At 72.5% G+C, this 56,226-nt stretch carries 51 protein-coding genes and 1 pseudogene (1 of these 52 only partly in view); 28 read left to right on the top strand and 24 right to left on the bottom strand.

Annotated elements, in window-relative coordinates; genetic code table 11:
- Positions 1-440 carry the beginning of a C40 family peptidase gene (locus A949_RS37880; protein WP_063826232.1) on the bottom strand. The gene continues 592 nt to the left of window position 1, outside the view, so the window shows 440 of its 1,032 coding nt (coding positions 1-440); the start codon lies at positions 438-440; its stop codon lies beyond the left edge, outside the window.
- A 273-nt stretch (positions 441-713) separates the two neighbouring features.
- On the opposite strand from A949_RS37880, the gene A949_RS37875 reads away from it, so the two are divergent.
- From A949_RS37875 to A949_RS35280, 7 genes are all read left to right on the top strand, one after another.
- The gene (locus A949_RS37875; RefSeq protein WP_139141110.1) at positions 714-1,187 is read left to right on the top strand and encodes a DUF6668 family protein; all 474 of its coding nucleotides are present in this window, start codon (positions 714-716) and stop codon (positions 1,185-1,187) included.
- Between the two features lie 13 nt (positions 1,188-1,200).
- Positions 1,201-1,518 (top strand): hypothetical protein, encoded by a 318-nt coding sequence (locus A949_RS0100245; protein ID WP_019354003.1) that lies wholly within the window; start codon positions 1,201-1,203, stop codon positions 1,516-1,518.
- 51 nt (positions 1,519-1,569) lie between these two features.
- Entirely contained in the window at positions 1,570-2,334 is a 765-nt protein-coding gene (locus A949_RS35290; RefSeq protein ID WP_019354002.1) for a hypothetical protein, read from the top strand.
- On the top strand, positions 2,319-3,680 hold the full coding sequence (locus tag A949_RS35285; protein WP_158687516.1) for a hypothetical protein: 1,362 nt from the start codon (positions 2,319-2,321) through the stop codon (positions 3,678-3,680). Before A949_RS35290 ends, A949_RS35285 begins: the two co-directional genes overlap by 16 nt.
- On the top strand, positions 3,667-5,166 hold the full coding sequence (locus A949_RS0100230; RefSeq protein WP_026004199.1) for an SCO6880 family protein: 1,500 nt from the start codon (positions 3,667-3,669) through the stop codon (positions 5,164-5,166). Before A949_RS35285 ends, A949_RS0100230 begins: the two co-directional genes overlap by 14 nt.
- A gap of 167 nt (positions 5,167-5,333) precedes the next feature.
- Positions 5,334-6,821: an ATP-binding protein gene (locus tag A949_RS0100225; RefSeq protein WP_019353999.1), complete on the top strand. Its 1,488-nt coding sequence runs from the start codon at positions 5,334-5,336 to the stop codon at positions 6,819-6,821.
- A gap of 285 nt (positions 6,822-7,106) precedes the next feature.
- Positions 7,107-8,549 carry an RICIN domain-containing protein gene (locus A949_RS35280; protein WP_051019341.1) on the top strand — a complete coding sequence of 481 codons (1,443 nt, stop codon included), beginning with the start codon at positions 7,107-7,109 and terminating at the stop codon, positions 8,547-8,549.
- A 128-nt stretch (positions 8,550-8,677) separates the two neighbouring features.
- Here the strand turns inward: A949_RS35280 and A949_RS0100215 are convergent, their stop codons facing one another.
- Entirely contained in the window at positions 8,678-11,563 is a 2,886-nt protein-coding gene (locus A949_RS0100215; protein ID WP_026004198.1) for an AfsR/SARP family transcriptional regulator, read from the bottom strand.
- Positions 11,564-11,985: 422 nt separating this feature from the next.
- Here A949_RS0100215 and A949_RS31880 point away from each other — a divergent pair, with 422 nt between their 5' ends.
- Entirely contained in the window at positions 11,986-13,152 is a 1,167-nt protein-coding gene (locus A949_RS31880; protein ID WP_019353997.1) for a DUF418 domain-containing protein, read from the top strand.
- On the opposite strand, the gene A949_RS31875 is transcribed toward A949_RS31880, so the two are convergent.
- From A949_RS31875 to A949_RS35275, 8 genes are all read right to left on the bottom strand, one after another.
- Positions 13,124-15,187, bottom strand: a complete 2,064-nt coding sequence (locus tag A949_RS31875) for a type IV secretory system conjugative DNA transfer family protein (protein ID WP_037705619.1) — start codon at positions 15,185-15,187, stop codon at positions 13,124-13,126. The genes A949_RS31880 and A949_RS31875 overlap by 29 nt on opposite strands.
- Positions 15,184-16,749 carry an ATP/GTP-binding protein gene (locus A949_RS31870; RefSeq protein WP_019353995.1) on the bottom strand — a complete coding sequence of 522 codons (1,566 nt, stop codon included), beginning with the start codon at positions 16,747-16,749 and terminating at the stop codon, positions 15,184-15,186. The genes A949_RS31875 and A949_RS31870 overlap by 4 nt, the downstream gene beginning before the upstream one ends.
- The gene (locus A949_RS0100195; RefSeq protein ID WP_026004197.1) at positions 16,746-18,242 is read right to left on the bottom strand and encodes an SCO6880 family protein; all 1,497 of its coding nucleotides are present in this window, start codon (positions 18,240-18,242) and stop codon (positions 16,746-16,748) included. Before A949_RS0100195 ends, A949_RS31870 begins: the two co-directional genes overlap by 4 nt.
- A 180-nt stretch (positions 18,243-18,422) precedes the next feature.
- On the bottom strand, positions 18,423-19,709 hold the full coding sequence (locus A949_RS0100190; RefSeq protein ID WP_037705632.1) for a hypothetical protein: 1,287 nt from the start codon (positions 19,707-19,709) through the stop codon (positions 18,423-18,425).
- Positions 19,709-20,584 (bottom strand): hypothetical protein, encoded by an 876-nt coding sequence (locus A949_RS0100185; protein ID WP_019353992.1) that lies wholly within the window; start codon positions 20,582-20,584, stop codon positions 19,709-19,711. The genes A949_RS0100190 and A949_RS0100185 overlap by 1 nt, the downstream gene beginning before the upstream one ends.
- Positions 20,585-20,636: 52 nt before the next feature.
- Positions 20,637-20,909 (bottom strand): hypothetical protein, encoded by a 273-nt coding sequence (locus A949_RS0100180; RefSeq protein WP_019353991.1) that lies wholly within the window; start codon positions 20,907-20,909, stop codon positions 20,637-20,639.
- Between the two features lie 74 nt (positions 20,910-20,983).
- Positions 20,984-21,259, bottom strand: coding sequence for a hypothetical protein (locus A949_RS0100175; RefSeq protein ID WP_026004196.1), 276 nt, complete (start codon positions 21,257-21,259; stop codon positions 20,984-20,986).
- A 5-nt stretch (positions 21,260-21,264) separates the two neighbouring features.
- Positions 21,265-22,158 (bottom strand): DUF6668 family protein, encoded by an 894-nt coding sequence (locus A949_RS35275; protein WP_337462775.1) that lies wholly within the window; start codon positions 22,156-22,158, stop codon positions 21,265-21,267.
- A gap of 293 nt (positions 22,159-22,451) precedes the next feature.
- Here A949_RS35275 and A949_RS31860 point away from each other — a divergent pair, with 293 nt between their 5' ends.
- From A949_RS31860 to A949_RS0100155, 3 genes are all read left to right on the top strand, one after another.
- Positions 22,452-23,276 (top strand): transglycosylase SLT domain-containing protein, encoded by an 825-nt coding sequence (locus A949_RS31860; protein WP_051019340.1) that lies wholly within the window; start codon positions 22,452-22,454, stop codon positions 23,274-23,276.
- Between the two features lie 5 nt (positions 23,277-23,281).
- Positions 23,282-24,382, top strand: coding sequence for a hypothetical protein (locus A949_RS0100160; RefSeq protein WP_019353988.1), 1,101 nt, complete (start codon positions 23,282-23,284; stop codon positions 24,380-24,382).
- A gap of 445 nt (positions 24,383-24,827) precedes the next feature.
- Positions 24,828-25,397, top strand: a complete 570-nt coding sequence (locus A949_RS0100155; RefSeq protein WP_237735692.1) for a sigma-70 family RNA polymerase sigma factor — start codon at positions 24,828-24,830, stop codon at positions 25,395-25,397.
- A gap of 193 nt (positions 25,398-25,590) precedes the next feature.
- On the opposite strand, the gene A949_RS0100150 is transcribed toward A949_RS0100155, so the two are convergent.
- The 3 genes from A949_RS0100150 to A949_RS0100145 form a co-directional block, all read right to left on the bottom strand.
- Positions 25,591-26,166, bottom strand: a complete 576-nt coding sequence (locus A949_RS0100150) for a DUF4232 domain-containing protein (protein ID WP_019353986.1) — start codon at positions 26,164-26,166, stop codon at positions 25,591-25,593.
- Positions 26,167-26,274: 108 nt separating this feature from the next.
- On the bottom strand, positions 26,275-26,523 hold the full coding sequence (locus tag A949_RS38770; RefSeq protein ID WP_078565291.1) for a hypothetical protein: 249 nt from the start codon (positions 26,521-26,523) through the stop codon (positions 26,275-26,277).
- Positions 26,524-26,686: 163 nt separating this feature from the next.
- Complete coding sequence (locus tag A949_RS0100145) at positions 26,687-28,138, bottom strand: amidase (protein ID WP_019353985.1); 1,452 nt, start codon at positions 28,136-28,138, stop codon at positions 26,687-26,689.
- 132 nt (positions 28,139-28,270) lie between these two features.
- Here A949_RS0100145 and A949_RS0100140 point away from each other — a divergent pair, with 132 nt between their 5' ends.
- Positions 28,271-28,897, top strand: a complete 627-nt coding sequence (locus tag A949_RS0100140; protein WP_019353984.1) for a TetR/AcrR family transcriptional regulator — start codon at positions 28,271-28,273, stop codon at positions 28,895-28,897.
- Between the two features lie 656 nt (positions 28,898-29,553).
- On the opposite strand, the gene A949_RS38385 is transcribed toward A949_RS0100140, so the two are convergent.
- Together A949_RS38385 and A949_RS0100130 are read right to left on the bottom strand one after the other, a co-directional pair.
- Positions 29,554-29,724 (bottom strand): hypothetical protein, encoded by a 171-nt coding sequence (locus A949_RS38385; RefSeq protein ID WP_019353983.1) that lies wholly within the window; start codon positions 29,722-29,724, stop codon positions 29,554-29,556.
- A 143-nt stretch (positions 29,725-29,867) separates the two neighbouring features.
- Entirely contained in the window at positions 29,868-32,483 is a 2,616-nt protein-coding gene (locus tag A949_RS0100130) for a polysaccharide lyase family 8 super-sandwich domain-containing protein (protein WP_019353982.1), read from the bottom strand.
- Between the two features lie 287 nt (positions 32,484-32,770).
- On the opposite strand from A949_RS0100130, the gene A949_RS0100125 reads away from it, so the two are divergent.
- The 8 genes from A949_RS0100125 to A949_RS0100090 are packed head-to-tail and all read left to right on the top strand — an operon-like array spanning position 32,771 to position 41,152.
- Positions 32,771-33,121: an NADH-quinone oxidoreductase subunit A gene (locus A949_RS0100125; protein WP_019353981.1), complete on the top strand. Its 351-nt coding sequence runs from the start codon at positions 32,771-32,773 to the stop codon at positions 33,119-33,121.
- A complete protein-coding gene (locus A949_RS0100120) occupies positions 33,112-34,485 on the top strand; it encodes a hypothetical protein (RefSeq protein ID WP_019353980.1) in 1,374 nt (457 codons plus the stop codon). The genes A949_RS0100125 and A949_RS0100120 overlap by 10 nt, the downstream gene beginning before the upstream one ends.
- Positions 34,478-35,407: a complex I subunit 1 family protein gene (locus A949_RS0100115; protein WP_019353979.1), complete on the top strand. Its 930-nt coding sequence runs from the start codon at positions 34,478-34,480 to the stop codon at positions 35,405-35,407. The genes A949_RS0100120 and A949_RS0100115 overlap by 8 nt, the downstream gene beginning before the upstream one ends.
- Positions 35,408-35,463: 56 nt before the next feature.
- Positions 35,464-36,024 (top strand): NADH-quinone oxidoreductase subunit J, encoded by a 561-nt coding sequence (locus A949_RS0100110; protein ID WP_019353978.1) that lies wholly within the window; start codon positions 35,464-35,466, stop codon positions 36,022-36,024.
- On the top strand, positions 36,021-36,326 hold the full coding sequence (locus A949_RS0100105; RefSeq protein WP_019353977.1) for an NADH-quinone oxidoreductase subunit NuoK: 306 nt from the start codon (positions 36,021-36,023) through the stop codon (positions 36,324-36,326). The genes A949_RS0100110 and A949_RS0100105 overlap by 4 nt, the downstream gene beginning before the upstream one ends.
- Entirely contained in the window at positions 36,323-38,224 is a 1,902-nt protein-coding gene (locus A949_RS0100100) for a proton-conducting transporter transmembrane domain-containing protein (protein WP_019353976.1), read from the top strand. The genes A949_RS0100105 and A949_RS0100100 overlap by 4 nt, the downstream gene beginning before the upstream one ends.
- Positions 38,225-38,231: 7 nt before the next feature.
- Positions 38,232-39,743, top strand: a complete 1,512-nt coding sequence (locus A949_RS0100095) for a complex I subunit 4 family protein (RefSeq protein ID WP_019353975.1) — start codon at positions 38,232-38,234, stop codon at positions 39,741-39,743.
- Positions 39,740-41,152: an NADH-quinone oxidoreductase subunit N gene (locus tag A949_RS0100090; protein ID WP_019353974.1), complete on the top strand. Its 1,413-nt coding sequence runs from the start codon at positions 39,740-39,742 to the stop codon at positions 41,150-41,152. Before A949_RS0100095 ends, A949_RS0100090 begins: the two co-directional genes overlap by 4 nt.
- Positions 41,153-41,156: 4 nt before the next feature.
- Here the strand turns inward: A949_RS0100090 and A949_RS0100085 are convergent, their stop codons facing one another.
- Complete coding sequence (locus tag A949_RS0100085) at positions 41,157-41,390, bottom strand: DUF397 domain-containing protein (protein ID WP_019353973.1); 234 nt, start codon at positions 41,388-41,390, stop codon at positions 41,157-41,159.
- Complete coding sequence (locus A949_RS0100080) at positions 41,387-42,226, bottom strand: helix-turn-helix domain-containing protein (protein WP_019353972.1); 840 nt, start codon at positions 42,224-42,226, stop codon at positions 41,387-41,389. The genes A949_RS0100085 and A949_RS0100080 overlap by 4 nt, the downstream gene beginning before the upstream one ends.
- A gap of 117 nt (positions 42,227-42,343) precedes the next feature.
- Here A949_RS0100080 and A949_RS0100075 point away from each other — a divergent pair, with 117 nt between their 5' ends.
- The 3 genes from A949_RS0100075 (at position 42,344) to A949_RS0100065 (ending at position 43,935) form a co-directional block, all read left to right on the top strand.
- Positions 42,344-42,574, top strand: a complete 231-nt coding sequence (locus A949_RS0100075; RefSeq protein ID WP_019353971.1) for a hypothetical protein — start codon at positions 42,344-42,346, stop codon at positions 42,572-42,574.
- Positions 42,571-43,494 (top strand): hypothetical protein, encoded by a 924-nt coding sequence (locus tag A949_RS37870; protein ID WP_158687515.1) that lies wholly within the window; start codon positions 42,571-42,573, stop codon positions 43,492-43,494. The genes A949_RS0100075 and A949_RS37870 overlap by 4 nt, the downstream gene beginning before the upstream one ends.
- Before the next feature lie 63 nt (positions 43,495-43,557).
- Complete coding sequence (locus tag A949_RS0100065) at positions 43,558-43,935, top strand: hypothetical protein (protein ID WP_019353969.1); 378 nt, start codon at positions 43,558-43,560, stop codon at positions 43,933-43,935.
- 316 nt (positions 43,936-44,251) lie between these two features.
- Here the strand turns inward: A949_RS0100065 and A949_RS0100060 are convergent, their stop codons facing one another.
- The gene (locus A949_RS0100060; protein WP_019353968.1) at positions 44,252-44,938 is read right to left on the bottom strand and encodes a siderophore-interacting protein; all 687 of its coding nucleotides are present in this window, start codon (positions 44,936-44,938) and stop codon (positions 44,252-44,254) included.
- Between the two features lie 366 nt (positions 44,939-45,304).
- Positions 45,305-45,664, bottom strand: coding sequence for a darcynin family protein (locus A949_RS0100055; RefSeq protein ID WP_019353967.1), 360 nt, complete (start codon positions 45,662-45,664; stop codon positions 45,305-45,307).
- A gap of 245 nt (positions 45,665-45,909) precedes the next feature.
- Between A949_RS0100055 and A949_RS0100045 the strand changes: the two genes are divergently transcribed.
- The gene (locus A949_RS0100045) at positions 45,910-46,482 is read left to right on the top strand and encodes a TetR/AcrR family transcriptional regulator (protein WP_019353965.1); all 573 of its coding nucleotides are present in this window, start codon (positions 45,910-45,912) and stop codon (positions 46,480-46,482) included.
- Between the two features lie 62 nt (positions 46,483-46,544).
- Here the strand turns inward: A949_RS0100045 and A949_RS35960 are convergent.
- The 4 genes and pseudogenes from A949_RS35960 to efeO all read right to left on the bottom strand — a co-directional run.
- A pseudogene (locus A949_RS35960) lies at positions 46,545-46,634 on the bottom strand (transposase); the annotation flags it as partial.
- Between the two features lie 12 nt (positions 46,635-46,646).
- A complete protein-coding gene (efeU, locus tag A949_RS0100040; RefSeq protein WP_019353964.1) occupies positions 46,647-47,483 on the bottom strand; it encodes an iron uptake transporter permease EfeU in 837 nt (278 codons plus the stop codon).
- Between the two features lie 63 nt (positions 47,484-47,546).
- Positions 47,547-48,935 carry an iron uptake transporter deferrochelatase/peroxidase subunit gene (efeB, locus tag A949_RS0100035; protein ID WP_019353963.1) on the bottom strand — a complete coding sequence of 463 codons (1,389 nt, stop codon included), beginning with the start codon at positions 48,933-48,935 and terminating at the stop codon, positions 47,547-47,549.
- Between the two features lie 64 nt (positions 48,936-48,999).
- A complete protein-coding gene (efeO, locus tag A949_RS0100030) occupies positions 49,000-50,163 on the bottom strand; it encodes an iron uptake system protein EfeO (RefSeq protein ID WP_019353962.1) in 1,164 nt (387 codons plus the stop codon).
- A gap of 346 nt (positions 50,164-50,509) precedes the next feature.
- Between efeO and A949_RS0100025 the strand changes: the two genes are divergently transcribed.
- Positions 50,510-51,343: an SAM-dependent methyltransferase gene (locus tag A949_RS0100025; protein ID WP_019353961.1), complete on the top strand. Its 834-nt coding sequence runs from the start codon at positions 50,510-50,512 to the stop codon at positions 51,341-51,343.
- Between the two features lie 87 nt (positions 51,344-51,430).
- On the opposite strand, the gene A949_RS0100020 is transcribed toward A949_RS0100025, so the two are convergent.
- Positions 51,431-51,787, bottom strand: a complete 357-nt coding sequence (locus tag A949_RS0100020) for a hypothetical protein (protein WP_019353960.1) — start codon at positions 51,785-51,787, stop codon at positions 51,431-51,433.
- A gap of 484 nt (positions 51,788-52,271) precedes the next feature.
- On the opposite strand from A949_RS0100020, the gene A949_RS0100015 reads away from it, so the two are divergent.
- The 3 genes from A949_RS0100015 to A949_RS0100005 all read left to right on the top strand — a co-directional run bounded on the left by A949_RS0100015 (position 52,272) and on the right by A949_RS0100005 (position 56,219).
- Positions 52,272-53,207, top strand: a complete 936-nt coding sequence (locus A949_RS0100015; RefSeq protein WP_037705623.1) for a Rieske (2Fe-2S) protein — start codon at positions 52,272-52,274, stop codon at positions 53,205-53,207.
- A 224-nt stretch (positions 53,208-53,431) separates the two neighbouring features.
- Positions 53,432-54,985: a hypothetical protein gene (locus A949_RS0100010; protein ID WP_019353958.1), complete on the top strand. Its 1,554-nt coding sequence runs from the start codon at positions 53,432-53,434 to the stop codon at positions 54,983-54,985.
- Positions 54,986-55,133: 148 nt separating this feature from the next.
- The gene (locus A949_RS0100005; RefSeq protein WP_019353957.1) at positions 55,134-56,219 is read left to right on the top strand and encodes a hydrogenase expression protein HypE; all 1,086 of its coding nucleotides are present in this window, start codon (positions 55,134-55,136) and stop codon (positions 56,217-56,219) included.
- Positions 56,220-56,226: the final 7 nt, after the last annotated feature.

Here is a 56,226-nt window from a genome sequence, read left to right as displayed (position 1 = left end):
GCCACCTTCTTCGCGAGCCAGCAGTCGTAGCGGGCCTGGGTCATGATGGCGTCGCCGGGGGTGAACGGGTCGGCGGTCCCGTCCGGTTCGGAACTCCCGTCCCTGCCCGCCGCGTCCACCCCCCAGGTCTTCCAGGTACCGGGCAGGAACTGGCTCAGCCCCTGCGCCCCGGCGTGGCTGCGCGCAGTGGCGTTCCAGCCCGACTCGGCGTCGATCTGCGCGGCGATCAGCGGGGCGCTGACCTCTGCGCACTCGTGTCCGGCCCGCTCGACCCACGCCACGTACTCCGGCGGGACGCTCCGGGAGTCGAGCGTGGTCACCAGCCCGACCGGAGCGCCGGCTTCCTCCTCCTCGGCGGCCGCCACGACGGACAGCCCGACCAGCATGGCGAGCAGACCGGCTGCGACACCCCCGGCCACCCTCAACGCGGTTGCGGGCATCCGCACCCCCTCTTGAACCAGTTCCGGCGAAAGTCCGTATGAGGGTCCGCAGTCCGAAATCCAGCACGTGGAACCACGTGACCACCCATGAGTTCGAGCGCGGCGTCGAGCACGCCGCCGAAGGGAGAGGCCATGACCGGGGAAGTGCCGGTTTCCAACCCCTGGCTTTCTCCGACTCCGGCCCACCCTTCGGGGGGCAACAACGGGGAGCCGCGGCGATCGGTTCAGGACGGTCCGACGCCGGTCACCGGTCCGACCGCCCCGCAGGGCGGGGTGCCGTGGCCGGACCGGATGCTGCCCGTCGCCCCGACACGACAGGACGCCGGGCACGGCTGGTGGTGGCTGGGCGTCCACGGCGGCGCCGGGGTCAGCACCCTGGAGCAGGCGGTGCCCGGCGGCCGGGACGCGGGCCGCGCCTGGCCCTCGGCCGGGACGCCGCAGCCGGTCGTCCTCGTGGCGCGCTCCGACGCGGGCGGCCTGAAGGCCGTGCAGAGCGCCGCGCAGCAGTGGGCCTCGCAACTCGTCACCGGCATCGACCTGCTGGGCCTGGTCGTCGTCGCCGACGCCCCCGGCCGCCGGCCCAGGGCCCTGCGCGACCTGCTGTACCTCGTCTCCGGCGCCGTGCCCCGGCTGTGGGAGATCCCGTGGGTGGAGCAGTGGCGGCTCGGGGAGTCGCCACTGACCCATCTCCCCAAGGAATGCGCGCCCTTGGCACGCGATCTGACCCGACTCATCCGACCCGCCTGAAGGGGAACCCCGCATGTCCACTCTGCTGGCGGCCGTCTCCGCCGCCTCACAGGAACTCGCCCCGCTCGCCGCCGGGTCGGTGCCCTCCGGGCCTCCGGACGTCGGCGGCGGCGCGGCGCCGCCCGGTGCCGACGGACTGCTGACGGTTCTCAAGTGGGTGGCATGGACGGTCACGGCGCTCTGCGTCGCGGGGATCTTCGGGGTCGCGGCGCGGATGGCGCTGGACCACTCCCGGGGCGGAGGACGCGAGCACGCCAAGGGGCTGGGCTATGTGCTGGGCGCCTGCCTGCTGGTGGGCTCCGCCTCCGGCATCGTCGGCGCCCTCGTCTGACGGGCCGCCACGGACTGCGCAGCGATGCGGATCACAGGGAGGGGAAGGGACATGGCAGAGCCCGGCAGCCGCGCGGGAAGCGACGAGTCGCGCAGCCCCTGGCTGCGGAACGGCTTCGTCCTCGCGGTCGCGTTCATCGGCTTCGTCGCCGTCGTCGGAGTGGCGGTCCTCGTCTCCTCCGACGCACCGGAGAGCCGCTCCGGCGCCGTCTCGCCGGCCCCGGGCACGGACGCCGGGGCCGGGCAGCCACCCCCGTCCGCCGCGGCGGACCGCGGTGACTGCCCCGAACCGGAGGACACGGGCAGGAAGGTCCCCACCGCTCCGCCGGAGGGCGTGGACTGGAAGCTGTTCCACTCCGTCGCCCTTCCCTCGTCGAAGGCGGCGGGCCCGGCCGTGGTCGAGAAGGACGTGGCGCGCTGCTACGCGCACACCCCGCTCGGCGCGCTGCTGGCGACCAGTCAGATCAGTGTCCGCTATCTGGCTGCCGAGGACTGGCAGGACGTCACCCGCGCGCAGACCGTCGGTGAGGGCCGGGAGCCCTACCTGAAGGCCCGGGCCGCCTCGGAGCGCACGGCGGACCCGCGGGCCCGGGAGGGCGCTGCCCAGGGCCAGATCGCCGGGTTCGACTTCGTGAGCTACACCGCAAGCACGGCCGTGATCCGCACCGTGTGGCGGTTCCAGGACGGCCGGATGCAGGCCGCCGCCACCACCGTGCTGTGGCGGGACGGCGACTGGAAGCTGGACTACCCGGCCGATCCGCCGGCGCCCGCCCCGGTCGACTCCCTGGCCGGATACGTCGAATGGGGTGGTGTGTGATGGCGGGCTGCGACTTCGGCTGGGTGCGCCCCACGGTCGGCGGGTACTGCGTGGGCGACGGGGAGGGCACGGGCCCGAAGGACCTCGGCGACAGCGCGTTCGACAACATCGTCGACAGCGCCGCCCAGGCGGCCGCCGACACCGTCAAGGCACTCGGCAGCGCGTGGACGGACATCGACAGCCCCCTGCTGAGCTACGACAGCGGACCCGCGGCGTTCCTGCGCGGCTCCACCCTGTGGTTCACCTCCTTCACCGCCGTGCTGTGCCTGGTGATCGCGGCCGGGCACATCGCCTGGCAGCGGCGCGGCGAACCCGGGAAGCAGGCCGTGCGAGGGCTGCTCAACCTGGTCGTCGTCTCCTCCGCGGGGGTCGCCACGGTCAACCTGCTGACCGTGGCCGGGGACCGGTTCAGCGTCTGGATCATCGACAGGTCGACCGGCTGCGAGCAGCTCAGCACCGCCGGAGAGCCGGTCGAGCAGTGTGTCGACGAGTTCGACGAGCGCGTCTCGGCCATGCTCGCGCTGGGCGGCACGGACTCCTCCTTCCTCGTGCTGATCATGTCCCTGCTGGTGATCGGGGCCGGGCTGGTGCAGATCGCCCTCATGATCGCCCGGGTGGCGCTGCTGGTGATCCTCACCGGCACGCTCCCGCTGTCCGCCGCGGCCAGCTCCACCCCGTCCGGACGGGCCTGGTTCCGCAAGTCCGTCGGCTGGCTGCTGGCCTTCGTGCTCTACAAACCCACCGCGGCGGTCGTGTACGCGGCCGCGTTCTCCATGGCCGGCGACGCGCCGAAGGGGGAGGGCAACGAGATCATCTCCATGGTCTCGGGCGTCGTCCTGCTGGTGCTGGCCTGCTGCACCCTCCCCGCGCTGCTCCGCCTCGCCGCCCCCGCGGTGCAGGCGACGACCGCGGGCCTCGGCGGCGGCTCGTCCTCCGGCTCCGGCGGCGGCCGGGTCGTGGCCGGCGGCGCGCTGGCCGTGCCGCAGTTGCGCGGCCCGGCAGCCGGACGGTCGGTCTCCGGCGCCACCCTGGTCCGGGAGCGCGGGGACGCCACCGGCGCACGCAGCAGTCCGGGGCACGCCGCGGGCAGCCGCCGGCCCGCACAGGGCGCCGGCGGACCGCAGGCGACGCCAGGATCCGAACACTCCGCCGCCGACCGGCGCGTGGGCCCGTCGCGTCCGGCGGCCCTGCCCGACCGCCCCGGAGAGGTGGAGCAGACCGCCCCGGGCGATCCCGCCGACCCGGCCGGCCCCACGGCCGTCAAGGAGACGCTCCCCTCCGTGCTTTCGACGGCCACCCACCGACACCGCGACGAGCAGCAGGGGGAACCCCATGGCAGTGACTGAAGGAACCGGCCCGCGCACCTACGGCAACTTCCGCAAGCCGCGCGCCTCCGGGCTGCGGGGCCTGTCGCTGGGGGCGACCATGCTGCTGTTCGGCGGCCTGATCGCCGTCGTCCTCAGCACGCTGGTCTCCGTGTGGATCGCGCTGGCCCTGGCCGTCGTGCTGGCGCTGGCCATGGCGCCGCTGGCGGTGCGCGACCGGCACGGCCGCACCCTGATGCAGCGCGGCGCGGTACGGCTCGCCTGGTGGCGCACCACCTCCTCCGGCGGCAACCTCTACCGGTCCGGTCCGCTGGGCCGGGCGGGCAGCGGCAGCTGCCGGCTGCCGGGGCTGGCCGCGCAGTCGTCCCTGAGCGAGGCGCAGGACGGCTACGGCCGCCCGTTCGCCGTCCTCACCGTGCCCGCGACCAACCACCACACGGTGGTCGTCTCCTGCGACGCGGACGGCGCGGCGCTGGTCGACGAGCGGCAGGTCGACATCTGGGTGGCCCACTGGGGCCAGTGGCTCTCGGCGCTCGGCACCGAACCGGGACTCGTGGCCGCCAGTGTCACCGTGGAGACCGCACCCGATCCCGGAGTCCGGCTCCAGCAGGAGATCGGGGCCAACGCCGTCGACGACGCGCCGGACCTGGCCCGGGAGATGCTCCGTGACGTCGTCGCCGCCTATCCCAGCGGTTCGGCGCAGATCAGCACCCGGATCGCGCTGACCTACTCGGGCGCGGCCCGCGCCGGGGCGCCGCGCCGCAACGTCGAGGAGATGGCGGTGCACATCGGGACCCGGCTGCCGGGACTGACCGCCGGACTGTCCATGACGGGCGCGGGCACAGCCGTCCCGATGACGGCGACCGGACTCGCCGAGGCGGTGCGGGTCGCCTACGACCCGACCGTCGCGCAGCTGGTCGAGGAGGCACGCGCCGCCGGAGGCACCGGGCTCACCTGGGACGAGGCGGGTCCGACCGCCGCGCAGGAGGAGTGGGACCACTACCGGCACGACGGGGTGCACAGCATCACCTGGGTCATGACCGAGGCACCGCAGGGCGAGGTGTTCTCCAACGTGCTGACCGGGCTGGTGCAGCCCAGCCGCGACATCGCCCGCAAGCGGGTCACGCTGCTCTACCGTCCGCACAGCCGCGCCGAGGGCGCCCGCGTCGTCCAGCAGGACTACAAGAACGCGCTGTTCACCGCACAGCAGCAGCCGATCGGCCGGGCGAGCGACGACGCGGAGGTGGTGGCGGCCCGGAAGGCGGCCGAGGAGCAGGCACAGGGGCACGGGGTGATCCAGTTCGGTCTGCTGATCACCGCGACCGTCGACTCGGCCGAGGACCTGCCCCGGGCCACCGCGGCGGTGGACAACCTGGCACCGGCCGCCCGCATCGCGGTCCGGCCCGCATACGGCTCGCAGGCCGCCGCCTTCGCCGCCGCGCTGCCCCTCGGCCTGGTGCTGCCGTTGCACACCGCGCTGCCGCAGACCGTACGGGACGCGATGTAGCGCGGAGGACGACCGGCTGCGCCGCCGGAATCCGCCCATGCGTCGCAGCAGGGGCCGCGTTTCCGTCAGCGGCGCGGGCGGCCGAGGAGCCGGCCACCACGTACCCGCGGATCGGGGGACCGGGCGGGGGCGCCCCCGGACGCGGCCACACAGCACAGGAGGACTTGATGGCACGTAAGGCCGAGAAGACGCGGGCACGCGGTACCGGCCCGAGCCTGCCGCGGGCCACCGCGCGGGGCTGGCCCGGGCGGGGCGGCGGCATGGTCGGCTATGTCGATCCCGCACCGGAATGGCGCGGCACCTCCGTCCAGGTCTGCGGCCTGTGGCCGTTCGGCGCCGGAGCGGGAACCCCGATGGTGGGGGTGCCGCTCGGCCGCGACCTGGACTCGGGCGCCACGGTCTGCTGCGACCCGGTGAGCTGGTTCATGCGCACGGGCCTGCTGGCCAACCCGTCGATGTTCGTCCTGGGCCGCCCCGGACTCGGCAAGTCGACCGTGGTGCGGCGGATGGCGCTCGGCCTGTCCGGCTACGGCGTCCACCCGCTCATCTTCGGCGACCTGAAGCCCGACTACGTCGACCTCATCCGCGCGATCGGCGGGCAGGTCATCAGTCTGGGCCGGGGGCGTGGGCACCTCAACGTCCTCGACCCGGGGGAGTCCACGGCGGCGGCCGCCCGGCTCACCGGGGACGCGCGCCGGCAGCTGCTGGCCGCCACCCACAGCCGCCGGCTGCACATGGTGTCCGCACTGGTGACCATTCTGCGCTCGGAGCCGCCGAGCGACCGCGAGGAGACCGTGCTGGCCGCGGCCCTGGACGTCCTCGACGACCGGCACGGTCCCGGCCGGACGCCGGTTCTCGCGGACCTGGTGCAGGTCATCAAGGAGGCCCCGGAGCCGGTGCGCGCCGTCGCCCTCGACCGCGGCGACATCACCCGCTACCGGGACATCACCGAGAACCTGGAGGCGTCGCTGACCGCGCTGCTGGGAGACGGGCTGCTGGGGGACTCGTTCGCCCGTCCGACCACCGAGCCGATGAAGCTCGACCGGCCGGTGTGCTTCGACGTCAGCAACATCGACGACAGCGAGACCCTGCTCCAGGCCGCCGCGCTGCTGTCCTGCTGGTCCTACGGGTTCGGCGCGGTCTCCGCGGCGCACGCGCTCGCGGACGCCGGACTGGAGCCGCAGCGCAACCACTTCCTGGTGATGGACGAGTTGTGGCGGGTGCTGCAGGCCGGCCGGGGACTGGTCGACCGGGTCAACGCCCTCACCCGGCTGGACCGGCAGCGCGGTGTGGGGCTCGCCATGGTCACCCACACCATCGGCGACCTGCTCGCGCTGCCCACCGAGGAGGACCGCATCAAGGCCAAGGGCTTCGTCGAGCGTGCGGGCATGGTCGTCTGCGCCGGTCTGCCCCCGGCCGAGATGCCGCAGCTGGCGCAGGTGGTGGAGCTCACCGAGGTGGAGAAGCGGCTGCTGGTCGACTGGTCCACGCCGCCGGCCTGGGACAGTTCCCGCAGTCGCCAGGCCGACCCGCCCGGCCTCGGCAACTTCCTCGTCAAGGTCGGCAGCCGCCCCGGCATCCCCGTCCATGTGGACCTGACCGCCGGGGAAATGGACGTCAACAACACCAACAAGCGCTGGAACAAGACGGCCTGAGCGGTGCGCCGGACCGCCGGGCCCGGCCTTCCGGCCCCCGCTGGTGAACCGTTCCGGCCGCCGATCCGTGAACAGAGGCGGAGGCCGGGCCCCCACCCGGGTCTCCGCCCGAGCCGGGTCCGGGGCGCGCTCCCCGTTCGGCGCCCCGGGCCCGGTCCGGAGAGCGGACGGAGACGGGTCGGTGCAAGGCCGCCACCGGCTGCCCTTGCACCGACCCCTCCAGGAGCCCTTGCCCAGCCGGGAGTTCGTTCGTCGCAAGCCGAGTCGTCAGGGAGTGGTGCAGTCATGAGCGAGGACGGAGCAGCACGGCCGCCGGACACGCCGCCGGAGCAGTCCGAACCCGCCTCCTTCGACGTCGTCATCACCGGCGAGGGCGCCGCGTCGATCGACGGCGACCCGGTTCCGGTGCTGGGGGAGCAGCCGCTGGACACCGCGATCCTGGACACCCTGCACGGGTACGCGCAACTGCGGGACGACCCGGTCACGGCGGCCATCTCCAACCCGGCGACCGGCTACGCGGTGCGCGTCGAGGTCGGTCCCGACGGGTCCAGCCGGCTGGTGGGGCAGGACGCCGCGGACGGCGATGTCCCCGGAGACGGTGCTGCCGGCGCCGCGGAAGCTGTCCCCGCGGCCCCGCCCGGACCGGCGGCCGCCGACGCGAGCGCGGCGGACGCGCCCGTCGGGCAGCCGCCGCCGGCCGAGGCCCGGTCGCGTACCGCGCTGCCGTCGCTCCCGCGGCCGTCCATGCCCTCCATCCGGCGCCCGTCCCGCCCGGCGCGCTCGCCCGGCTCCCGGAAGGCCGAAGGCGGTGCGAACCGCGGTTCGGACGTGGAGTTCGTGCCCACCAGCCTGCTCAAGAAGCCGTGGGTGGTCGGGGGCGTGGCCGTCGCGGTGGCGGCACTGGTCACCACGCCGCTGGCGCTGGCCGGGGCCAGCAGCGGGGGCAGCGGCGACAGGGCTGACGGGAAGATCCGGGTCGAGGATCCGAAGGAGCAGCCGGACCGCGGCCCGGGCGGGTCGGTGCGCCCCTCCCGCCCGCCGTTCCCCAGCGGTTCCCCGTCCGGGTCCCCCTCGCCCGGGGAAAAGGACGCGGACAGGAAGGACAAGCCGAAGTCGGCCGACTCGGAGCCCGAGAAGCCCGACGCCGACGACGCCGAGAACACCGAGAAGGACCCCGGCTCCTCCGACGAGAAGTCCTCCGGCGACAAGGACAAGCACGAGGACGTCAAGAAGGCACCGGGTCGCAGCCGCATCCCGCACGGGGTGACCATGGTCGTGAACCGGAAGACCGGCCGCTGCCTGGATATTCCGGGCACCGGCAAGGGCAAGCCGGACGGCCGGGTCCAGCAGGGCGCCTGCGACACCACCGCCGGTGCCCGCGGCGGCAACCAGCGGTGGAAGCTGGATCTGAAGGAGAAGGACGGCGGGCCCGGCAAGGCGGACCTTTACCTGATCCGGAACGTCAAGGACAACCTGTGCCTGGATCTGGCCGGTTTCGGTCCCAAGGCCGCCCGGTCTCCGGTGACCGAATACCACTGCCGTCCCAAGAACGACAACCAGCTCTGGTGGCTCGACAAGCGCTCCAACGGCACGTACTGGATCCGCAACCACGAGAGTGGCAACCAGTGCCTCGACGTGGCCGGTGCCGGGGAGAGGACGAACGTCCCGCTGCTGATCTACGGTTGCGACGACGCGGACGACCACCAGTGGCGCTTCGAGAAGCCGTGAGGTCCCGGCCCGGCCCGGAACGGCAGCGGCCCCCGGGCGCCGGCCGACCCGCCCCCCCCGCGCCGCCCGGTCGCCGGTGACGGCCGGGGAACCGGTTCCCGGGCCGCCGATGCGCCACCGGCGGGCGGTCAGTCCCGCGGTGTGCTGTCGGGCTCGCCGTCCAGTGTGCGGAGCTTCTCGCGGATTCCCGCGGCGTCCCGGTGGTTGAACTCCTCCAGCAGCGCCAGTGCGCGGCTCCACTGCTCGCGTGCGGCATCCGGCGCGCCGGCGGCCAGGTGGACGTCGCCCAGGTGCTCGATGGTCTGTGCCTCGCCCCACCGGTTGCCGACCGCCCGGTGCTTGGTGAGCGCGTGCCGGTAGTGCTCGACGGCCGCGTCGTGGTGCTGGAGGCGGTGGTGCACCGTGCCCAGAAAGTCCAGCGAGATGCCCTCCACCCAGGTGTTGTCGGTGGCGCGTTGCACCTCCAGCGCCCGCTCCAGGTAGCCGCGTGCCTCGTCGAGCCGGCCCAGTCGCAGATGGGCCTCGCCCAGGTTGTTCAGGCAGATGCCCTCGCCCCAGCCGTTCCCGAGAGCCCGGTCGGCCTCCAGCGCCCTGTGCAGGTGGACCAGAGCCTCCTCGACCCGTCCGGCCCGCAGGCAGACGTCGCCGAGGTTGCCGACGATCTGCGAATCCCCGCTGTCGTCGCCGGCGGCCTGCTTGGCGGCCAGTCCCTGATGGTAGTGGTCGATGGCCTCGTCCAGCCTGCCCGCGTTGGTCAGCGCATTGGCCAGACCGGTGAGCGCTTCGACCGTGCCCTTCGGGTCGCCGTCCCGGCGCGCCGCCGCCAGGCTGACCCGGTTGCAGGCGAGCCAGTCCTTGGTATGGCTGCGCAGGTAGAAGAAGCCCCACAGGACGGCCGTCAGCCGCCAGGCGACGGCGGAGTGGTCCCCGGCGGCGGCCTGGTTGATCGCCGCGATCAGATTGGCGCGTTCGGCCGAGCACCACTTCAGGGCCTGGTCGTAGGTGGTGAACCGGGGCGCGACGCAGTTCCCGGGCAGCGGAACCAGCGGAACCCGCGGCCGGTTCGGAGTGATGAAGCGGGAGGTCGCGGCGGCGGCGTGCAGATACCAGACGAGGATCCGTTCGATCGCACGCTCGCGCTCCGGCGCCCCCTCCTCGCGGTCGGCCTGCTCGTGGGCGTAGATCCGCAGCAGGTCGTGGAAGGCGTAGCGGCCGGGGAAGTGCTCGGTCAGCAGGTGGGCGTGCGTGAGTTCGATGAGCAGCCCGCGGGTCTCGCGCAGGTCGAGGCCCGCCAGGGCCGCCGTGGCGGGCGCGGAGATGTCCGGTCCGGGCGCGGCGGCCAGCAACTGGAACAGCCGGGCGGCCGGGGCCGACAGTGCGCGGTACGACCACGAGAACACCGCCCGCACGTCGGTGCTGAGGTCGCCGCCGGCGAACGCGTCGAGGCTGCCGTGGTTGTCCCGCAGCTCCTCGGCGACCGCGTAGAGCGGAAAGCCGGGGTGGGTGGCGGCGCGCGCGGCGACGATGGCCAGCGCCAGGGGGAGCCGTGCGCAGCAGTCGATGATCTCGTCGGCGGCCTCCGGCTCGGCCGCCATCCGGGCTCTGCCGATCCGCCGGGCCAGGAACTCGCGGGCGTCGGCCGGCGGGAGAGGGGTCAGGGTCAGCGGATGGGCGCCGTCGTTGGCGACCAGACCGGTGAGCTGGTTGCGGCTGGTGACGATGGCCAGGCATCCGGGACCGGTGGGCAGCAGGGGCCGCACCTGTTCGGTGTCCCGGGCGTTGTCCAGCAGCAGCAGAACCCGCCGGTCGGCGAGCAGACTGCGGAACAGCGCCGTGCGTCCCTCGGGGCGGTCGGGTATCTGCCCCGGAGGCACGCCCAGCGCGTCGAGGAACCCATGGGTGACCTCGTCCGGAGGCATCGCCGATCCGGTCGCGTCGAAGCCCCGCAGGTTGACGTAGAGCTGGCCGTCGGGGAACCGGTGGGCGATCTCGTGCGCCCAGTGCACCGCCAGGGTGGTCTTGCCGACCCCCGCCATGCCGCCGATCGCGCTGATCACCACCGCGTTCGGATGCCCGCCGTCGGCGGGCAGCAGGCTGTGGGTCTGGGCCAGTTCGCTCTCCCGCCCGGTGAAGATCGGCAGATCGGCGGGGAGTTGGGCCGGGCGTGCCGCGGACGCCGGCTGCGGGGAGTCCGCCGCGGTGCCGCCGGAGGACTGCGCCGGCGCCGGTGCGCGCAGCGACGGATCGGCGGAGAGCATCCGGGTGTGCAGATCCATCAGTGCGGCGCCCGGCTCGACTCCCAGCTCCGAGATCAGCGTGCCGCGGATCTCGCCGTACGCCGCCAGGGCCTCGGCCTGCCGCCCGGACCGGTACAGCGCCAGCATGAGCAGTTCGTAGAGCCGTTCGCGCAGCGGGTTCCCGGCCGTCAGCGCCGTCAGCCGGGCGGCCACTTCCTCATGGCGCCCCAGCTCCAGACCGATGTCCAGATGGGTCTCGCAGGTGCTCAGCCACTGCTCGTCGAGCCGGTAGCGCTCCGTCACGGCCAGCGGGCCGGGTACCCCGGCCAGTGGCCGGCCGTCCCACAGCTCCAGTGCCGCCTGCAGCAGCTCGTCGGCGGCGCGCAGGGAACCCCCGGTGCGCAGCTTCTTCGCCTCGGCCACGCGTCGTTCGAACACGTCGAGGTCGAAGCCCTCCTGGGCCACGCGGACGAGATAGCCGTCCGCGGCGGAGACGATCACCCGCGGCGCCTGCCCGGACCCCCGGTCCGGCTCCAGCACCTTGCGCAGCCGCGACACATAGGTGCGCAGCACGGTGACCGCGCCGGCCGGCGGTTCCTCCCCCCAGATGGCGTCCACGAGTTCGCCCACCGTCGCGGGCCGTCCGCGGCGCAGCAGCAGCGCGGCGAACGCGGCACGCTGCTGCGGCGACCCGAGGGCCACCTCCTGCTCCCCGCGCCAGGCGCGGACCGGTCCTAAAACAGCGATGCGCAGGGGGGTCGTATGGCTCACCTTCACGAGTTCGACTCTATCGAGGCGTAAACGATCCGGAAGTATGCCGTTGTATTTCTCACCGGGAGGTTCCCGGCCGGACTGCGGAACGTAACGTGTTCGAGATCTCACACGGAGGGACCGGCCGGCCGGTCCTCGGCTGCGCGGGTCCGGCGCCTGGCGCGTGCCCTGGGGCGGCCGACGACCGAGCGGCGGCGCACCCATGGGGTCGCGCGCGGCGGGAAGCTCGGGTCGTCACGCGGCGGGCGGCTCCGGCGGGACCGGGGGCTCGACGGGCGGAACCTCCTTCGGTCAGCACGCGGTGAACCGTTCCGCCGTGCGCCCCGTCATGGTGTTCGATGCTGGTACCGCAAGAGGAGCGTGGAGGGCGGACGGCGCCTCCCACCGGTCCGGGAACACCACGGGAGCCGACGCGGCGCATCCGGGACGTGGATGCGCTGCGCGGCTTCGCGCTGTGCGGCATCCTGCTGGTCAACGTGCAGGTGATGGCCGATCCGTACGCGGGGCAGGGGCCGTACGGGTCCGTGGGGGAGAGGATCGCCTGCTGGCTCGTCACCGCACTGGTCAGCACCAAGTTCTATCTGCTGTTCGCCTTCCTCTTCGGGTACAGCTTCACCCTCCAGGCGCGCTCGGCCGAGCGCGCGGGCGCCGGCTTCGCTGGGCGGCAGCTTCGCCGGCTGCTCTGCCTGTGGTGCCTGGGGCTCGCACACGCCGTGCTGCTGTTCCCGGGCGACATTCTGATGACGTACGCGGCGCTGGGGCTGGCACTGTTCGCCGCCCGCGGGCTGGCCCCCCGCAAGGCGATTCGAGCGGCCGCCGTGCTCGTCGTCTCCCTCGGCGTCCTGCTGCTCGGCAGGGGCTTGCTCGCCCTCGCAGCCACCGCGCCGGGCGGCGCCGCGGTCCCCGGGACGGATACCGCAGCGGCGGCCTACCGAGGAGGTCCGGGGTCCGTCGTGCAGGCCAATCTGGCGCAGTGGCACGACCTGCTCGCCGGGGATCTGCTCTACGCGCCGCACATCCTGGCGGCCTTCCTGGTGGGCCTGGCAGCGGGGAAGCGGCAGCTGCTCGCGGAGTTCGACCGGTACCGCGACCGGGCACGGCGGCTGGTCGGCTACGGGCTCCCCGTCGGCCTGGCAGGCGGTGTCGTGACAGCCGTATGCCGCAACGGGCCGCTGGACGAGCGCTGGTACGACATCGGTACGGCCGTCGGTGTGCTCACCGCCCCGGCCCTGACCGCCGCGTACGGCAGCGGACTGCTGCTGGTGCTGCGTACCCGGGGCGGCCGGCGGCTCGGCGGGATGCTCGCCGCCGCCGGGCGGGTGGCGCTCACCAACTATCTGACCCAGTCACTGGTGATGGCGCTGGTCTTCACCGGATACGGGCTCGCCCTCCGCGGCCGCGTCGGCCTGGTGCCCGTACTGGCCGGGTGCTGCGGCTGCTACGCGGTGCAACTGGCCCTCAGCGCCGGGCTGGTGCGCCGCTTCCGGCACGGGCCGGTGGAGTGGCTGCTGCACAACGTGACCCGGGGCCGCGGGCACCGGCCGGGGTCGCCTCCGGCCACGGTGGTCAGGACGTCGCCCCGCGGGTCCACTTGAGCAACTGGTCGGAGTGCCCGGGAGGCGCGCCGTCCGGCACGCCGTCGCCGCTCCGCGCGGCGTCGGCACCCGCGGCGCCCGGTCTCGCCTCGTACGCGGGCGCTCCCGGGTACGGGGGTCCCACCGGGTACCCGGCATCGGCCGGGAGCGCGGCAGCGGCTGGGTACGGGACGTCACCCGGGTGGAGACCGTCCGCCGGGTACCCGGCGCCGGCGCCGTCCGCGTAGTCCCCGCGCTCCACGCCGACGCCCATGCCGGCGGGCGCTCCCGCACCCGCGGGATGTCCCGTCCACGCCTGTGCGGCCCGCTGGGTGATCGCCTCGGCCTCGGCCTCGGCAGCTGCGGAGACGGCACCGGCTCCCGGTTCCTTGAACCAGGGGCGCAGCCGGATGAGCGCCGGACGGATCCCGGTGGCCAGGAGCAGGGCCGTGCCCTTGGGCAGGGCCCGGATCCGGTCCGGGGGCAGGATGGGGTCCAGCCGGTAGGAGACCGAGTGCGAGCCGCCGTCCTTGCTGCGCGAGTAGGAGGCGGTCTTCACGTCCTGCTGGCCGACGAGTTTGGAGACCTTGTCCACGAAGTCGGCGTCGTCCAGCCCCGCGCCCAGGAGCTTGACGGTGGCCGCGCTCCACAGCGCGTCCATGCCCGCCTCCCCCCACACCCGGGAGCCCTGCCGGTAGCTCTGCAGCAGGGTGACGACATTGATGCCGCGGGAGCCGAGATGGCTGTAGAGGTCGGGCAGGTCGGAGATGCGGCAGACGTTGGCGGCCTCGTCCAGCACGGCCGTCATCGGCGGGTCGAGCCGGCCGCCCATCCGCTCGGCGGCCATCACCCCCGCGCGCAGGGTGGCGTCCGCGAGTCCGGCGATCACACCGGCTGCCGAGCCGCCGCCGTCCTTGGAGAGCAGATAGAGGGTGTCGCGGCCCAGGACGTGCTCGTGCGGGCGGAACTCCGGCAGGGAGGGATCGGGCTGGACCCAGGCGGCGATCTCCGGGTCGAGCAGGCAGGCGACGCACTGCCGTGCGGTCTCGTAGATGCTGTCCCGGGTCTCGACCGCGCCGCGCACGGTGCCCTGGAGCTGTTCGGCCATGGCCACCATGCCGGCGTCGCGCAGCAGATCGATCGGGGTGCGGTCGGCCGGGTCGGCGAGCCAGCCGAGCAGGTCGGTGACCGCGGCCCCGCCGCGCGCGGCGGCGAGGAACAGTGCGGTGAGCGTGTTCTGGGCGGCCGAGATCCAGAAGTCCTTCTTGGAGGCGTCGTCGTTGACGGAGGAGACGAAGTGCCCGGACAACCGGCGGGCGCCTTCGATGGTGTGACAGTCCGCCAGCATGTTCCACCACATGCCGCGCGGAGTGTGCGCGATGCCCTGCGGGTCGAACGTCCACACCAGACCGGTCTTCTGCCGTTGCGCGCGGGTGACCGCGTAGACGTCGGACTTGTTGGAGGTCAGCAGCACCGCGCCGGTGGCCCGCAGCACCCGGGGCACCGCGATGCCGGTGGACTTGCCGGCCCGCGGCGCCATCAGGTCCAGCTCCACGTCCTCGAAGGAGGAGCGCAGCTCGGGCCCGTCCGGTTCCAGATCGCCGAGCAGGTTCCCGGTCTGGTCCGGGTGCAGTTCGCTCTCGTTCTTGAGCGAGGGCCGCAGTTCCCGAGCGCGCTTCGCGATACCGGCCGGAAGCATGGCGGCCAGCTCCCGCCGTCCGGCCAGGCCCTTGGTGCGCGACCGGGATCGGGACACCAGCTTCCACACGGGGACGACGACCGCCGCCGTGCCCGCCCCGAAGACCAGCACGATCCCGCAGTACACCGCGACGGGCGACGCCTGCGGCCACAGTGCTCCGGAGCCCTCGGTGAGCAGCCTGGCCGGCAGCGTGACGGAGAACGCCGGAGGATGCCAGCCGGTGCCGTTCAGCGCGGCTCCCAGCGTCCCGCCGAGCCAGATCCCGGCGGATGTCGTCAGGGCGCACACCACCACGCCCACGATGGCCCACGGCCACAGATCCCGGCCGTGCACGCCCCCCGCCCCGCTCGGACTCATGCGATTCTCCTGCCCTGGTCCGGTCCGGTGCGCGCCTCGACGGCCGCGCCGGTTCCCTCCGCCGCCGGCTGCGGGTTCTGCGCCCAGCGGGTGTTGGTGTCGTGCAGGTGGCGCTCGGTGTCGGTGATGCTGACCCTGATCGGCAGGCCCGGCCGGCCGCCCACCTTGACCAGGAAGCGGCCCCGACCGGGGGGTTCCTCACGCTCGCCGGTCATGGCCCAGCCCGGGGGTGACGACCAGGAGGAGACCAGCTCGATCTCCCGCTGGGACAGTCCGACGATCTTGCCCAGTTCCTCCATCTCCGCACGCGGCAGCCCCGCGCACACGACCATGCCGGCGCGTTCCACGAAGCCGCGCGCCTTCGCCTTGTCGGCTTCGGTACCGAGCGACTCCGCGTCCTTGAGCGTATGCGTGATCTTGGCGTCGCCCAGCCCGAGTGTGCGGTTGAGGCGGGTGAGCGCGTCGATGCGGTCGACGATGCCGGACGCGGCGCGCAACGGCCGCCACAGCTCGTCGAGCACGGTGAAGAACCAGCGCCGGGGGGTCAGGCCCGCGTCGGCCAGCGCGTGGGACGCGGCCACCGAGCCGAGCCCGTCGGACCATGCCGCCAGCATCGCCGCCGCAGTGAGCTGGGTGTCCGACTCGCCGATCCGGGAGATGTCGATGCACACGGCGGGTGTGTTGAGGTCGATACGGGTCGAGGTCTCCGAGGCGAAGGTGTCGCCCAGCGGGCCGTCCAGGATGCCCAGCAGCGAGCGGTGCAGGGGATCGACCGCATCCCGGTACCGGGACTCGTCCCCGCGGTCCAGCGTGACGGCGCGGACCCGGTCCGGCCCCTCGCTGAGCACTCTCAGCACGTCGGGGAGCACCGGCGCCCGCCCCGTCGGTGTCCGCTCCCGCAGATGGTGCAGCACGGCCGAGAGGACTGCCTGCTCGTGGTCGTCCATGGGGCGGTTGCGGACGATGGTGACCAGGGCCGCGACCATGTTCAGCACCCGTCCGTGCGCCTCGGCCTCCAGCGCCTGCCCCGCCGAGCCGCCGATCCTGGCCGCCGCGGCTCCCATGGCGCCGGGGTCGAGCAGGTTGATGCCGCCCATGCCGCGCCCGATGGAGATCACCTGTCCCCCCAGGGCGCGCACCGTGTCCGCGTAGTCGGGCTTGAGGTCGCCCAGGACGAGCGGCACCACACCGGTCGCCGACAGTCCGATCAGCATGCGATTGACCAGGGTGGACTTGCCGAGACCCGGCATGCCGAGCATGAACAGCGACGGGTTGGAGATGTAGCGGGCCCGGGTGAACCAGGAGAGCGGATCCCCGCACACGGTCGCGCCGGTGTGCAGATGCTGGCCCAGCGGGACGCCGGACATCGGCGCTCCCGAGCCGGCCGCGAACGGCCACAGCCCGCAGGCCTGCACCGTCGTGGCCCGCCACATGGTGGGCGGGTCCATGCCGCCCACCTGGCCGCCGCCGGGCCCCGGCCAGCCGCGGGAGGGCGCCATCGGCTCCCTGCGCGGTGCCTTCTTCTGCTGCTGTGCGCTGCTCCTGCTGTCGCGCGGGCTCACAGCGCCTCCCGCAGGTCGCGCGGGATCAACGTCAGCTCCCACGGGAGGATCCCGGCCGGGAGCGTGCAGCTGAAGGCCGCCGCCTGCATCCGGTCGGCCGGGCGCATGGACAGCCGTGCCGCTCCCTGGAGGTTGCGCATGGTGGCGCTGGCGTCGGCGAGTTCCTCGGCGGAGTCCACGGTGACGGTCAGCATCAGGGAGAACTCCACGAGTCCGGCGCCGGTGGCCTCCTCCTGGGCCGTCTGCTCGGCCGCGCGGACCTCCGTCGCGGCCCTGGCCTGGACCATCCCGCGTCCGGAGGTGGCCATGAACTGTGCGGCGCGCCGGTCGGCCTCCACGATGCGGGCCGAGGTCGCGGGGTCGATGGGCCGGTAGAGCAGCGCCACCCGCTTGCGCCGGGTGCCGGGCGAGGCCTCCAGCAGGCCGCGCAGCACGTTGGCCCGCACGGTGCCGCGAGGTGCGAGGGTGAGCATCCATGTGCGGGAGACACCCGAGTCGTGCTGGTAGGAGGCGACATCCTCGACGCAGGCGGAGGGGCCGGCGTCGTCCCATTCCAGGCCGGTACCGCCGTACTGGGTACGGATGTCGAGGACTTCACCGGCGACTGCCGGATCGTAGGCCACCCGTACGACCTCGGCGATGCGCTCGGCGGACAGCGGGTAGGCGACGCCGCCGCCCGCTCCCACCAGCCCGGAGAGCATGCCCGGGATGCGGGTGGCGAGATCGGTGATCAACTCGTCGTGCTTGAGCTTCTGACCGGGCGGGAGGCCGTAGGTGAGGGTGATGTAGGTGTGCATCTCGGAGGACGCCTGGGGATACCGCTCGACCACCTCCTCCATCACGGCCCGCGCGGCGGCGGGAGCGTCGGGGGAGAGGCGCGGCAGCACTTCGTGCGCGAGCCGGGTCCCGGAGTCGGGAGCAGTCTCGACGATCACCGAGGCACCGCGCAGCCCCTGCTCGTGGGCCAGTCGCGCCAGCCATCCGCCCCACGAGGCGACCCAGTTGTCGACCTGGTCCGGGTCGACGAGGGAACCGCCGTCGGGTTCGCAGCACAGCACGATGGTGTAGAGGTTGCGGCTGCGGTGGAACAGGACGCCGAAATTCCGGTCGTAGGCGTCCCTGCCCTCGCGCATCTGCATCCGTCCCAGCAGCCCCGGCGGCTGGAACCGTCCGGCGGCCCGCCGCGACAGCGGGCCGGACACATAGGTGGTCGACCCCTTGGACTTGCGGCGCATCCAGGCGATGCGCACGGCGACCAGCTGATACATGTTGCGCCCGTCCTGGGTGCGCATCATCAGCGGTGAGATGAGAACCGCCGTCGGAACGAGGATGACCATCGCGGCGGCCAGTGAGAACAGCGAGGCGAGCAGCGTGACGATGAGTCCGCCGAAGACGCCCGCCGTTCCGATCATGCCGAAGGGCCCGAGACCTGGCCGCCTCGGCCGGCGCCAGTTCCCGTAGGTGGGACTCGACGATGCGGCATGGCTTGACATGGGTATGGCTTCCTTCCGTGTCCCGCGGGGGGAGAGGGGGTGAAGTCCTGTACTGGTGGGGGCTCTCGGTGGAGCGGAAAGGCCCGCGTGCGGCGCCGGGCCCCGACGCGCGGATCCGGACGGGGCGACACGGCGCCGTGTCCGGGGCCGGGCGGTACCCACCCGGCCCCGGACAGCCGCTCATCGGCTCTCGTCGTGGTTTCCGCTCGGCTGGGCGCGGCCCCCGTCCGCGTCCTCCACGGCGCCGCTGACGAGATTCCCGACGCCCTTGGCGGCATTCTTGGCGGTGGACGCCGCCACCAGGGCGACACCGGCCGGGCCGGCGGCGGCACCGCGTGCGGCACCACTGGGGGCCCCTCCGCCCCGGCCGCCGCCACCGGCACCGCCCGAGCCGCCACCGGTGCTCCCCGGACCGCCACCGCCGCCGCCACTCGAGCGGCTGCCCGTCGCCGCAGCGGCGAGACCGCCGCCCCCGGACTTGCCGCCGCCGCCCGAGGGCCCGGAGGCTCCGGTCGCCCCGGACTTGCCGCCCGAACCGGACTTGCCGCCGCCGCCCGCGGCCGCGGCGGATCCGACCGACTTGGCTCCCGAGGCGATCCCGCCGGCCGCACCGGAAACAGCACCGGAGTAGGCGCCGCTGCCGCCGAGGGCCGCGGTGGCGGGCACCACCAGTTTCAGCAGCGCGGGCAGCGAGATCGCGGACAGCAGCATCACGCAGATCCCGGCGATCTTGGTGTGGATGTTCTCGTTCTCCGCTCCTTCGTACTGGCCCGTGGTCAGGGCCGTGCCCGCGTAGATGACGAGACCCGCGGTGGGCTTGTAGAGCAGCCAGGCGAGCATCCAGCCGATGTGCTTGCGCCACCAGCTCCCGCCCCAGTCGAGCATGGACGCCGCGGCGGCCAGCGGAAGGGTGCCGAACAGCACGATCATGACGCCGAGCCGGACATAGAGCAGGATGCCGTGCACCACGGCGGCGATCAGCAGCAGGAACGCGAGGATCAGGTAGAGGAACGACGGCACGTCTTCCGAGGAACCGCACCCCATGTTCTTGATCTGCGCGTTCACGGCGCCCTCGAAGAGATAGTCGGCGTAGCCGTCGCCGACCCCGGCGGCGGCGGTCATGATCGTCGTCCCGCCGCCCGCCACGACGATCAGCCGCACCATGCCCCGCAGGGCGGTCTGCCCGGCGTCGACCCGGCGTTCCGAGGCCATGCGGACGCAGGCGAAGAGCAGGGAGCCGATGGCCAGGTAGACGACGACGTACTTGACCTGGTTGTGGACCGGACTCGACGCCGTGGTGGAGAAGGTGGGAATCGCCTCGGTGACCGCGGTGAAAGCGGACAGCGCGCCGGTCATGATGGCGTTCGCGATGCCCTTGATGATGGTGCCGATGGGATCGCCCAGGAAGTCGAAGAATCCCTTCGCGAAATCCAGGACCGGATTACCCGTGCTGCCGCACGCGGCCATCAGGCAGCCCCCCACTTGACGTATCCGCCGTTGCTCATCGCGGACGTGGCGGAGGAGAAGAGGGAGCCGTTCGACCGCGGTTCGACCTTCCAGTCACCGCCGTCCCAGCGCATCGAGACCGTCGTCCCGCTCAGACTCCCGTTCGCGCTCTTGATGAGGAGCCGCACTTCGGCGGCCTTCTTCGAGTACGACGGCAGCGAGAATCCCGAGTACACCCCGGGCTGCTGGTTCTCTACATCCTGCTGGGAGACCGTGGAGCGCTGGGAGATGAACTGCTTCCTGCCCGCACCGGGGACGAGTTGCTGCTCCGCGACGGTGCGCCAGTCGGCGCTGCTCATGTGCGTGAGGATGCCGTGTGCCGCCATGACGGCGCCCATCGGGGTGTGGGCGTAGCACCACCACACCGGTCCGTCGAACCGTGTCGGTCCGGCCGACGGCGAGGTGGGCACACTGATGCGGTCGAGAGTCTTCCAGGCGACGTCCTCGGGTGGCGAGGTCGGGCGGGAAGGATTCGTCCCGTCAGCTCCCGGTTTCCTCCGGGCTTCTCCGGCGCCTCCGGTGTTCTGCTCGTCGGTGCGTGCGGTGCTCTTCTCCTCGGGGGTTCCGCCGTCCTCGTCCTCGGTGTGGCAGCCCTTGGGCCGCTCGCCCGCCGTCCGACCGGCCTGCCCGGCCTCCTGCGGACGGTGCGAGGTGAGCGGCCCCTTCTCGGCCTTCCGGGGCGCCTCGGCGCCGTCGTCGGTCCCGCCGGACCCGGTGAAGTACGAAACGGCCGCGATGACCAGCGCGGTTGCCAGGAAGACGGCCGAGAACGTCCATCCGCGCTGTTTCCAGAAAGGCGCGTCAACCGCCTCGTCGTCCTGCTTGCGTGCGAACATTGCCACTCATTCCCGCCTCGGTGCCCCTCGGTGCCCCGGAGTTGCCGTCTCTTCAGAAGATCCAGTTCGCGAAAGGTCCCGCGGAGGCCACGAGGCAGCAGCCGCCCAGCACCATGCCGAGCCGGCTCATGTGTTCGGAGCTCTCGCCGCGCTTCAGGGAAATGCCCATCATGGCGCCGGTGATCACGATTCCCAGCACGCCTGCCGCGGTACCGGCCCACGCGGCCAGGCCGAGCATCTTGTCGATCTTCGGCCCGAGGCCGTCGGGTGCCTGCCGCTTGGGCTGCGGAACGGCCATGTAGAGGCTGAGCAGAGTGGTCTTCATCGGTTCTCCTGCGAAGTGTGTCGACTGGGACGTGTGTGCGGCGCGATGCCGCAGCCGGCGGGCCCGGCTGTCTTTCAGGGGGTCAGCGGGCCGAACCACTGCACGAGCGGCGCGGCCGTCGTGGCGATGACCGAGGCGATGAGCACGATGAAGAACCCGCGGAAATGCGTGGCCCCTTCGCCCATCTCGCCACGCCGCAGCTGGAGGGACATCTGGGTGCCCACGACGATGATTCCGAGCACGCCTGCCCCCGACGCGAACCAGGCCAGCCAGCTGAGGATCTGATTGGCGTGGCCGCCCGGCTTGTAGGGGGCGAGTTCGTCGGCCAGCAGTTGAGGCATCTGGCTCATGGCGGTCACCGTGTCTTCTCCCGCTTCTTGGGGTGGGCGAGCTGAGTTCCTGCCAGCTCGGCGAGCATGCGGACGGTCTTCGGTGCGGCTCCGGTCCGCATCTCCCCCCGCCACGCCGGGACCCAGGGCACCCGGTGGACGTCGGCGACGGAGCGCAGGACGCGGACGCGCTGCGCGAGGTGGAAGGGCAGCCGCCCGGGTGCGTCGGCGACGAGGACCACGGCGAGCAGGTCCAGCCCCGCCGGGCACTCTCCCGAGTGCAGCGCTTCCAGTGCCCGCGAAGCGGACCGCAGCCCCGATGCATGGGTCCGCGCCACCAGGAGCACCCGGCCGGACTCGCCCCGGGACGGATCGGGCCATCGGCGTCCCAGGTCGAGCCCGCCCACCAGGTCGGCGAGCGTGGTGCTTCCGGCGCCGCCGTGGGCACCGACCCAGCTGACCGGACCGCCGCCGTACGCGGTCGGCCCTCCGGACGCCGGAGGGTGCGGTGACCGGCTCGCGGGTGCGGCGGCCGGGCCGGCCGCCGCGGGCGGCCCGGCCGCCCGGTCCGCCGGATCGACGGCAACGGCGCCCTGGCCGCGTGGGACCGAGGGGGGCGCAGCCGGTGCGGCCGACGGTGCTGCCGCGGTGCCCGGACCCGGCAGCGGTGCCGCCGGTGTGGCCGGAGCCGCCACCGGCGGGGCAGCGGCCGGGGCCGGCTGCTGCCCCGCCGGTACGGCACGCCCCCGGAGGGCTGCGGCCGGATCGGCCGGGTGCGCCGCGGCGTCCGGTACGGGCCCCGCGGCTTCCGGAGCCGCCGGGTTCGCCTGGGTCGCCGGATTCGCCGACGGCTCTTCCTGAACGGGCGGCTCCCGCTCCTCCGTGGCCGCCTGAGGCTCCGTCGGCCCGCGTACCCACATGTGCGGGCCGGCGGACGCCCGGCCGGCCGACGCCGGTGGGGGGACGCTCATCGCGTGTTCAGCCTCCTCTCCTACGACTCGTGGATTCCTGCGCTGCCGCTCTCCTGCGACCGGCCCGTGGGCGGCGGGAAGACGAATTGAACCGATTCGTCGCCCTGCCCGTTCCGATCTGCAAGCGCGTTGCCCTCCGTCGGAGAGCCACAACGGGACTTCGGCGGAAGCGGTTCACGTTCTCGGGCAACGCGGCGACGTTCGGTGAGGAGAGAGGAGAGGAGGGGACGGGTGGTCGGTCCGTGAGCGAGAACGAGGGAAAGGCCGGCAAGGCGACGATGATCGGCCTGGTCGGAACGGGCTGCGGATGCATGACGCTGCCGGCCGCGGCGGCCGGCCTGATCGTCGTGCTGATCATCTTCGGCGGGCTCGGCGTCCTCTTCGCGCCCATCATCGCCCTCATCCTGTTCTTCGGCGGTGGCGGAGGGGGCGATGACGTCTCGCCCTCGGACATCGACACCGACAAGGTGTCCGAGTCGGTCCAGGGCGACGGCAAGGGCGAGTTGGACGAGAAGACCGTCCCCGAGGACCTGCTCGAGACCATCCAGGACGCCGGCGACATCTGCGACGCCATCGGTCCGGTCGTCATCGCGGCGCAGATCGAGCACGAGTCGTCGTTCAACAAGGACATGCTCGGTCCCGACGGCGAGAAGGGCATTTCGCAGCTTCCGCCGGACAAGTTCGAGGAGTTCGGCGAGGACGAGGACGACAACGACGAGACGTCGGCGACCGACCCAGAGGACTCGATCATGGCGCAGGGGCGCTACATGTGTTCGCTGGCCGAGAAGGTCGAACCGCTTGTCGACAGCGGCCGGGCTCCCGAGGGGCAGAGCGTTCTCGACCTCGCCCTCGCCGCCTACGACGTCGGGCTGGAGGCGGTGCAGGACGCCGAGGGTCTTCCCGAGTCCGGCCCGGCCCAGAGCTATGTCATCACCGTCCGGTCCCTCTTCCCGCGGTTCGAGGGAATCGGCGGCTCCGTCGCGCCCTCCGAATTCCCCGACTACGACGTCCCCGACGCGTCGTCCTCCGATTCCCCGTCCCCCGACCCCGATCAGAGCGGAGAGTGAGCCGCATGCTCGACACCCCCGACGGTCCGGCGCACGGTCACCGCTCGGAACCGGTCGGCGACACTGCTCCTCCGCTCCTCGCGGACCGCTTCGAGGCCCTCATCGCCCGCAACGGCAGCGTGGCGCTCAACGGGGAGCGCCTGCCGGTGGCGAGTGGGGAGGAGGTCCACGTCGCGGTCCTCGACGCCATACACCGTGCGGCCCAGGAGCGCGGCGAGCCGGTCGAGGCGACCGTTCTCGATCTGCGGGAAGGCGGATATGCGACCCATATCCGGGTTGCTCCGGACGGTTCGAGCCAACTGGTGGAGCCGCAGGCGGAGGTCACTGCCGAGGAGCCGCCCACGCCGGGTCCGCCGCGGTCCGGACCGGAGGCGGAGCAGGGCGGGTTCGAAGCGGCGCCCCCGCCCGAGCCCGGCCCACCGGCGCCCGGGCCGTCGGGCGTCGAGGAGTCCGGCGGCGGGACACCCGTGTCCGCGGGAGCCGAGCCCGAGCCCGAGGAGGTGGCCGCGTCCCGCACTCCCGCGTCCCGGACGCCCGGATTCCGGGAGCCCGCACCGCCTGCCGCCCGGACGGACGTGCCCGGGTCCGACCCGGCGGGCGGGTCCGACCCGGCGGGCGGGTCCGACCCGGCCGGGTCCACCGGACCGGCGGTGCCCGGCGAGCTGGCCGAGGCGGTGTCCCACATCAACCGGGCCGCGGCGCAAGGCGAGGCGCAGCGCGCGATGGTGCTCGCGTTCCGGCTGCGGGAGCACGCGGTGCGCAGCTACGGCGAGGAGCACCCCTACGCCCTGGAGGCCCGTGATCTGGAGGCGTTCGTCGCCCGTCAGGGCGGCAACTACGGGAAGGCGACGGAGGTCTATCTGGAGCTCGCCCGGATCTGCCATCAGCAGGGCGACCACCGTGCGTACGGGTATCTGCGGCGCGCGGTCGGCAACTGGTATCTGCTCGCCGACCCCGGGAAGGTGCTGACGCGTGGTCAGGCGCTGCTCTCCGCATGGTCACTGCTGGCGGCGCAGGACGGGCCGGCGGCCGACGACACGACGCTGCCGCGCCATGTGCGGCTGCGGATGGACGCGTTGGCGGAGCCTGCGGGCGGGCAACTCTGACGGTCCCCGTCGACGTGGACCGGACTCCGACACGCCCCCGGCGGGAGAGGAAGCGGCGTTCCGGGAGCGGCACGCGGCTCAGAACAGCTCCGAGGGAGGCCGTTGACCAGCGACATCAACATCCGATTGACGGCGAGGGCCGTCCCTCGGGGGCGAGCCGGCTCCCGATGCCGGTGACCGACTCACGAAATCCCTTCGATCCGTCGTGAACTTTCGCCGCAGGGCGCGCATCTAATGCCATGTAAAGCGCGGAAGACACTTGTTTATCGGGAAAAGACAGGCCGTGTCCAGTTTGTAGTTCTCTGTGCGCTTTTCGCGGAAGAGTGAACGGCCGTCAACGGCATGTGGATCCTCCCTCGCGACTCTCTGCCTCGTGAGGGGGCCGCTGTGCGTGTCCCGGTGCCGGTCCGCCGTTGTCGGCGGCATGATGCGAGGGGTTGGAACCGTGAGTTGGATCGTCTTGGGATCCGAGGGCGCCGACAGCGCCGGTGAGCGGGCGATGCGCTCGCTCTACGAGCAGCACGCTCGGCCGTTACAGGGTTATGTGCTCCAGTTCCTCGGGGGTGACGTGCAGCGGGCCGAGGACGTCGTCCAGGAGACGCTGCTGCGCTGCTGGCGCAATCAGCGGCTCGTCGGCTCGGGGCAGGATCTGCGTCCCTGGCTGTTCAAGGTGGCGCGCAATCTCGTCATCGACGACTACCGCCTGCGCCGGGCCCGCCCCAAGGAGGTCGACGGCGCCGCCTGGCTGGAGGACGTGCTCTCCGAGGCCGACGATGTCGACCAGGTGCTCTCCTCACTGGTCCTGGTGGAGGCGTTCCGGACGCTGTCGCAGGCACATCGCGAGGTGCTGTGGGAGACGTACTACACCGGCAGGTCGACCCGTGAGGTTTCCCGTGTGCTCGGCATACCCCCGGGCACGGTGAAGTCCCGTCTCCATCACGCGGTGCGGAAGCTGCGGCTGGCCCTGGATGTTCCGGGGCCGGTGGCCGGGAAGCCCACGGTCTCGGCGAAGTAGCCGGTGGTCGGGGTGCGGGGGCATCCGTCCCCGATGTGCCGTCCGGCGCCGGACGCGGAGCCGGCGCCGGACGGCCGGACGGCCCGACGGCCCCTGGAGGGGGCCCGTCGCGGGCGGGCGCAGATGCACAGATGCACGCCGAGGCGCTGTCCGGCGTGGGACAGCGCCTCGTGCGGGCAGTTCGGGAACGCGCTCAGCCGACGTGCACGTCGGTGGCCAGCGCGGTGACCTCCAGTCGGCCGTTGTCCACCCAGGCGGGGAACTTCAGCGTCTTGTGCGTGGTGTTGGCCGGCGGCGTCACCTGGAGGTACGCCGCGTCCCGTGCGTCGGGTGTCCCGGTGTTGGCGTGCGTCCAGGAGATCACGGCCGCCACGCTCGCGCCGTCCTTCAGTGCGATCGTCTTCTTGCCGGGGTCCTTCGCGTACCAGGAGTCGCCCCAGTGCACGGACGAGCTCAGCGTCCGGTGGCCGGAGTCCTCCAGGCCGAGGCCAGGGTATCCACGCAGGTTGCAGGTGTGACCGCTGGTGTTCTTCAGCTTGAGGACGACCCCTTCGTGGTTCATCCCGCCGCCGAGCTTCTGCCCGAAGGAAGCGGTCAGCCCCGAGGTGCTGCAGGTGGGCACGCTGCTCGCCGCCTGGCCGCCGAGTGCCTGGGCGGCTCCCGCACCGGCGAGGCCGAGTCCCGCGGCGGCTGCGACGGCCAGACTCGCGGCACCGAAACGCTTCGCCGCCCGTCCGCGTGCCGTGCTGCTGCGGTGCTGCTCAGTCATGTCGGGTATTCCCCTCTCAATCGGGGTGCATGTGCGGTTTACGGAAGATGTGATGCGCTCACTCCGCGAAAAGTTCACCGGAAGGTTCGTCGTGTCATGTGACGCCGGTCACGTCGATGGTGAAGTCGCCGCAAGCCGCAAGCCGCAAGCCGCAAGCCGCAAGCCGCAAACCCGGCGGCGACGAACCGCTCGGGTAGCGGTCAGGTAGGCCTCTTTGACCAGGGAGAACCCGTGCGCCATGACGGCGGCGGCTGTCGGGGCACTGTCAGGGGCCGGATGGAACCAGCCGCGCAATGTGGTGCCGTCCGCGTCGAATTCGACGTCGCGGCGTGTGCTGGAGTGCGAATCTGCGGACATGGGCGGGACTCCTTCGTGGATTCGGCAGGTGGGGCCGACAAGCGAGGGTGGTGCGGGACCCCGCAGTGTGACCGTGTGCGGGGTCCCGCCGTACCAGGACGGCATGCACTTCTCCCATTCGCTCAGCGCATGGCTCGTCGGTTCCCGGTTGCAGGGGCGCTTCTCAGTGGCCCGTGCGATTCCCTGCCCACACCGTGGGGATTCGGGCCGACCACGGGCTTGCCTGTTCCAACTGGCCGGCGAGGCGGAAGAGGCGGCTTTCGAGGCCGTATCCGGCGGCGAACTGCATGCCGATCGGAAGCCCGGTTTCCGCGTCGGCCGTCAGCGGCACGGACATGGCGGGCGTGCCCGCCATGTTGAAAGGCATGGTGAACGGAGAGCGGTCGAAGACGGTGTCGATCCAGCCGAGGCCGTCCAGCGTCCGCGCACTCTCGGCATAGGCGCCCAGGGGCGTGGGAAGCTCCGGCGCGGTCGGGGTGAGCAAGATGTCGTAGGTGTCGAAGTACCGGGCCAGGCTGCGGGAGACACGGTTTCGGATCGTGAGAGCGGCGACGAACTGGGTACCGCTGACCCGCTGCCCGTAGTGGTAGCCGGCGAGGGTCGCCGGTTCGAGGGTGGAGGAATCGATGGGCCGGCCGAAGGCGGCAGCCAACTCGTCGACCGTGGCCGCGAGGTTCGCCGTGAACAGATGGGCGTTGGCCAGGACGTACTCCTCCCAGTCGGCCCCCAGGCCGACCTCGGCCTCCTCCACCTGGTGGCCGAGGGATTCGAGCAGACCCGCGGTACGCGAGAGGGCGTCGGCCACCGGTGCGGTGGTGCGGCGTCCGCCCCATGCCTGGCTGAGGACACCGATCCGCAGCCGGCCCGGGTGGCGGGTGACTTCTTCCGTGTAAGGCCGGGACGGCCGCTGGGCGAAGTAGGGGTCACCCGGTTCCGGGCCGCTGATCTGGTCGAGCAGGGCCGCACTGTCGCGGACCGTGCGGCTGACGCTGCCGGGCACGGCCAGGCCGCTGAAGAGCTCGTCGAAGTCGGGGCCCATGGAGACTCGGCCGCGGGTGGGCTTCAGCCCGAAGAGGCCGTTGTAGGTGGCGGGGACACGGAGCGAGCCGGCGGCGTCGGTGCCGTGGGCAAGCGGTACGACTCCGGCGGCTACGGCCGCGCCCGCGCCCCCGCTGGATCCGCCCGCGCTCCGCTCCAGGTTCCACGGGTTACGGGTCGCGCCGTACAGCACTGGTTCTGTCGTGATGCTGTAGGCCATCTCCGATGTCGCGGTACGTCCGAACGTCACCAGTCCGGCGCGACGCAACCGCAGCACGAGGAAGGAGTCGGCGCGTGCGACGTGGCCCGCCGCAAGGCGGCTGCCCAGCTCCATGCGCCGCCCGGCCATGGCGGCTCCGATGTCCTTGATCAGGAAAGGAACCCCGGCCAGCGGTGTGCTGCCGGGCTTGGGTTCGTCGTCGGTCGGCCAGGTCTCCACGACGGCGTTGACCTGCGGATCGACCGCCTGCGTGGCCTCGAGCGCGGCTGCTTGCAGTTCGGCGGCGGTCACCTCCCCTTCGGCCACCAGCTCCGCGAGTCCGACCGCGTCATGGTTCACGTACTCGGCAGCTCTCACTTTTACTCCTAGCGGAAAGAACAATACTGCTGAGTCCCTGACGATACCCAACGGTATCGCATGGGACGAAGTGGTACCGTGGGAGCAATGAGACAAGAGGCCCCGCACCCGAGCGGACGTCACGGAGCAGCCATGGCATCGACCGCCAGCAGGCCGAGCAGGGTGGCGAAACTGCCGCCCCGCGAGCGCATCCTCGACGCAGCGGAAGAGCTCTTCCAGAGCGAGGGAATCCGGCGGGTGAGTGTCCAGGCGATCGCCGAGAAGGCCGCGACCACCAAAATGGCGATCTATCGGCACTTCGAGACCAAGGACGCACTGGTCGCGGAGTGGATGCGGATCGTCGCCGCCGACTACCAGGCGGCCTTCGACCGGGTCCGGATGGAATATCCCGGCCGGCCCAGGGAGCAGATCATGGGCTTGGCCCGCTTCATCGCCGAAGGATTGTCGGCCATCTCGCACCGGGGCTGCCCGTTCATCAACTCCCTGGCCGAACTGCCCGACCGCTCTCATCCCGCGCGGCAAGTGATCGAGGAGCACAAGGCCCACCAGACCCGCAGGCTGGTGGGCCTGTGCGCCGAGGCCGGGCTGCCCGACCCCGAGCAGGCCGCAGCCGAGATCACCTTCGTACTCGAAGGCGCGCAGGTCAGCACGCAGAACGGAAGCATCGATCGGGCGGGGGACCGCCTGATGAGAATCGTCGAGGGGATCGTGGATCGGCACCGCTCCCCTCTCGACGCATCCCGGTCGGCCGTCGGCTGACAGCCTCGAATCCGTGTCCCCGGTGACGGGAGCCCGGCGCGCGTCGCGCGGGAGGCCGGGCGGGTGTCCTCGTGGCGGTGCCCCCGGCCGTCCGGTGCAAGCGGGCCGGGGGCACCTGGTGCCCGGAAGGCTCCCGGCCGGGCCAACAGCCGGGTGTGCGCGCTCCGAGGATCCGCCTTTCTGTGGGGTGGTGTGTCGTCATTCCATGCTTTTCGGAGAGCGCTCCGCTGAAGCATCCGCCCTTCCGCGTGCTTCGGCGGATTTCTATTCAGTGCGCACGGAGGCAGCACCCGCAAGGGGTGCGGCGAATAACCCCCCGAGGGGACGGAGCGGATGCGCCGGGGGCGCATGACCTGGGCAGGGGGCGCATCCTCTCGGTGCTGTCCTGAGGGGCAGAATGCCCGCCGCCCGTGTCGCGGAATCCGAACGGTGGTGGAATCCGGACAAGGAGGGAATGCGACCAGCGGATAATCGACCGCCGGGCGCGGCGGAATACTCCGGGAGTGGCCGGTTCCCGCCTGAAGAAACGTCTCCCTATTCCGTCGTTCCGTCCGAACGAAGACGGACGGCGGCAGGGGTTCACCGGTGCCGCCCGCCGGGGCGGGCGGCACCGCCGACCGGACGCGGAAGGTGCGACTGCGGCTGCCAGCCGGCCGTCACCGGCCCGGCTCCTCCTCCCGCTCGCCCTCTGCCTGCGAAGGAGTGGTGCGCGGGCAGTCGGGGTGCTCCGCCTTGCGCCGCTCGGCGGGCGAGAGGGAACGCATCTCCGCGAAGCCGTTGTCACGCTCGCCCTCCGCCTGGGAGGGCATCGGGGTCTGGTCACTCATCGTGTCGCTCCTCTCACCGGACACCCGGGCCGCGACCACCGCGTACGGCCCGCCTGTCCCCGGGTACCCAGCCGGCGCCGGAGCGCACCCGGCGCCGGAGGGCGGCGGAGCGGCCCCGGCCGGGACCGCTCGGCCGGGACCGCTCAGCGCAGGGTGACGGTGAAGGTGCGCCCGTAGGCGTGCCGTGTGCGGACGACCAGGAGGGTGCCGCCGCGGACGTGGCGGACATCGACGTCCGGCCCGGGGGAGACCGGGCGCAGCCGTCGGCCGTGCAGCAGCAGGGTCAGCCGGTCGCGGTGCATCGTGGGGTCGGAGGCGGCGACGGTCACCTCCCGGTGGCGCCGCTGCCCGCGGCGCGGCTCCCGGCGGACGAGGACCGAGGCCGGACCGTCGAGGCGTACCCCGGCGACCGTCCGCGGTCCGCGGCCGAAGCAGTTCACGGCGAGCAGACCGAGGCCGGAGTGCCGCACCGCCTGGAGGCGGGCGGTGTTGGCGAGCACGGACAGCGGGCTGCCGTGGGTCCCGTACCGGTGCAGCGTGTGCTCGGAGGCGTGCGGCACGAGCGCGTAGGCCAGCGCACGCGGCGCGGCACCTGCCTCCTGGCGGAATCCGGCGCGGAACAGCTGTCGGGTGACGGGCGTGTCCGGGTTCGCGGTGCGGACCAGGCGGCGGCTTCGGGTGACGGTCTCCAGCCCGACGGTGACCGGGTGGCGCTCCGCGCCGGGCGAGTCGAGGAAGGCGTACCCGACGGCCGAACCGCGCGTCTCGTCCGCGTACCGCAGCCAGCGCAGTGGTGCGGTGCCCGTGGCGGTCGCCCGCCGGCCGCCGTCCCGGCCCTCCGCGCTGATCCGCAGCGCGTTGCCGGGAGGCGCGATGCGGGCGTCCACGGTCGTGGTGACCGCGCGCCCGGCCCGGTCACCGACCCCCGCGGCCAGCACCACGATCTCGTCGTCCAGCATGAACCACGACTTCGTGGCGGTCGCGTTCCGGTACACCGTGAAGTCGTCCGGCAGCCGGTCGCGTTCGGCGTAGGCGACGTCGTCGGACTGGATCATCCCGGCGGCTCCGCAGGCGTCCAGCACGGCGCCGCCCGAGTGGCGGGCGGTGCCGCGCGGGAAGTACACGTAGGTGTTCTGCGACTCGGACGAGGGCGTGAAGTGCAGCGGGTGGTCCGGGTTGTCGTAGTACGGCTTCCCGTACAGCTCCGGTACGGTCCTGCGATGCTCCTCCGGGGCGGTGACGCCTGCCAGTTCGGTGGGCGGGACGGCGGTGTAGTAGTCGGCTCCGAATGCCTGCCGCTGGTCCTCCCCGGCCAGATAGAGGTAGTAGGCGCCGTCCCCCTGGAACCACGGCATCAGGTTCTCGCCGCTCATGTACTCGTACTTGCTGATCCGCTCCGAACTGCGGGCGAGCGCGAATGCGTGGCCGGGGCGGCGGTGCACCGTGCGGTCCATCGCGTCGAAGGCGGTGCAGCGCGCCGCCGGGTTCAGGTCCTCGGCCGGTACCGAACCGTCCGCCAGGATGGCGGCGTGGCGCACCACGGTGAGCGGGGAGGCGAAGCGGGCCGGGTCGGGCGGCGCCGCCGACACCTTCTGCAGGTACTTCACATAGCTCTTGAGCGCGGTGGCCCGTGCGCCGTCCGCGTATGCCGTCAGATCGGTGACGGCTTCCGCGACGGCGGCGCAGTCGGCGTAGCCGCCGCCGGTGCGGGAGACGGCCCGGCCCTTGACGATCTCCATCATCCAGCCCTCGAACACGACCGGGGCGAAGCCGTCCGTCACCCACCGGTGCACCACCGGCACCAGTGCTTCGGTGCGCGCGTACCCCGTGCCGTCCAGGAACCCGAGGGTCTGCACGGCACGGGCCAGCAGCCCCTTCCCGTACGACCCGGTGTAGGCGACGGACGCGTGCTGGATGAACGACCCGTCCGCGTAGTGCCCGTCGGTCACGCCGTGCCGCAGCCGGTAGGGGTCCACCGTCGCGTAGACGGTGAGCTGGTCCTCCAGGGCCTTGCCGATCCGGGCCCCGTCGTCCAGCAGCGCTCCTTGCAGCATGCGGTTGGTGGTGATGTCGGCGAGGTTGGCGCCGGTGTGGAACCGTGAGTCGAGATCGACGTCGCCGTCCTTGCCGTGGCGCAGATAGGCGTCCATGGAGTCGATGTAGCGGCTGAGCAGCCCGGGTTGCTGCGCCGCGGCGTCCTCGGCGAGCAGGACCAGGGTGGCGGTGACGCTGGTGGAGATGCCGATCTCCCAGGTGAACCAGTTGCCGTAGTAGCCCTGCGACTGGTCGCCGTAGTAGCGCTCGTGGAGCAGGCCGAGGCCTTCCAGCACCCGGCGCCGGGTTGCCGCGTCGTTCGGCGGGCCGCCGGAGGGGACACCCAGGCTGCGCGAGGCCAGGGCGATCTCGTACAGCTTCCTGAAGGATGTGCCGAGGTGGCTGTCGCTGCTGCCGAGCGGCAGGCCGCGGAACAGCTCCCCGTCGTCCGCGGCCGCCATGTCGGCCAGATGGCCGCGCGCCGCCTCGGTGACCGCCGCCAGCTTCGCCGCCGTCTCCGGCCGCGCGTTGGACTCCGCCGTACCGGCCAGGACCGCGCGCGCGTTGCCCAGCAGCCGTCCGGTTCCCGCGTCGGCGCCGCCGCCCGGAGGGCCGTTCGCACCGGGCGGGGCGGCGTCGGCTGCGAGGGCTTCCGGCGCCGGGAGCACCGCTGCCAGCCCCGCGGCGGACAGCAGCGAGAGGACATGCCGACGGGGGATCTCCATGGGGCCTCCCTGGGGGAGCCGGACCGGCGTGGCGCAGGCATCACGCAGTGAAACAGCCGCCGGATGCCCCGACAACACCTCGCGCACCCCGGATCGGAGCCGCCCCGCGCTGGCGTGGCATGCCGGGAAGCCGGACCCGCAGCGGGCACCCTCGAAGCCGACAGCGGATCACGCCGCATGAAGATGCCCCCCAGGGGTACGCGGACCCGGCGGAACGGAACGGCGTGGAAGGGAGCGACGGTCATGGCAGTCCGGCAGGTACGGCGCACATCCGGGGCGCGGGTCCGATGAGCGGTCTCACCGCCGCGGTGGCACTGCTGGGGGTCGCCCTGCTGGGAGTCGGTGCCCTCTACGCGGCCGCCCGTGCGCTGCGCGGCCCGGCCGGCCCGTTGCCCGCCGGGCCGTTCAACTCGGGGCTGGCACCGAGCGAGCACGCGGTCAGCCGCTTCCACGTCCGCTGGTACACGGTCACGATGCTCTTTCTCGCCTTCGACATGGAGATGGTGTTCATGTATCCGTGGACGCGTGTCGTCTCCGCGGTGGGGGCGAGCGCGGTGACGGAGATGTTCGTCTTCCTCGCGGTGCTGGTCGCGGGTGTCGTGTACGCCTGGCGGGAAGGCGCGCTGCGATGGACCTGACGGCCCTTCCGCTGCGGGCCGCCGCCGCCCGGCCGCACGTCCTGCTGGTGACGACACCGGGCGGTACGGCGACCCGGCTCGCCGCCGAGCGCCAACTCCGGCTCCAGGACCTGCCGCAGGCCCGCACGCCCGCGGAGGCCGACGTCCTGTTGGTCGCGGGCCCCGAGTGCCGCGGGCTGCGCCCGGCGATCGACCGGCTGTGGCAGAGCCTCCCCGCACCCCGTGCCCGGGCCCGTGCCGCCACCCCCGGTGTCCTCCCCGACGCGCTGGCACGCTGCCGTGCCGAACTCGCCGCGCCTCCCGGACGGCGGCACGCAGGCCATCGGCACGAGGACCGCGCGGGCGGCGGACCCGATGCGGGGTCCGAGGCGGGGTCCGCGGTGGGGTTCGGCAACGGGCGGGACGAACGTGACGGCCACGACGAGGACAACGGCCGCGACCACGGTGGCCACGGCTCCGACAGCGATCACGGCTCCCACGGTGGCCACGGTTCCCATGGCGATCACGGCTCCCACGGCGATCACGGCTCCCACAGCGATCACGGCTCCCACGGTGACTCCGAGCCGCCCTGGGGACTGCCGATGGCCGGGCAGGGGGCCGACCGGGACGGGTTGACGCTCGACCGACTCCACGTGCCGTTGGGACCGTTCCTCGCCGACTGGCCGGACGGGCTGACGGCCCGCCTCACCCTGCAGGGCGATGTGGTCCAGCGACTGCGGTTCGCGTGGCCGCCCCTCGGAGATCGCCCCACAGCCGCCGGGCCTCCGTTCTGGGGAGAGCCCTGGGCCCGGGCCGCCGCCGGGGAACGCGTCGACGCGGGCGAGGGGGCGCGGCGGCGGGCCGCCGCCCACGCGGACAGCCTCGGGCGGCTGCTGGCGGTCGCCGGATGGACGAGGGCGGCGACCACGGCCCGGCGGCTGCGGGACGACCTGCTCGACGGCGCGTCCAGCGCCCGGCTGAGGCCGGGCGTGCGGCGGTTCGCGCGCCGGGTCGGCCGCTCCCGGACGCTGCACTGGCTGACCCGCGGCACAGGGGTGCTGACCGCCGAGGCCGCGCGGGACGCCGGGGTGACCGGGCCCGCCGCATGGGCCGACGGGGACGTCCCCGCCCGCTACCGGACCTGGCTGGCGGCCCTGGTGCGGGACGTGGACCGGCTGGCGGACCGGACACCGCTGGACCCGGCCGAGGAGGGCCCGCGGGGTGGCGCGGCGGACGGTCGGTGGCCGTCGGCGGCGCTGGTGCGGGTGCTGCCGGAGTTGCTGGAGGGAGCCGAACTGGCGGCGGCACGCCTGGTCGTGGCCAGCCTGGACCCGGACCCCGACGAACTGGTCGCGGTACCGCGGGAGGTGGGCGCGGGTGACTGAGACCGCAGCCTGGTGGTCGCTGCTGGCCGCGCCCGTGCTGTTGCTGGCCGGGGCGGTGCTGGCGGTCGCCGGGGACGCGCTGCTGGCCGCACGGGACGCGGGGCGCCCGGCGACCGTCCGGACCGCGCTGCGCCCTCTGCTGGAGGTGCCCCGGCTGCTGGGCGCGCAGCCCCGGCGGCTTCCGGCCGCGGACCGGCTGCTGTGGCGGCTGGGGGTGGTGACCGTACCCGTGGCGGCGGTGCTGTCCGCCCTGGTGATTCCGTTCGGCGGGACGGCGGTCGCCGATCTGTCGGTCGGCGTCGTGTGGTTCAACGCGATGGAGGTGCTCACCTGGGCCGGCCTGTGGCTGGCCGGCTGGGGCCCGAACGCGGCGTTCTCGCTGATCGGCGGCTACCGCTTCGTCGCCCAGGGGCTGGCCTACGAACTGCCGCTGATGTTCGCCCTCATCTCCGCCGCCACGGCGGCCGAGTCGCTGCGGGTGGGCGACATCGCGCAGGCCCAGCACGGCCTGTGGTTCGCGGTGTGGATGCCGGTCGCGTTCGCCGTCTACCTGGCGGGTGTGCTGGCGTTCAGCTTTCTGGGGCCGTTCCGCTACCCGGCGGGCGAGGACGTCGCCGCGGGGGTGCTGGGGGAGACCTCGGGAGCCGACCGGCTGCTGCTGGAGGCGGGCCGGTGGCTGTGGCTGACGTCCGGCGCGGCGATGGCCGTGCCGCTGTACCTCGGCGGCGGTGCGGGGCCCGGACTGCCCGGCTGGGCCTGGTCCGCACTCAAGACCCTCGCGGTGCTCGCCGGGCTGGTGTGGGTGCTGCGCCGGATGCCGGTGGTGCGGGCCGACCGGTACGTCGAGTTCGCCTGGGTCGTCCTGGTGCCGCTGACCCTCGTGCAGGTACTCGTGCCCGCGCTGCTGGTACTCGGACGCTGAACTGCCGCGATCCCGTCGGCAGCCCGCCGACGGCCGACCGAAGGAGGAGGGACGACGTGGAATCCGTGCTGCTGGCGGTGCTGGGCGTGCTCGCCCTGGCCGGCGGTGTGCTGGTCTTCCGCTGCGACTCGATGGCGCGGGCCACTTTCGCGCTGCTGCTCTCGCTGTGCTGCGTCGGCGGCGTGGTGGCGCTGCTCGGACTGCCCTACCTGGGTGTGGTGACCGTACTGATGATGATCATGGAGATGGTGGTGATGGCCGTCTTCATGATCGCCTACATGATGAACCCCGCGGGCCTGATGCCCATGTCGATGCTGCACAACAAACGCGGCTCGTCGGCCGTCAGCGCCGCGGTGTTCGCCGCGCTCGTCGCCGCGGTCTTCTTGGTGCCCTGGCCGGCGCGGCGGGGCGGGCCGCCGCCGGACACCACCGTGCAGGTCGGCAGGGCGCTGATGGGCGGACAGATGCTCACCATGATCGTGCTCGGTTTCGTGCTGCTGGCCACGATCGTCGGGGCCACCGTGCTGGCCACTCGGCGGGGCCGCTACGACCGCTTCGGCGACGCGCTCGAGCGGCGTACGCCCCGGGACCCCGTCGGGGGAGGAGTGGGACGGTGACCTTCGAACTCGTCTGCGTACTCGCGGCCGGCCTGTTCAGCGTCGGGCTGTTCGGGGCGCTGTCCCAGCAGTCCATCGTCATGATCATGATGGGGATCGAGCTGATGATCGGCGGCATCATCGTCGCCGCCGCCGCGTTCTGGCACTTCCTCGCCCCCGCCGGTGCCGACGGGCAAGTCGTCATCGTCGCCGCGGTGGTGGCGATGGCGGTCGAGATGGCCATGGGGTTCGCCGTCACGACCGCGATCTACCGCGCCCGCCAGGTCGACATGACCGACATGGCGGAGGACCTGAAGGGATGAGCGCACTGCTGTGGGCACTGCTCGCCCTTCCCCTCGGCGCCGGCACCGCGCTCTGCCTCGGCGGACGCCGCTGGAACACCCGCGCCCCGATCGCCGCCCCGGCCGCCGGGGCCGCGACGCTGGCGCTGGCCGTCGCCGCCGCGGTCACCCGGCCCCAGGCGAGCGCCCCGCTGTTCGCCGGGATCCGGGCCGGACTGCGGGTGGACGGACTCTCGGCGGTCATGGTGGTCACCGTGGCCGCGGTCACCACCGCCGTGCTGGTCTTCTCCGTCCGGGAGGCGGGCCCGGACGAGAACCGTGGGCGCTACTTCGGACTGCTGCTGCTGTTCGCCGCCGCCATGCTCGTCACCGTCACCGCGACCACACTGGCCCTGCTGCTGATGGCCTGGGAGGTGATGGGCGCCGCGAGTTGGGCCCTGATCGGCTACCGGTGGCGGCAGCCGGGCCGGGCGCGCGCCGCGGACACCGCGTTCCTGACCACCCGGGCCGCCGACCTGGGCCTCTACCTGGCGGCGGGAGCCGCCCTGGCCGGAGGCGTCGGCTCCCTGCAACTGGCCGCGCTGCCGCAGGCCGACGGGGTCTGGCTGCACGTGACCGGCGCCGGCGTCGTCCTCGCGGCGCTGGGCAAATCCGCGCAACTGCCCTTCTCCTTCTGGCTGTCGCGGGCGATGGAGGGCCCCAGCCCGGTCTCCGCGCTGCTGCACTCGGCCACCATGGTCGCCGCCGGCGCCTATCTGCTGCTGCGGCTGTCCCCACTGCTGACCGCGACACACTGGGCCGGTCCGCTGACCGCCTGGACCGGTGCGCTCACCGCACTGCTGCTGGGCGTGGTCGCCGTCGCCCAGCGCGACGTCAAACAACTGCTGGCCGCCTCCACCTCGGCGCAGGTGGGCTTCATGGTGCTCGCGGCGGGCAGCGGGGGAGTGGCCGCGGGCACCGTGCAACTGGTCGCACACGCCGCCGTGAAGTCCGGGCTGTTCCTGGCCGCCGGAATCTGGCTGACCGCGCTCGGCACCCGGCAACTGCCCGCGCTCCGTGGCGCCGCCCGGCGGTGGCCGTCGGTGGGTGCCGCCTTCGCGGCGGGCGCGCTGGCGCTGGCCGGGCTGCCGCCGCTGTCGTTGTGGGCGGCCAAGGACCAGGTGCTCGGCGCCGCCCGCGCCGACGACCCCGCCCTGTACACCATCGCCCTGGCCGCAAGCGCCCTCGCGGCGGTCTACAGCGTCAAGGCGCTCTGGTACGTCACCCGCCCGCTGCCCGGCGAACCGAACGCCGGGGGCCACGGGGACGCCGTCGAACGGCCCGGCCACCGGCAGCGCCCCGCCCTCTCCGCGCTGCTGCCGCTGTGGGCGCTCGCCTGCGCCGGGGCCGTCCTGGGGGTGCTCGTCCTGCCCGGCCCCGCCGACTGGCTCAGCGCCCTGCTCGGCACCGGTGACCGGCCCCCGCTCCACCCCTGGGAAGCCGTCGTCTCCGCAGCGGTCGCCCTCGGCGCGGCGGGCGCCGCCTGGACATGGCTGCCGCGCGTCGCCCGCTCCCAGGGCGCCGCCTCCCGCCCGCGCCCCACCGTGCGCTGGGCCGAGCGCTGGCTGGGCCTGGACCGCGCCGCACATCTGCTGCTCGTACGGCCCGTCATGGCACTCGCCCGGGCGCTGGCCGCCTTCGACGACCGGGTGGTGGACGGCGCCGTACGGCAGCTCGGGCGCGGCGGCCTGGCCCTCGCGCGGCTGGCGCGCCGGGCCGACGACCGCGGGCTGGACGCCGCCGTCGACGCGGTCGCCGCCGGGGCCCGCCGCCTCGGCTCCTGGGCCCGGCGCCCGCAGACCGGGCTGCTGCACCAGTACTACGCCCAAGCCGTCGTCGGTTTCGCGGCGCTGACCCTGCTCGTGCTGTTGGTGAGGTAATCCACTCGTGCTGACCGTCGTCACCTTCCTCCCCCTGCTGGCCTGCGCCGTACTGGCCCTGCTGCCGCGCGCCGTCCCGGTGCCGGACCGGGTCTGCTCCTGGGTGTGGATCGCCACCGCCGCCGCGGACCTGGCCCTGGTCGTCGCCGTCTGGGTCCGGTTCGATCCGCACGGCGGACTGCAGTACGAGCAGCGGGCGCGCTGGATGCCCGGCGCCGGGGTGAGCTACCACGTCGGCGTGGACGGGCTGTCCCTGCCGCTGATCGCGATGGTCTGCGTCCTCTTCCTGGCCGCCGCCGTCCACATGCTGCGCGAGACCCGCCGGGTGCGCGCGCTCGCCTGCCTGTTCCTGTTCCTGCAGACCGTCAGCGTCGGCCTGTTCGTGGCGCTCGACCTGATCCTGTTCTTCGTCTTCTTCGACCTGTCCATCGTCGGCATGTACTTCGTCATCGCGGGCTGGGGCCACGGCGAGCGGGCCCGCGCGGCGGCGCTCAAGTTCTTCCTCTACACCTTCGTCGGCTCCCTCGCCCTGCTGCTCGGCTTCATCGGCCTGTACCTGGCCGCCGATCCGCACACCTTCGACCTCGTGGAACTGACCCGCAGCAACCCGCTGGCGGGCCAAGGCCTGTACGCGGGCCTGGTACTGCTGGCCGTCGGTGCCGGGCTCGCCGTCAAGACGCCCACCGTGCCACTGCACACCTGGCTGCCGCCCGCCCACACCGAAGCGCCCGCCGCCGGCTCCGCGATCCTCGCCGGAGTCCTGCTGAAGATGGGCACCTACGGGTTCGTGCGCATCGCCATGCCGCTGCTGCCCGGCAGTTGGCGGCAGTACGCGCCGGTGTTCGTCGTCGTCGGCGTGGTCTCCGTCGTCTACGGCGCACTGGTGGCCCTGGCCCAGACCGACCTCAAACGCATGATCGCCTACACCTCCGTCAACCACATGGGCTACGTCGTGCTGGCGATCGGCGCCGCCGGATCACTCGCCGGAAGCGACGCCCAGGCCCGCTCCCTGGCCGTCACCGGAGCCGTCGTCCAGATGGTCAGCCACGGTCTGCTGACCGGCGCCCTGTTCCTGCTCACCGGAGTGCTGTACGACCGGGGCGGCACCTACGCGCTCGACGCCTACTCGGGGCTGGCCGCGCACACCCCCCGCTTCGCCGCCGCCACCGGGGTCGCCGCGTTCGCCAGCCTCGGCATCCCCGGCTTCTCCGGCTTCATCGCCGAGTTCCAGATCTTCACCGGCAGCCTGGCCTCCCAGGCCACCGCGACCGGCATCGCACTGCTGGGCATCCTGCTGAGCGCGGCGCTGTTCCTGCGCGCCCTGCGCTCCCTCTTCCTCGGCCCGCCCCGGCTGCCCGCCGGAATCCCCCTGACCGGGCTCGCCGACCTCCGCACCCGGGAGGCCGCCGCCACCTACCCGCTGCTCGCCCTCGCGCTGGCCATCGGCGTGCTTCCGCGGTTCCTGCTGGACGTGGTCGAACCGGCCGGACGCTCCGTGACGGAACTGGTGGCACGGTGAACCAGAACGTCGCCGCACTCCTCCCCGAAACCTTCCTCGCCGCGGCAGCCGTCTGCGGCCTGCTCGCCGGAAGCTGGCTGCCCCGCAGGCGGCAGTGGGCGGTGGCGGCACTGGCCGCCACCGCGTGCCTGGCCGGTATCGCCGCCACCGGCCACACCATGGCCATCGGCCGGGAACAGACCGTCTTCGACACCACCTTCGCCGTCGACGCGCCGACGAACGCCGGACGGCTGACCGTCCTGACCGCGCTGCTGCTCGTCGTCGCGATGTCCGCGGATTCGCTGCGCGGCCACAAGCGGGAGAGCGAGTACTACGTCCTGCTGCTGCTGACCGGCACCGGCACCCTCGTCCTGATCGGCGCCGACGACCTGCTGACACTGTTCGCCGGCTATCTGCTCGCCAGCGTCCCCGCCTACGCGCTCGCCGCGTTCGCCAAGGACGCCCCGGGCACCGAAGCCGCCCTGAAGTACTACCTGTTCGGAGCGCTGCTGGGCACCGTCATGCTCGCCGGAGTCGCACTGCTGTACGCCGCCGCCGGCGCCACCGGCTACCGCACCCTGCGCGACGGGCTCCCCGGCGCCGACCCCGCGCTGGTCGCCGCCGGCCTGGTCGCCGTACTGGCCGGGCTGCTGTTCAAGGCCGGTGCGGTACCGGCCCACTTCTGGGTCCCCGACGTCACCGAGGGAGCCGCCCCACCGGTCGCCGCCTACGTCACCACCCTGCCCAAGATCGGTGCGCTGATCGCGGGATACCGCCTGCTCCACCAGGCCCTGCCCGGCAGCGGAGTCGACTGGCCGCTGCTGCTCGCCGTACTCGCCGCCGCCTCCATGACCTGGGGCAACCTCGCCGCGTTCTTCCAGACCGACGCCAAACGGCTGCTCGCCTACTCCACCATCAGCCAGATCGGCTACCTGCTGATGGCGCTCTCCGTCGCCACCCGCACCGACCTCGCACAACGCGCCCTACTGCTCTATCTGGCCGCCTACGCCCTCACCAACCTCGGCGCGTTCGCCGTCGTCACCGCCCTGCCGCAGGCACGCTCCCTGGACCACTACCGCGGGCTGGCCGGACGGCGGCCAGGACTTGCCGCCGTCCTGCTCGTCTGCCTGCTGGGCCTGGTGGGCACCCCGCCGACCGGCGTCTTCCTCGGCAAACTGGAGATCTTCACCGCGGCCGTGGACGGCGGCCGACCCTGGCTCGCGGCGGTCGCCGTCGCCAACACCGTCGCCTCGCTCTTCTACTACCTGCGCTGGCTCGCCCCGGTGTTCCGGCCCGGCGGTGCCCAACGACACGCGGTCACCGGCCGGATGACAGTCGGCACCGCCTACGTGGCGGGCGCCGGTTCGCTGCTCCTCGGCCTGGCCGGCGGCCCGGTCCTGCCGCTCACCACCGGCCCCCTGCTGGGCTGAACGCTCAGCCGCCGGACGGCCGCCCCGCACCGAAACCGCCGTCCCGCACCCGGGCCACGAACGCCTGCCAGGCGGGGGTGGGGATGAGGAGGGCGGGGCCGGAGGGATTCTTGGAGTCCCGGACGGGGAGGGCGGGGCCGGGGTGGTCGACGGCCACTTCGAGGCAGTTGCCGCCGTTGTTCCCGCTGTAGCTGCTCTTGAGCCATGCCGCGCAGGGGAGGCTGCTCGCACTTGTCATGGGGTAAGTTCCTTTGCCGTTGCCGCCATCAGATCGACGGAAGCTCTTGGGGACAGGGCGTCGGCCATCAGGAGATCATAGGCTCGACGGGCGGCCCCGACCTCCACCTGACGGGCATATACCTGGCCGCGCACGATGCCGTCCATGTACACCACGTCGGGTCCGACTTCCTTCTTCATCGTCAGCCCTGCGAAAGCCCCGTTGAGCCCGGCGTGAGCGCCTGCGGTGAACGGCAGCACCTGGAGTACGACGCGGGGATCGGCCGCGCATGCGAGGAGGTGCTCCAGTTGACGCCGCATGACCTCGGCTCCGCCGATCGGCCGCCGCAGGATGCTCTCATCGAGTACCGCCCAGATCGCCGGCGGTGACTCCTCTTCCAAGATGTGCTGGCGGGTGAGGCGAGCAGCGATCAGCTCTTGTGCGTGAGGGAGCCTTCCGCCGTCGAACACCGCGCGGACGTATTCCTCGGTCTGCAACAGCCCCGGAACCACCTGGTTCTCGAAGTTCCAGATGCTGACGGCTTCCTTCTCCAGGTCCACGAACGGGCGGAACCAGTCCGGGTAGGCGTGCTCGATCACGACCGGCCACAGGCGGGCGAACGTCCCACCCGTGCCCAGGACCTCGTCACAGCGCTGGGCGAATTCCTCGCTCGGGACGCGGCTGGCGGACTCGATCCGGGAGACGTACGAGTGGGTGCAGAAGGTGCGGCGGCCCAGTTCGGCCTGGCTCAGTTCGGCCTCTTCTCTCCTGATCCGCAACTCGGTGCCGAAGTAGGCGAGGGTCGACACCTTCGGGTCGGCTTTGGGGTCCGTGTCCTTCCGGCGCTCTGCCGTCATTCCGTTCTCCGCCTCTTGACAAGCACAGGTGCACAGCGATTGCTCTCCACATGGCTATGTCCGGAGCGCCACGGTAGGGGCACGGAAAGTGAAAGTCCCCTGAGAAGGCGCAGTTCCATGGCAGATCGCCGACGTACCCCGACGCTGGCCAAGCTCCGCGAGGCGGAGGGCACCCATGAGCGGCTGCGGGCCGCGCTCGCGGAGGCGGGCATCATGCTGCCGTCCCTTCGCGTGGATCTGGCTTCCTGCGCGGACAGGTCGCTGCGCGGCCCGCTGCTCGAACTGGGCGGCTGCAATCTGGCCACGGCCGAGAAGCTGGTTGAGGCGCTGGGCGGAAAGCCGCGTTGAGCCGTGGTGAGTGGCGGCCGGGCGAGGTCGTCAGCGACCTGGCCCGGCGCACGGCGGGCATCGTCCACTCGGTCGGTGAGGACGGCTCGGTGCGTCTCGTGCGGCCCGGCGGTCCCGCGTGGCACGCCGATCCCGACGACCTGCGGTCGGCGAGCCGCGCCGAGGTGATGTCGGTCAAGCTGGCGACGGCCAACCACCGGTGGGGGGCTGTAGCGCCGCAGCTGCGGATGGGCTTGCACCGCGCCCTCGGAGGGGGAATTCTGACTCCTTCCGGGGCGCCGTGCCGATGGCGGGGCGGGAAGCGGACCGGCCTACAGGAACGGGGAGTTGACGTGTGGGAATGCGGACGCCCGCTGGGAACGGCATTACGGGGCGGCATGGTCGCGCTGCTGCTGTCGGTCGTGCTCGTGGGCTGCGGGGACGGCGAGTCAGGCCATCCGACGGGCTTGACCCCCGGCGACGCGACCACGAGTGCGGCAGGCGGCAACGAAGGGGCGGAGTCCCCGAGCGCCGCACCTGAGTCCCGGAACCGCAAGTATGTCGCCATGACCATGGAGGGCGAGCTGCACGCCATGCTGTCATTCCAGGTCTACCCGGCGGGCGGTCAGGTGGTCGGGAAGTACACCCTGATCCACTTCGATGGCTCGGGCCGTGAAATCCGGACGAAGACCGACTTCAACGGCCGCGGCACCGGCACCATGTTCGAGTTCGAAGGCCTGACCGACTATGGGAATGTCAAGGGGACTCTCTCCGAGGACCGAACCCGGTTGAAGCTCGACCGCACCTTCGGTGTGGAGAAGACGCAGTGGACGATCCTCTCCTCCGAGGACGCGTTCGAGTCGACCGTCAAGAAGTATGCCAAGCGGTTCGAGTCCTGTTCCAAGAAGAAGGACTACAACCCTTGTGAGGACGTGACCTGATCCGCGCGACCGGAGGACGGCTCGCGGGACGAGCGCACGCGCAGTGGCTGGTATTACTGGGGCATGCAGGAAGAGACGGCACGCTCCGCGATCGACACGTTCATCTCCGCGTTCAACGCCTCGGACGACCTCTATGTGACTGCCCTGCTCTCCCAGGCCCTCACCTCAGACGTGGTCTTCTGGGGGCCGTTGGGCCGCAGCGAAGGAATCGCGGCGGTGGAGCGGTTCGTGCTGGACATCCGACGCCACCCTGCGGGGACCGGCACGATGGTGCGCTGCTCAGCGGTGGACATGCCGGACGAGTGGGCCCGGTACCAGTGGGTCTTCACCACACCGGACGGAGGCCCCCGCCTGGCGGGAACGGACGTCGTCCATCTGCGACGGAGCCTCATCGACCAGGTCATCGTCTTCGCGGGGGAGATCGAGCCGTCCGCCTCCTGAGTCGTTCCCCTGTCGACGCCCCTTCGTGAACCTGTTCCGTTCAGCACTCCGGGGCCGGCGGTTCGCGGTCGGTCAGGCTGCGGCGTCGAGGGGCGTCAGCCCCGGCGGATGCCCTTCTCGCCGCCGCTGCGGGCGCGTTCCTGCACTTGCCACAACGCCTGTTACCGACCGGCAGGAACGGTCGCAGCCGTTCCCGCTCGGCATCCGTCAGCTCGCCCCGCCCCATGTACACATCAGCGACACGACGGCGAAGCAGTCACGTGATCGGCCGGACCAGTGCGGGTCGAATGGCGGACGGAGGAGTACGCCCCGGCCGTCATTCCATGCCCTTCTTGCCTGGCGTCCAGAACGGTTTGGTCAGGACCGCGCGCCGGTCCCAGCCCGCTTCCTGGACGAGAACCCGCCGCACTGCTTGCACGTCCCGTGCCTCTCCGGCGACATATGCGATCCCGCCGGGTTCGGGAGCGAGTCGTCGTACCGCGTCCGGCAGTGACGTCTCGCCCCGGAGTACCCAGTCCAGCCGGTCGCCGCCTGCCAAGGGCAGCCGGTCCGCAGCTGTCGCCGTCTCGATGCACCCGGAGACGACGGCTTCCCGGGGCAGCGCCGCGAGCATCGCACCGAACGCGACCGAGGCCGTCTCGTCGCCGACGAAGAAGTGGCGTGCGACATCGGGGCGCAGTGTGAAGGTGCCCTCGGGGCGCCGCAACCGCACCTGGTCGCCCGGTGCGACGGCACGGCCCCATCGGGCCCCCGGTCCGCCCTCTGCGTGGTCCAGTACGCCCAACTCGACGACGCCGGACGGGTCGTGGTGCCAGATCGAATACGTACGGAGGGTGAGTCCGCCGACCAGGACACGCACCTGCTGGCCCGGCAGCACCTCCAGACCGGCCAGTTGTCCGCTCTCGATGCGCAACCGACGTATCCGGGCGGTGAGCTGCTCAGCCTCGGTCACAGTGCCGCGTACAGTCAGCAGATCGAGGACGGGGTTCAGAACGGCGGGCATGAAGGACTCCTCAACGGGGGCGGGGTGCCGTACTCAGCGGGAGGCGAAACGCGATAGTACGCGTTTACCAGAGGTCGCGATAGTGCGTGTTGGGGCGGCATTCCCGTGACCGGCGAACGCGGCCGGCGTCGCCACCGGCGGAGCGACCGGCGGAGCGACCGGCGCAGGCCGGAGACCAGGTCGACGGGGGCGGACGGGATGATCTTGGCGGCCTGCCACGCCGTGGGCGAGTGCCGGCACGGCCAGACCGGTGCCGGCCGAGATGATCAGAAGTCAGCAGGCGTGCTTCCAGGGCGGGGTGCGCCCGGTGCCGAATCACGGTTCGCCGGACGGGTCACGTGCCGCGCCGCACCGGTAGGCGGATGCCTAGGCGTTGGCGGTCGCCAGACCGCCGAGGTCGTAGTGCTTGGCATATCCGTTCTCGACACCCACGAGAATTTCGACGACCTCGAAGTAGTGGTCCCAGAAGGGCGTCTCGCGCAACGCCTCGACGACCAACTGGAAGGACTCGTGATCGCGTGCCTCCCAGACCCAGATGTCGGTGACGCGGGCCGTGTAGAACTCGGTGTCGAAGTAGCGCCAACGTACGCCCTCGGCCTTGTCCTTGAGGGCGGGCAGAACGCTTTCCTGGAAGGCGGCGACGCGCTCCGGTACGGACAGCTCCAACCAGGCCCGATTGGTCTTGAGGAGGATGAACGCTGTTACGGCGGGCTCGAAGTCGGACATGGGGAGTCTCCTCGCAGGGTGCTGGATGGTGGTCACGATGAGCCTCGACCAGGCTGGGGAGGTCGGATTCCAGCCGGGAAGCTTGCGCGTGCGGGCGCCCGTGACCCTTGCGGCGAGGACGGGCGTGACCTTCACCAACCGGTTTCGGTTCACCGTGTACCGAAACACTAGGGGGTATCGATACATGGTGTCTAGTTATCCGGCGAGGTGCTGATCCGGTCGGGCGGTCTCGCTACCATGGCGGGATGATCGAGACGAAGCGCCGCGGTGGCCGACCCCGCAGCGAGCAGGCACGCGAGGCCGTCCTGCATGCCGTCGACGATCTGCTGGTCGAGGTCGGCTACGCGGCGATGACCATGAAGGGCATCGCCATGCGGGCGGGCGTCGGGCGGCAGACCGTCTACCGCTGGTGGTCGACGAAGGCGGAGATCCTCTTCGAGGCGTGTGTGGACGACGCGGAGGAGGAACTCGCCGTCGCGCCGTCGCGTACCCGGCTCGCCGAGGTCACGTCCTACCTCGACGCGCTGATGCGCTTCCTCGCCTATTCGCCGGCTGGAGCCGGCTACCGCGCCCTGCTCGCGGCCGCGCAGCACGATCCGGCGGTGAAACGGCTGATCGCGACCAAGGACGTTCTCAGGGACAGCGCGGGGACCGTCCTGAACCGCATCGACCCGTACCGGCCGGCCGGTGACCATGCAATCGACCGGCTGATCGGACCCACCTTCTTCTGGATCATGAGCGGGCGCGACCCGGCGCAGCTCGACATCCACGGGCTGGCACGAAACTTTCTCCATGGTTTCGAGTCTGAGGAAGCCTGAAGGCGAGCCCGCCATGCCGTTCCCGGCCGCATACCGACGGCTGTCATCGGTTTTCCGTAGCGGACCGTCTTCCACGGGCCGAACCGTTCGGGCAGGTCACGCCACTGCACGCCGGTCCGCACCCGGTGCAGAATCCCGTCGACCACCTGCCGGCCGGACAAGACCTAGGCGGCCGTCGGCGACGGCTTCCGCGCGGAGGCGTCGCGCCGCGGGGCGAGGAAGAACGTCATCGTCACGCCCAGGTACAGCACCCAGACGACCAGCTGGAGGACGGTGGGGTCGGGCTGGAAGTTGAAGACGCCCTTCAGCAGGGTGCCGTACCAGCTGTCCGGCGGGACGGCGGAGCTGATGTCGAACGCCTTGGTGCTCAGGCCGCCGAGGAAGCGGGCCTCCTGGAGGTCGTGGACGCCGTAGGCCAGTACCCCGGCGGCGACGACGACCAGCATGGCGCCGGTCCAGGTGAAGAAGCGGGCGAGGTTGATCCGCAGGGCGCCGCGGTAGAAGAGCCAGCCGAGGACGACAGCGGTGGCGAGGCCGAGCAGGACACCGACCAGGGGCGTCGCGCTGCCCTCGCCGCTGGCCCGGACCGAGGCCCAGACGAACAGGGCCGTCTCCAGCCCCTCGCGGCCCACCGCCAGCAGCGCGGTGGCGACCAGCGCTCCGGTGCCCATCTGGAGGGCCGCGTCCAGCTTGCCGTGCAGCTCGCTCTTGAGGTGCCGGGCAGTGCGGCGCATCCAGAAGACCATCCAGGTCACCAGCCCGACGGCCAGGATGGACAGCGAGCCGCCGAGGGCTTCCTGGGCCTCGAACGTCAGCTCCTGGGAGCCGAACTCCAGGGCGGCGCCGAAGCCGAGAGAGATCGCGCAGGCCGCCGCGATACCCAGCCAGACCGGCCGCAGGGCGTCCCGCCGCCCGGTCTTGACCAGGTAGGCCACGAGAATGCAGACGACCAGGCTGGCCTCCAGACCCTCCCGCAGGCCGATCAGATAGTTACCGAGCATGCCGGACCTTCCTCCACCTTCGCTGACACCGCCGCCGACCGGATCCCTGCGCGCACGAGCAGCTCACGAGAACAGCTCGCGTCCCCACCAGTCGTCCTTGCCGCGGACGCCCGGCGGGACGGCGAAGAGGGCCGAGCCGACGTGCTGGATGTACTCGTTGAGCGCGTCGTGCCGCGCCAGGCTGCGCTGGATCGGGATGAAGCCGCGCCGCACGTCCCGCTGGTAGGCCAGGAAGAACAGCCCCGCGTCCAGCCGCCCGAGCCCGTCCGTGCCGTCGGTGAAGGAGTAGCCGCGGCGCAGGATGCGGGCACCGTGGTGCGCGTCCGGGTGGGCGAGGCGGACGTGCGAGGTGGGCAGCATCGCCTTGCGGAACGGCTCGTCGTGTTCCTTCGCCTTGCCGACGGGCGCACCCTCGCGCTTGTCCCGGCCGAAGATGTCCTCCTGCTCCTTGAGCGAGGTACGGTCCCAGGTCTCGATGTGCATCCGGATCCGCCGTGCCACCAGGTAGGACCCGCCGGCCAGCCACGCCGGGCCGTCCTTCTCCGCCACCCACACGTGCTCGTCCAGCGCCTTCTCGTCACTGCCCGAGACGTTCCGGGTGCCGTCCTTGAAGCCGAACATGTTGCGCGGGGTCTGCGCGTCCGGCGTGGTGGAGGAGGTCTTGCCGAACCCGAGCTGCGACCAGCGGATGGCGGCCTTGCCGAAGGCGATGCGGGCCAGGTTGCGGATCGCGTGCACCGCCACCTGCGGGTCGTCCGCGCAGGCCTGGACGCACAGGTCGCCGCCGCTGCGCGCCTTCTCCAGCTTGTCGCCGGGGAAGGCGGGCAGGTCGACGAGCGCCTCGGGGCGCCGCTCCGCCAGCCCGAACCGGTCCTTGTCGAAGAGGGAGGGGCCGAAGCCGACGGTCAGTGTCAGCCGGGAGGGCTTGAGGCCCGCCGCCTCGCCCGTGTCGTCCGGCGGCGACTCGGGGACCGGGCCGAACGCGCCCTCGCCGACCGCGTGGCCCGCCGTCATCCGGGCGGCTGCCGTCGTCCAGTCCTTGAGGAGCTGGATCAGCTCGTCCCGGTCCTCGGTCGTCACGTCGAAGGCGGCGAAGTGCAGCCGGTCGGGCACGGCGGTGGAGATCCCGGCCTGGTGGGCGCCGTGGAAGGGCACCGCCTGCCCGGCGGAGGCGGGAGTGGCGTCCGCCTCGTCGTTGTGCAGCGCGGTGGCCGTTCCGCCGGCCGCCACCGCGCCCAGGGCCAGCCCGGCACCGCCCCAGCCCAGCAGCGCGCGCCGCCCGACGGAGGACCGGGTGCCGTCGGCTGCGGCACGCGCGTCGTCCTGCGGACGCGCCTCCGGGGCCGGTGCGGCGGCCGGTTCCGCCTCCTGCCGGGCGGCCGGCTCCGGCACGTCCCGGCTGTCCGCCTCCGGGCCCCGCCCGGTGCTGCTGCTGTCTTCTTCCGCTGTCACGGTCGCGCTCCTCGGGCTTCCACCGTCCGTTGCCCCCGGGGGGCCGGTGGCCGGTTGCTCGTGGTCACTTGACGACGGCCGCGGCCAGCTTCGAGAGCGGCTCCGCCAGCGCGTTCACACCGTCCGAGAGCTTCTTGCGCTCGGCCTTGCCGATCTTGTCGTACGAGGTGAACGCGTACTCGTCCGCGTCCTCGCCGTCGTCCTCGCGGTAGGTGTCCAGCAGCTCGTCGAGTGCGGCGAACTGCGTGTCCAGCTCCTTGACCAGGGCGGCGTCGTTCTTCTTCGCGACCGGCTCGAGCAGCTCGTAGGACTTGTGGGCGCCCTCCACGTTGGCCTTGAAGTCGACCAGGTCGGTGTGGCTGTAGCGCTCCTCCTCGCCGGTGACCTTGCCGGTGGCGACCTCGTCGAGCAGCTCCTTGGCGCCGTTCGCCATGGAGGTGGGGGTGATCTCGGCCTTGCCGACCTTCTTCTGCCAGGTGGTGAGGTCCTTGACGAGCTGGTCGGCCAGCTTCTTGTCGGTCGCGGTGATCTTCTCGTTCTTCCACAGCGACTTCTCCAGGCGGTGCCAGCCCGTCCAGTCCTTCTCCGGGTCCTGCCCGTCCTCCAAGCCGTCCTCGCGCAGGTCGACCTTCGGGTCGAGGGTGCCGAAGGACTCCGCGACCGGCTCGGTGCGCTCCCAGCCGATACGGGAGGGCGCGTACAGCTTCTTCGCCTTCTCCAGCTCGCCGGCCTTGACGGCCTCCGCGAACTTCTCGGCCTTGGGCAGGGTCAGCTCGGCCTGCTCCTGGACGTAGTCCCGGTAGGCGGAGACGGCCGCGTCGAGCTTCGGGTCGCGCTCGGCGGACTTGCCGCCGCCGGTCGCCTCGACCTTCTGCCGGATGCCGTCGCCCTTCATGCCGGGCTTGCACGCGATCTCGTAGTCGCCCGCCTCGACCTCGGCGGTGATCTTGGCTTTCGTGCCCGCGCCGATGTTCTCCCGCTCGGTGACGATCCGGCCGTCGGGGTACAGGACGTAGACCTCGGTGACCTTGGAGCCCTTGTTCTCCACCGCGAGCTGGACGTGTCCCGCGGGGAAGGTCTTGCGGGACACCTCGCAGGAGTCGTCGGTTGCGGTCACCTCAATGGCACCGTCGCCACCGGCGTCCGCCTTCTCGGCGCACCCGCTGACGGCGGCGACGGATATCGCGGCCAGGGCGGCACTGACGGCACACAGGCGGGCGGGACGCATACGGACTCCAGCTGGGGACGAGGTGGCGCGAGCGGGCCTCCAAGGTGAGGCGGGCCTAACTTAGCCGGACCTTACCCCAGGGTCCAGCGAGCGAAGCTCCCGGTGACCGGGCTCACTGTCCCGGCCGCGCGCCCCCGGTCCCCGCTCTCGTCCCCGTCCCGGGTGCGGCTCGGCGGGGCCGGCCGGACCCGGTGGCAGCGGAAGGCCTCCGACTGCCTTCCGTGATCACCTCGTCATGGAGGCTCCCTGGATTTCAAACCCCTTCTGTACGACAGTAGTTGTCCGATCGAGCCGCACGTCAGCAGGCCGACGTCCGCCACCTCACCCTGTCCTGGAGCCGCCGCCCATGAGCCACCAGATGCCCGAGACGACCGGGGCCAAGGCCCATTCGGCCCGGATGTACGACTACTTCCTCGGGGGCAAGACCAACTACGGTCCGGACCGGGAGGCCGCGGCGCAGTCGGTGGCCGCGTTCCCGAACGCCCTGACGGCGGCACGCGAGAACCGCGAGTTCATGCACCGTGCCGTCCGCTATCTGGCGCGTGAACAGGGCATCCGGCAGTTCCTGGACATCGGCACCGGCATCCCCAGCGCCCCCAACCTGCACCAGGTCGCCCAGCAGGAGGCCCCGGGATGCCGCGTCGTCTACGCCGACAACGACCCCATCGTCCTCACCTACGCCCGTGCCCTGATGAACGGCACGACCGAGGGCGCCACGGACTACATCGAAGCCGACGCGCGTGACCCCAAGCGCATCCTCGACCACGCGAACGCCACGCTGGACTTCGACCAGCCGGTCGCCCTCTCGCTCGTCGCGCTGCTCCACTTCATCGCCGACGAGGACGACCCGCAGGGGATCGTCCGCACCCTCGTGGCCCGGCTCGCTCCCGGCAGCGCCCTGATCCTCTCGCACGGCACCGACGAACTCGACATCACCCTCCGCAAGGTGTTGGAGATCTACCGGGCGCAGGGCATCACCCTGCGGTTCCGCGACAGGGAAGAAGTACGCGAGTTCTTCTCCGCGAACGGCTTCCCGCTCGTCGAGCCGGGCATCGTCGCCACCTGCGACTGGCACCCGGAGCTGGTCGACAGGCTGGACGGCATCCGCCGCCCGGTGGGGTCGATCAGCCCCGAGGAGGTCGGCTGCTGGGCGGGAGTGGGGCTCAAGCCGACGGAGTAGGAGCGGTGCCGCGCGGGCGCGGCCCGGTGGCGCCGCCGCAGCCGTGTCCGCCGGTCCTGGAGCGGGCATCGGCTCCCGGGCCGGGCCTCACAGCAGGTCGACGACGCTCGGCGGCGCGAACAGATGCCGGGCGCGGTGCTCCAGCACGAAGCGGTGCGGCAGGTGGACCATCTCCGGGGAGGTGCACTTGGCGCACTCCGGGTACGAGGCGGGGATGTCGTCCGTGTGCTCGGTCGCCAGGTGCTCCGCCAGGCGGATCTGGCTGGTGAGGACGGTGTCGAACGGGTCGCAGTCGAATGTCGGCCCGTACTCCTCGCGCGCCGCGTTGGTCACGTCGAGGGCGTGCTTCATCGCTTTGTACAGCTCGGTGCACTTCTCGCACCCCCACATCCACACGGGAGGGAGCGGCCAGGCATCAGCGGGGTCGGCGTCCCTGTGGTCCATGCCGTTCACAGTAGCGAGGGGCGATGGAGCCGTCAGCGAGACGGCCGAATTGATGCGCGGTGCTTCCGCTCGCGCCGGCAACCCGGTGGTACGCGGACGGCCGCCGGGCTGAACCGGTCGGCCCCACACGTCAGTTGAGTCGCCCTTCGGGGAGCCGGTAGGGGCCGCGGCCGCACGGTTCCCTCGCCGGGCCCGCGGGAGCCGCCGCCGAATGCCGGGGCTGGGCATGCGGCGGGGTTCGGGATCGCGAATGCCCGCACCCGCGGCCGTCCGCCCGTGCCGGCATGGGTGCCGTCGCGTGCTGCCGGTACCGGAAGCCGGCCGTGCCGCCGGGCTCCGGCGCCGGGCTCCGGCGTCGGCCGGCCACCATCCGGTCGGCCGTCCGGCGGCGCGGGGGCGACCGGACGGTGCCGGACCGGCGGCCGACCGGGTGGTGCGCGGCGCCGACCGTTTGTCCGCCGGCCCGGGCGGCAACCGGAGCGATATGTCGTCCGACCTGTTCAGCAAGGGAACCCGGCAGCGCCCCCGCCTGCTCCGCGCGGTCGAGAACGGTCCGGGGCGGCTGCCGCTCGCCGCGCCGCTCGACGCGCTGGGCAGGCTCCGCCTCCTCGATCCGGCGGTCGGCCCGCTGCGCGCCGCCGTCCGGAAGCTGCCGCTGAGCAGCCCGGCGCGCGACGTGCTGCACGGCCGGTGGCTGGGGCATCCGCTGCACCCGGCGCTGGTGCAGCTCCCGATGGGTGCGTGGATGTCGGCCGGACTGCTGGACCTGCTGCCCGGCACCCGCCGCGCCGCCCGGGTCCTGGTCGGCGTCGGGGTGCTCACGGCGCTCCCGGCCGCGGCCACGGGCGCCACCGACTGGGCCCGGCTGCACCAGCCGCAGCTCCGTACCGGTCTGGTGCACGGGCTGGCCACCAGCGCGGCCCTGGGCCTGTACACGGCCTCGCTCGTGGCCCGGCTGCGCGGCCGGGAGTGCAAGGGGCGGCTGCTGGGTTTCGGCGGGCTGACCGCTGCCGGTGCCGGCGCCATGATCGGCGGGCACCTGGCCTACCGGCAGGCGGCGGGCGCCAACAAGGCCCAACCGGTGCCCTGTCTGGTGGGGCCGGGCTGGCACCGGGTGGGGAAGGTGGACGCCTTCCCCGTCGGACAGTCGGCGAGTGCCTCGCTGGGCGAGGTCGAGCTGCTGGTGCACCGCGAGCACTCCGGGGCGGTGCGGGTGCTGGCGAACCGCTGCAGCCACGAGTCCGGACCGCTGTCGGAGGGGACGGTGGCCGACGGGTGTGTGACCTGCCCCTGGCACGGCAGCACCTTCCGGCTCTCCGACGGCTGGAACGTCGGCGGCCCGGCCACCGCGCCCCAGCCCGGCTTCGAGACGCGGGTGGGGGACGACGGGGTGCTGGAAGTGCGCCTCCGGCAGTCGTGACTCCCCTCCCCGCCCGGGAAGGTCCACCCCCGTGCGGGTGACAGCAAGTACGGGGCGGCGGTGCTCCCGTGCGTGCCGCCGCGGCCGTACCTCGCCGGCTGTCCGGGCGCCTCGTGCGCCACACCGGGAGCAGCAAAATGCGCCGAACAGAATAAATGGTGCAAATATGGACGTCGGTGTGGGCAAAGGTGCCGCAGGGCACCGGTGGACCGGGAGGCGCGAGGGTGAACGATCCGGCGCAGACGACGTGCGGTACCCCTACGCCGCCCGCAGCCGCTGACACGGCCGCCGACACGGCCGCCGACACCGGCGCGGGCTGCGCCGCTGGCCCGGGCGACGGCTCTCGTGACGGCTTCGCGCAGGTGGGCGCCGTCGCGGACGCCATCTGCTACGAGGGATACCTGCTCTACCCGTACCGCCGCAGCTCCCCCAAGAACCGGGTGCGCTGGCAGTTCGGCGTCCTCGCCCCGCGCGCCTGGGCCGAGGCGCACGGCAGCGGACAGCCCGGCGTCTCCGGAGCCGCCGAGTCCTGGTACCAGCAGACCCACTGCCTCTGCGACGCGGCGCCCGACGCCGTCCTCCGCGTCCGGGTGCGCTACCTCCAGGCCCAGTACAAGAGCGTGCAGCGGCGCACCGGCGCGGACGGCGCCTGGGAGCCGGTCGAAGCCCTGGACACGGACGGCGAACTGCACCTCTCCTTCGAGGAGGCCGTCCCGCGCGAGGCCGACATCGAAGTGCCCGTCGCCGACCTGCTGGCCGGTCAGCGCTCCTTTCCCGTCGGAGCCCCCGGCGGCACGGACACGGCCCCGCTCACCACCCGCAGCGGTCCGGCGGCCCGCACCGAACGCCGCCGCCTTCCGGTACGGGCCCGCACCACCCTGCGGGCCGAACGGACCGGCGGCCCGGCCGGACCGCTGCGTCTGACCGTCCGCACCGAGAACACCGACGGCACCGTCCCCGCCTCGGCGCCGCGCGAGGAGGCGCTGCGCAGCGCGCTGCTCGCCACCCACACGCTGCTCGGCGGCGACGGCCTGGAGTTCCACTCCCTGATCGACCCGCCCGCCCGGGCCCGGCCCCACGTCGCCGGCTGCCGGAACGAGTTCACCTTCCCGGTGCTCGCCGGGGACGAGCACGTGCGGTCGACGATGTTCTCCTCGCCGATCCTGCTCGACGACCACCCCCGGATCGCCCCGGAGAGCCCCGGTGACCTGCACGACGCCGCGGAGATCGACGAGATCCTCTCGCTGCGCACCTTCCTGCTGACCGACGAGGAGAAGCGCGAGGCGCGGGCCACCGACCCGCGCGCCGCCGCCATCCTCGACCAGGTCGAGAACATGCCCGAAGAGGTCCTCGCGGGGCTGCACGGCACCATCCGCTCCCTGGAGCCCGCCGTACCCGGCCCCGCCGCGGTGCCTCCCGGGCCGGTGCCCTGGTGGCAGGAGGGCGGGGACGAGGGCGTGTCGCCGGCCACGGACAGCGTGCTGGTCGACGGCGTACCGGTGCGGAGCGGGCACCGGGTACAGCTGCGCCCGCGCCGCAGGGGCGCCGACGCGCACGACATGTTCCTGGCGGACCGTGCCGCACACGTCGCGGGCGTCTTCCACGACGTGGACGGCAGCGTGCACCTCGCCGTCACGCTGGACGACGATCCGGCCGCCGAACTGCACGACTGGTACGGCCGCTACCACTACTTCCGACCGGACGAGGTGCGGCCGCTGAGCGAGGACCACCGGGAGGCGCGGCCGCCGACCGGGTCGACGGGAGGAGAGGCCGGATGAACCCCGTCCACGTGCCGGAGCACGACCACGCGGGGGCCGGCCGGCGCTCCGGCGGCCACCGCGCCGCCGGGTCCGCACGTCCCGGGCCGCCGCCGGCGGCCCCCGTCCACGACCGCATGCGGGACCGGTTGCAAGGGAGGCCGAGGAGATGACCACAGCGAGCGGCACCAGGCACACGAGCGAGCACCCCGCCGACGGGCGCGGCGGCATCGGTGAGATCGACATCCTGTGGATCTCGGAGGGCATGAGCTGTGACGGCGACACGGTGTCGATGACGGCGGCGGACCAGCCCGCCATCGAGGACGTCGTCCAGGGCCTCATCCCCGGGCTCCCCAAGATCAATCTCTACAACAAGGTGCTCTCGCCCACCCTCGGCGGCGAGGAGTTCCTCGCCCCCTTCCGGGCTGCGGCACGCGGCGCCTCGCAGAACCCGTTCATCCTCGTCATCGAGGGATCGATCCCCAACCAGAACATCATCGAGGGCGACGGCTACTGGACCTCGTTCGGCAACGACGAGGACACCGGCGAACCCCTCACCCTCAACTGGTGGCTCGACCACCTCACCCCGCACGCCTGGGCCGTGGTGGCGGCCGGCACCTGCGCCACCTACGGCGGCATCCACGCGATGGCGGGCAACCCCACCGGCTCCATGGGCCTGGCCGACTACCTCGGCTGGGACTACACCTCGCAGGCCGGGCTGCCGATCGTGAACGTGCCCGGCTGCCCCATCCAGCCGGAGAACTTCATGGAGACCCTCACCTGGGTGCTCTACCATGCGGCCGGCGCCGCGCCGCCGCCTCCGCTGGACGACAAGCTGCGGCCGCAGTGGCTGTTCGGCCGGACCGTGCACGAGGGCTGCGACCGGGCCGCGTACTACGAGCAGGGCGACTTCGCCAAGGACTACAACTCGCCCAAGTGCCAGGTGAAGGTGGGCTGCTGGGGCCCGGTGGTGAACTGCAACGTTCCCAAGCGCGGCTGGATGGCGGGGATCGGCGGCTGCCCGAACGTGGGCGGCATCTGCATCGGCTGCACCATGCCCGGCTTCCCGGACGCCTTCATGCCGTTCATGGACGAACCCACCGGCGGCAGCCTCTCCGCGACCCTGATCCGGCCCTACGGCGCGTTCATCCGGCGGATGCGCGGCATCACCAACTTCGCCGTGAACCAGGAGCCCAGGTGGCGCCACAACGAACCGGCGCTGACCAGCGGTTACGACCCGCACTGGCGCTCCTGACCCCCTG

Source organism: Streptomyces sp. AA1529 (genome assembly GCF_000280905.1).
In the GTDB taxonomy this organism is placed as follows: Bacteria; Actinomycetota; Actinomycetes; order Streptomycetales; family Streptomycetaceae; genus Streptomyces.
The sequence above is the reverse complement of the archived record's forward strand: the minus strand, read 5'-3'. Positions and strand labels throughout refer to the sequence as shown.

Bases quoted from the DNA above. Each gene is read 5' to 3' on its own strand.
- A949_RS35275 (WP_337462775.1), bottom strand. From the start codon at position 22,158: ATGTGGGTACGCGGGCCGACGGAGCCTCAGGCGGCCACGGAGGAGCGG.
- A949_RS31875 (WP_037705619.1), bottom strand. From the start codon at position 15,187: ATGAGTCCGAGCGGGGCGGGGGGCGTGCACGGCCGGGATCTGTGGCCG.
- A949_RS0100150 (WP_019353986.1), bottom strand. From the start codon at position 26,166: ATGACTGAGCAGCACCGCAGCAGCACGGCACGCGGACGGGCGGCGAAG.
- A949_RS0100085 (WP_019353973.1), bottom strand. From the start codon at position 41,390: ATGACAAGTGCGAGCAGCCTCCCCTGCGCGGCATGGCTCAAGAGCAGC.
- A949_RS0100045 (WP_019353965.1), top strand. From the start codon at position 45,910: ATGATCGAGACGAAGCGCCGCGGTGGCCGACCCCGCAGCGAGCAGGCA.
- A949_RS35280 (WP_051019341.1), top strand. From the start codon at position 7,107: ATGAGCGAGGACGGAGCAGCACGGCCGCCGGACACGCCGCCGGAGCAG.
- A949_RS0100230 (WP_026004199.1), top strand. From the start codon at position 3,667: ATGGCAGTGACTGAAGGAACCGGCCCGCGCACCTACGGCAACTTCCGC.
- A949_RS0100005 (WP_019353957.1), top strand. From the start codon at position 55,134: ATGACCACAGCGAGCGGCACCAGGCACACGAGCGAGCACCCCGCCGAC.
- A949_RS0100160 (WP_019353988.1), top strand. From the start codon at position 23,282: ATGCTCGACACCCCCGACGGTCCGGCGCACGGTCACCGCTCGGAACCG.
- A949_RS0100175 (WP_026004196.1), bottom strand. From the start codon at position 21,259: ATGAGCCAGATGCCTCAACTGCTGGCCGACGAACTCGCCCCCTACAAG.
- A949_RS0100125 (WP_019353981.1), top strand. From the start codon at position 32,771: ATGAGCGGTCTCACCGCCGCGGTGGCACTGCTGGGGGTCGCCCTGCTG.
- A949_RS0100195 (WP_026004197.1), bottom strand. From the start codon at position 18,242: ATGTCAAGCCATGCCGCATCGTCGAGTCCCACCTACGGGAACTGGCGC.
- A949_RS0100020 (WP_019353960.1), bottom strand. From the start codon at position 51,787: ATGGACCACAGGGACGCCGACCCCGCTGATGCCTGGCCGCTCCCTCCC.
- A949_RS35290 (WP_019354002.1), top strand. From the start codon at position 1,570: ATGGCAGAGCCCGGCAGCCGCGCGGGAAGCGACGAGTCGCGCAGCCCC.
- A949_RS35285 (WP_158687516.1), top strand. From the start codon at position 2,319: ATGGGGTGGTGTGTGATGGCGGGCTGCGACTTCGGCTGGGTGCGCCCC.
- A949_RS0100015 (WP_037705623.1), top strand. From the start codon at position 52,272: ATGTCGTCCGACCTGTTCAGCAAGGGAACCCGGCAGCGCCCCCGCCTG.
- A949_RS0100225 (WP_019353999.1), top strand. From the start codon at position 5,334: ATGGCACGTAAGGCCGAGAAGACGCGGGCACGCGGTACCGGCCCGAGC.
- A949_RS0100130 (WP_019353982.1), bottom strand. From the start codon at position 32,483: ATGGAGATCCCCCGTCGGCATGTCCTCTCGCTGCTGTCCGCCGCGGGG.
- A949_RS0100065 (WP_019353969.1), top strand. From the start codon at position 43,558: ATGCAGGAAGAGACGGCACGCTCCGCGATCGACACGTTCATCTCCGCG.
- A949_RS0100060 (WP_019353968.1), bottom strand. From the start codon at position 44,938: ATGCCCGCCGTTCTGAACCCCGTCCTCGATCTGCTGACTGTACGCGGC.
- A949_RS0100100 (WP_019353976.1), top strand. From the start codon at position 36,323: ATGAGCGCACTGCTGTGGGCACTGCTCGCCCTTCCCCTCGGCGCCGGC.
- A949_RS0100245 (WP_019354003.1), top strand. From the start codon at position 1,201: ATGTCCACTCTGCTGGCGGCCGTCTCCGCCGCCTCACAGGAACTCGCC.
- A949_RS0100055 (WP_019353967.1), bottom strand. From the start codon at position 45,664: ATGTCCGACTTCGAGCCCGCCGTAACAGCGTTCATCCTCCTCAAGACC.
- A949_RS0100190 (WP_037705632.1), bottom strand. From the start codon at position 19,709: ATGGCCGCGTGCGGCAGCACGGGTAATCCGGTCCTGGATTTCGCGAAG.
- A949_RS0100180 (WP_019353991.1), bottom strand. From the start codon at position 20,909: ATGAAGACCACTCTGCTCAGCCTCTACATGGCCGTTCCGCAGCCCAAG.
- A949_RS0100140 (WP_019353984.1), top strand. From the start codon at position 28,271: ATGGCATCGACCGCCAGCAGGCCGAGCAGGGTGGCGAAACTGCCGCCC.
- A949_RS0100185 (WP_019353992.1), bottom strand. From the start codon at position 20,584: ATGTTCGCACGCAAGCAGGACGACGAGGCGGTTGACGCGCCTTTCTGG.
- A949_RS0100075 (WP_019353971.1), top strand. From the start codon at position 42,344: ATGGCAGATCGCCGACGTACCCCGACGCTGGCCAAGCTCCGCGAGGCG.
- A949_RS0100025 (WP_019353961.1), top strand. From the start codon at position 50,510: ATGAGCCACCAGATGCCCGAGACGACCGGGGCCAAGGCCCATTCGGCC.
- A949_RS0100120 (WP_019353980.1), top strand. From the start codon at position 33,112: ATGGACCTGACGGCCCTTCCGCTGCGGGCCGCCGCCGCCCGGCCGCAC.
- efeO (WP_019353962.1), bottom strand. From the start codon at position 50,163: ATGCGTCCCGCCCGCCTGTGTGCCGTCAGTGCCGCCCTGGCCGCGATA.
- A949_RS38770 (WP_078565291.1), bottom strand. From the start codon at position 26,523: ATGTCCGCAGATTCGCACTCCAGCACACGCCGCGACGTCGAATTCGAC.
- efeU (WP_019353964.1), bottom strand. From the start codon at position 47,483: ATGCTCGGTAACTATCTGATCGGCCTGCGGGAGGGTCTGGAGGCCAGC.
- A949_RS38385 (WP_019353983.1), bottom strand. From the start codon at position 29,724: ATGAGTGACCAGACCCCGATGCCCTCCCAGGCGGAGGGCGAGCGTGAC.
- A949_RS0100080 (WP_019353972.1), bottom strand. From the start codon at position 42,226: ATGACGGCAGAGCGCCGGAAGGACACGGACCCCAAAGCCGACCCGAAG.